Origin of the sequence: Pseudomonas shirazensis (assembly GCF_014268785.2) — a bacterium.
Classification (GTDB): Bacteria; Pseudomonadota; Gammaproteobacteria; order Pseudomonadales; family Pseudomonadaceae; genus Aquipseudomonas; species Aquipseudomonas shirazensis.
The window spans coordinates 1-57671 of sequence record NZ_JABWRD020000003.1; the positions used below are offsets into that span (position 1 = coordinate 1).

Here is a 57671-nt window from a genome sequence, read left to right on the forward strand (position 1 = left end):
ATCTGCGCGAGCAGGTAGGGGTTTTGTCTTTAAGTAGAGAGACTCAAGTTTCGCTGACACGTCTACCGACGGTTCGGCACACAGAATTTCTTGACGACAATAGAGCATTGGAACCACCTGATCCCATCCCGAACTCAGCAGTGAAACGATGCATCGCCGATGGTAGTGTGGGGTCTCCCCATGTGAGAGTAGGTCATCGTCAAGATTCAAATTCAAAGCCCCTGTCAGCGTTGCTGACAGGGGCTTTGTCTTTCTCGGCGGACTGCTTTGCTGTCAGACCCGATCAAGACAACAGCCCAATAAAAAGGCCCGCTCCTGAATCCAGGAGCGGGCCTTTTGGCTTTCAGCCAGTGCGGTCAGAACTGATAGCTGACGGTAGCGCTGACATTGCGTTCCTCACCCATGTAGCAGTAGCTCAGGCTCGCACACGAAGCGATGTAGCTCTCATTGGTCAGGTTGTTGGCGTTAAGGCGCAGATCCACGCCCTTGAGGCCGACCTTACCCAGGTCGTAACCGATAGAAGCGTCGAACAAGGTGTAGGAGGGCACCTTCATGCTGTTTTCAGCATCTACCCAGCTGTACCCCACATAGCGCATGCCGCCGCCCAGTCTAAGCCCATCCAGAGCGCCCTGGCGGAAGTCATAGTCGGCCCACAGCGAGAACATCTGCTTGGGCGCCTGCGTCGGCGAGTTGCCCTTGTTGTCTACAGTTGCCGCAGCCAGGCTAGGCATCGACTTGGCGTACTCTATGTCGGTGAAGGTGTAGCCACCCAGCAGCTTCAGGTTATCGGTCACCTGCACATGCGCTTCCAGTTCCAGGCCTTGTGAGCGCACCTGGCCAACTGCCCGGTAGAACTCCTCGTTGGGCTGCTTGGACGCGAGGTTTTCCTGTTCGATACGGAACACCGAGGCCGTGAACAGGTTGTCGCTACCCGGCGGCTGATACTTGACCCCGGCTTCCCACTGGGTGCCCTCGGTCGGAGCCAGAGGCCGGCCGTTCTGATCAGAAACGGTATTGGGGTTGAACGACTCGGAATAGCTCACATACGGAGCGATACCGTTTTCAAACAGGTAGAGCACACCTGCGCGCGTAGTGAAGCTTGAACGGTCGTCACTGACCCGGGTGTCGCTGTCACGGTTTTCTTCGGAGACCTTGACCCAGTCCTGGCGCAGCCCCAGTGAGAAGCGCCACTGGTCGAGCTCGACCAGGTCCTGCAAGTACACACCGGTCTGCTGCAGGCGCCGCGTGTAGTTGTTTTCACCCAGTACCTGCAAGTTGCCGCTGCCGTACTGCGGATTGGCCGCATTCAGGCTGTCGACGCTGCCATAGCGCCAGGCTACGTCGGCTTTACGCCGCTGATAGTCGGTACCCAGCAGCACGGTGTGCTTGGCCGCCCCGGTGAAGAATTCTGCCTGCAGCATGTTGTCGATGATGAACGAATGCAGGCGCTCGTCGCCGCCGGTGTAGGCCCGGTTCATGATGTTGCTTTCGGTCGCGCCCCAGCCGGCGAAGTAGACTTGATCCATCGAAACGTCGGAATCCTGGTAGCGGAAGTTCTGCCGAGCGGTGAACACATCGTTGAAGCGGTGCTCCAGCTGATAACTGAACGACTGCTGGGTGCGTTCATAGTTGTCGATGCCCGGCTCACCCTCGAAGAAGTGATCTGACAGCCGCTGACCATTGCGCTTGTGCAGCACGCCAGAAGCAGGCAGGCCGCCGTGGTAGCCGCCGTTGGGATCTTTCTGCAGGTAGGCCTGCAAGGTCAGCGAAGTATCCTCGCTGAAGTCGATGCTGATCGCTGGGGCGATGGCGTAGCGTTCTTCCTTGTTGTGGTCGAACTGGGTGTCAGCCGAATCTGCAAGGCCGGTCAGGCGGTAGGCAATGCGCTTGTCGTCATCCAGCGGCCCGCTCAAGTCAAAGCCCATGCCGCGCTGGCCTTGGGTGCCGACGGTTGCCTGAACCTGATGGAAGGCCTCGAAGGTCGGTTTCTTGGTGGTCAGCGCAACCAGCCCGCCTGGCGAGCTGCGGCCGTAGAGGACCGAGGAGGGCCCTTTGAGAATATCGATACGCTCGAGGAAATACGGATCGACCTGCATGGTGCTGTAGGTGCCGTTATCACCCATCGACTTCAAGCCGTCGACATAGATGTTATCCACCGAGCCATCGTTGAAGCCGCGCATGGCCACATAGTCATAGCGGTGGGTGGCGCCATAGGGGTTGGTCAGCACCCCGGGCGTGTAGCGCATGGCCTGGGCAACCGTCTGCGAGCCCTGGTCGTCCATTTGCTGGCGGGTAACCACTGACACCGACTGGGTGGTCTCCAGAATAGGCGTACTGGTCTTGGTGGCGATCTGGCTGTGGGTGGCGTTGTAGCCTTCCATGCTGCCTAGCGCGTTGCCGAGGGCGAAACCGCGCACATCGGTGTCAGGCAAGGCCAGCGCAGCGTCTGCGGCTTGCTCGCGCAGTACATAGCGGCTGCCATCGCTGCTGTCAGCTTGCAGGCCCGTGCCGTTGAGCAACTGGCGCAGTGCCTGGTTGGTCGAGTACGCGCCTTGCAGGCCAGGTGACTGCAGCTCGGCAGTCAATTGCGGGGTGCTCGACAGTGTTATACCAGCCTGGCGAGCGAACTGATTGAGCACATCATCGAGGTTGCCCGCGGCGATGCTGTACTGCTGGGAGGCACTGGCGGTTTCTGCTGCCTGGCTCAGGGGCGCGACAGCGGCCAGGCCCAATGCAGTGCCGAACAAGGCGGCGCGTATGGCTCTGCCGAGATGGGCTGAATTCAAGACAGGTCGAAAATCATTCTCGTTGATGCGGTGTGGTGAACGCTGGCCGGGCATGAGGGATCCGTAGGCTGATTAAGGGCAGGTGAAGGTGCTTACTGTCCAAGCCGGACGTGTCAGCGCTTCCCGCCAAAAAAAACTGGCGTCAGGCTGCCCGCTCCAGCCGCACCCACCAGCGTGTGCGTTGATGCAGGCGCACCGGCAGCGTCTGCGGCAGTAGCTCAAGCAACGCATCGGTGTCTGCCAGGCGGTACACGCCGGACAAGCGCAGATCGGCCACGTCGTCGCTACAACTGAGAAACCCGGGTCGATAGCGGGCCACCTCGGCGACGAAGTCCGCCAGGCGCATGTTGCCAGTCACGATGAGGCCGTCAGCCCAGGCGGCCGCGTCCATGTCTGGCTGCTCGACCACGCGGGGCCCATGCGCGTCTATCGACCAGTGCTGGCCGCTGTCCAGCCAGTGCAGAGCAGATGAGCCAGCGCCATGCAGCGCTACCTGGCCGGCGCTGACACTCACCTGTGTACAGTCGTCACGCTGACGCACCGTAAAACGACCATTCACGCCTTCAAGCAAAGCGTCGCGCGTTTGCACCAGCAGCGGTCTTCCGTTGGCTTGAGCGTCACTGCAGGTCAGCATCAGTTCGCCGTGGTTGAGGCGAATCAAGCGCTGGCGGGCATCAAAGGCAAGGTCGGCAGCGCTGCGTGTGTTGAGTTGCAGCAGCGAGCCGTCCGGTAGGGTGACGCTGCGCCGCTCGCCAGTGCCAGTGCTGTAGTCGGAACGCCAGTCAGTCAGCAACTGCAGGTCCTTGCTCAGCCAGCTCGCGGAGCCAATCAGCGCAGCTCCCCCCAGTAGCTTCAACGCTTGGCGGCGATGCAGGCGGCGCTCGCTGGTTTCCAGTGTATGCAGCGCCAGGCCTGCGCCGGGGATGGCGCGCAGGTCGAGATCCTGGTGCAGACTGAGCACTCGCTGCCAGGCGCGTTCATGTTCCGGGTGGGCCTCGCGCCATTGTTCACACTTGCGCTGCAAACGCTGATCTGGCCCGCTTTCGCGCAGCCGCAGCATCCACTGGATCGCTTGTTTGACGACGGTTGCCGAAGGCTGCGCAGCGCTCATCGATCTACAGCTCGTCTTCGTAGCGCAGTTGATAGCAGTGGTAGAGCGCATCGGCGATGTAACGCTCGACCGAGCGCAGCGAGATGCCCATCTGCTCGGCAATCGCCTTGTGGCTCAGGCCTTCGCACTGGGCCAGCAGAAACGCGCGGCGAACCTTTGGTTTCAAACCATCGAGCATGCGCGCAATGCGCTCGAGCAATTCCAGAAGCAGCTCGCGAGTTTCTGCCGAAGGTGCCTGCGCTTCCGGCAAATGCGACAGCGCCTCGCAGTAGGCGCGGGCCAGTTCTTCGCGGCGCCAGTGGTCGATGACCAGGCCGCGGGCGACCGTGCGCAGAAAGGCTCGTGGGGTATTCAGCTGCAACTGGTCGCGGCGCTGGAGCAGGCGCACGAAGGTGTCTTGCGCCAGGTCAGCGGCATCGGCAGCGTTACCCAGCTTGCTCCGGAGCCAATTGTGCAACCAGCCGTGATGTTCGCTGTAGAGCGTGTGTACGGAGTCTTGAGAAGACATGAAGATACGCCGCCAGCACTGCTGCATGAATGATAATTAGTCTCATTGTTTGCGGTCAGCGCTGATTTTGCAACCGCAATGTCAGCTGCTCTGCTGAGCATCCAAATAGCGGCGAATGGTACGGGCGCCTTTATTCAAATGCTCGGCGAGGATCTCGACCGCGTCATCCACCCGCTTGTCACTGGCCGCATCGACCAACGCGTTGTGATCGTCCTGAGTGAGTTTGCCCAAGCCCATCGCAGACAGGTGAAAGCGCAGGAAGCGTTCTTCCTCATTGAGTTCGCCGTCGATCAAGCGCAGTAGTTTCTGATTGTGTGCCTTGCAGTACAGGCTCATGTGCAACAAACGATTGAGGCGGCCGATCTCGGCGTGCCCGGTCTGGTTTTCCAGTTGCTCGATGTAGCTGCGGGCGAGAGCGATATCGGTGGCCTCCAGCAGCGGAATCGACTGGCGCAGTGCCTCCGACTCAAGGAGTACGCGCAGGGCGTAGCTGTCGACGGCATCCTCACCGATCAGCGGAGCCACAACCGCACCCTTGTGCATGACCACTTGCAGCAAACCCTGCGCTTCGAGTTGGCGCAGCGCCTCGCGCACGGGCATCCGGCTGACGCCGAACAGGGTCGCCAGCTCTTGCTGGCGTACGGCAGTGCCAGGAGGCAGGCGTCCGTCGATGATCGCGCTACGCAAGCGTTCTTCAATGACACCGCGAGCCAGATGTGCCGGGACTTGCTCGTTGCCAAGCACGGCAGACAACAGTTTGATTTTTTCAGCCACGGGGCGTCTGCCTCTACAACTGGCGGTATTGGATCCAATCAAGTTAGGTGCTTGCTGGAGGGGTGTCAAACCATGGTGACAAAACAGTTTTGCCGCCCGTGTTAGCGGGAGGCGGCTATGGTGAAGGAAGTCCATGCCGAGGGGAAGCCGGTGCGACATTCGGGCTGTTATTGATCCAGCGCGCAGTGATTGCAAGGTGCCATTGTCTTTTCCCGCCACAGGCCGCACCATCGCGGCTCCCGATTGGTCTGCACAGGTCTTCGCAGTGGCGATACCCAGCGTGCTCAGTGTTGTCATGCGTCGGCTCGGCCTTGCTGCCTTGCTGGCATGCATGCTGCTGGGCGGCTTGCATGCGGATTGGGACTTTGCCCAGATCAGCCAGCGCGCGCAAAAGCTATATGGGGCACTAGGTGCAGGCAAGGAACGCATCGATGCCTGGCAGAACCTGCTGGCCACGCAACGGCAGGGCAGTGAGCTGGAGCGTCTGCAAGTGGTCAACCGCTTCTTCAACCAGCAGTTGCGCTACACCGAGGATATCGACCTGTGGCATGAGGTCGATTACTGGGCTACCCCGATCCAGTCTCTGCTCAAAGGCGCTGGCGATTGCGAAGACTACGCCATCGCCAAGTACTTCAGCCTGCGGCGTATGGGCATTGCCAGTGACAAGCTGCGCATTACCTACGTCAAGGCATTACGCCAGAACCGCGCGCACATGGTCCTGACCTACTATGCCAACCCACAGGCGCAGCCGCTGGTACTGGACAGCCTGATGGATGCGATCAAGCCGGCCAGCCAGCGTACCGACCTGTTGCCGGTGTATTCCTTCAATGGTGAAGGGCTGTGGCTGACAGGCGCGGCGGGCAACAAGAAGGTCGGTGATACCAAGCGCCTGTCGCGCTGGCAGGATTTGCTGAAAAAAATGCAGGCCGAAGGCTTCCCGGCGGAGCCGGTCTACTGAAGGAGCACCGATGTCACTGTTCAAACAATTGCTGCTAGCTATTTGCTTGTTCCTCGTCGTTGCCTTCAGTGGCAGCTTCATGGTCAGCCTGGAAAGCTCACGTAGCCAGTATGTGAACCAGCTGCGTTCCCATGCTCAGGATGCGGCGACCGCCCTGGCCTTGTCGCTGACGCCGAATATCGACGACCCGGCGATGGTCGAGCTGATGGTCAGCTCGATTTTCGACAGTGGCTATTACTCCAGCATCAAGGTGGTTGACCTGCAGTCCAATGCGGTGTTGGTCGAGCGCCACGCCGAGCCTGATCGCGGCGGTGTGCCGGCCTGGTTCATCGGCATGATTGGCCTGGAGCCTGCGGGAGGTGACGCGATCGTCAGTCGTGGTTGGCAGCAGGCGGCGCGAGTCGAAGTGATCAGCCACCCGATGTTTGCCCTGGCCAAGCTGTGGCAGAGCGCGCTGGGCAGCCTGGGCTGGCTGTTGCTGTGTGGCGCGGTGAGTGCAGTGCTTGGCGCATTGCTGCTGCGCCGGCAGCTGCGCCCGCTGGATTACATGGTCGAGCAGTCGCATGCGATCGCCCGGCGCGAATTCCTCAGCCTGCCCGAGCTGCCGCGCACCCCCGAGCTGCGCCGCGTGGTGCAAGCGATGAACCAGATGGTCGAGAAGCTCAAGGCGTTGTTCACCGAGCAGGCCGAGCGCAGCGACAAGCTGCGGGCCGAGTCCTATCAGGACAGCCTGACCGGGCTGGCCAACCGGCGCTACTTCGAGATGCAACTGGCAGCCCGCGTCAGCAACATGGAAGAAGCCCGCGCCGGTTACCTGTTGTTGCTGCGGGTGATGGACCTGGCTGGCCTCAACGCGCGCATGGGCGGACAGCGCACCGACCAGTTGCTGCAGGCAGTAGGTGAGCAGCTACGCCGCACCTGTGCCAGCTTCCCGCAGACGAATGACCTGATCACCCGTAGCCGCGGCGGTGAGTTTGCAGTGCTGGCGCCGGGCATGGTCCACGAAGAAGCGATACAGCTGGCCCAGGCGCTGGAAGCTACCTTGCACAGCCTGCACGAAACCGGCGCCAGTGATGTCGACCCGGTCGCCTGCATTGGCCTGGCGCCGTACAACCCGGGTGACGCGCCACAAGCCTTGTTGAAACTGGCCGACGAAGCGTTGGCCCGTGCCGAGAGTCAGCCGGCACCCGGTTGGGTGTGTCTGGAGCAGGGCGTCGCGGCGCAGGCTGCAGACAGCCATCATGCCTGGCATGCGCGGTTGGATCAGGCCCTGAGCAGCGGCCAGTTCGAGCTGTACTTCCAGCCCGTGGTCGCCAGCGAGGCGCCTGCACAGATCCTCCATTACAAAGTGATCTCGCGGCTGCATGACGAGCAGGGCGAGGCGCTGGCGGCGGGCCGCTTCCTGCCGTGGCTGGAGCGCTTCGGTTGGGTGCCACGGCTTGACCTGCTGGTGCTGGAGAAAGTCCTCAAGCATGTGCAAGGTCATCAGGAGTCGCTGTCGCTGAGCCTGTCGGCTGCAACCCTGGCCGACCCGCAAACGCTGCAGCGGGTGTTTGATCTGCTGGCCCAGCACCGTGCGCTGGGGCCGCGCCTGACCTTTGAGCTGGCTGAAGAGCAATTGCCCGATCAGGCCGCCCTGGAGCAGTTGACCCGCCGCCTGCATGCGCTGGGCTTCGGCCTGGCGCTGCAACGCTTCGGTGGTCGTTTCAGCATGATCGGCAACCTTGCCCATCTGGGCCTGGCCTATCTGAAGATCGACGGCAGCTATATCCGCAGCATCGACCGCGAGCAGCACAAACGCCTGTTCATCGAGGCCATTCAGCGTGCGGCGCACAGCATCGACCTGCCGCTGATTGCCGAGCGGGTCGAGACCGAGGGTGAGTTGCAGGTACTGCGCGAGATGGGCGTGCAGGGTATTCAGGGGCAACTGGTGGGTGAACCCGCGCCCTGGCGTTGACTGCCCGGGGCCGCTGCTGGCCCCTCAGATCAAGCCGCTGGTGTCGTCCTCGTCGATCAGGCTGTTCAGGCTGCCCAGCGACTTGCGCGCTGTGGAGCGGTTGAGCAGCTTGGACTGCGCGCCTGCCGGCAGGTCGGTGATACTGAGCACGCCCTTGGTGGTCAGCACTTCGATCAGGTCTTCGAGCACACGGATCATGTCCAGGTCGCTCTGTTTGAGCTGCTTCAGGCTGTTTTCAACCTGATCGCCAGCAAACCACTCCTGGATTTCGGCGCTGTCGGCAGGGACCATCTCGTGGTACTGCTCGAACTCGGCGGCTTCCACCCGCAGCAACTGGCCCTTCTCGTCGCGTTGCACGTAGAACATGACATCCCTCCGATTTTCCTGAATCCCTGCTCTGACTAGCCAGCATAGGCAACAAGGCCCACTTGAGCTAACTACTCGCGTGGGCCTGCGTTGTTGCGGCTACCGATCAGCGCTCGCGCAACGCCTCTGCACGAGCTTTGACAATTGGTTTGAGCAGGTAGCTCATGATGGTTTTCTTGCCGGTCATGATGTCGACCGTGGCAACCATCCCCGGGATGATTAACAGCGGCTTCTCGTCGGTACCCAGATGACTGCGGTCGGTACGCAGGCGGATCAGGTAGTAGGTGGTCTTCTTGTCTTCGTCGGTGATGGTGTCGGCACCGATCTGCTCCAGCTTGGCCTTGAGGCCGCCATACACGGTGTAGTCGTAGGCGGTGAACTTGACCGTGGCTTCCTGGCCCGGGTGGAGGAAGGCGATGTCCTTGGGCAGGATCTTCGCCTCGACCACCAGGGTATCGTCCAGCGGCACGATCTCGACGATGTCGCTGCCAGGCTGGATCACACCGCCGATGGTGTTGACCAGCAGCTGCTTGACAATGCCGCGCACCGGCGAAGTCACCAGGGTGCGGTTGACACGGTCATCCAAGGCCTTGCTGGTGGCGGTAGCCTTGCTCAGCTCGGTGCGGGCCTCGTTCAGCTGAGTCAGCGCGTCGCTGCGAAATTTGCCGCGGGTCTCTTCGATTTTGCTCTGCACTTCCTTGATCGCCGCTTCAGCACGCGGGATAGCCAGAGAGGTGGCGTCCAGTTGGCCGCGCACCTCGACTTCCGAACGGCGCAGGCGCAGCACCTCGACCTGGGACACTGCGCCCTGGGCTACCAGAGGCTCGGACATGCCGATTTCCTGGCGCAGCAATTGCAGACTGTTGGCGTACTGAGCGCGCTTGGAGGTGAACTCGCGCAGTTCTTGCTGGCGCTGCACCAATTGCTGCTCAAGGCCGCCGATTTCATCGCGCAATTGCTGGCGGCGGCTCTGGAACAGCGACTCTTCGTTGCTCGCCTGTTGCGGTGCGGCTTTGCGCAGAACATCGTCGATCTGCAGCGCACGGCCTTCGATCTCGGCGTTCAAGCGCTCGACCCGCATGGCCATGGCCAGGCGATCGGCTTCGGTCTCGCCGACGTTGGAGGCGAAGCGGGTCTCGTCCAGACGCAGCAAAGGTTGGCCGATCTCGACGATCTGCCCTTCCTTGGCGAAGATCTCGGAAACGATACCGCCCTCCAGATTCTGGATCTTCTGCAGCTTGGACGAAGGGATGGCCTTGCCCTCCCCGCGGGTCACTTCGTCGATGTGAGCGAAGCTGGCCCAGATGATCAGGAACAGGAAAAACGCGATCACCCCCCAGATGGTCATGCGCACCACCCGCGGCGCATCCTCGACCAGCGACTTGCGCACCTCGGGCAAAGGCGCGCCGGCCAGTGACTCCGAGCCTTTGAAGTAGCTGCGCAAGCTCTCTTTGAAGCCGTTTACATCCAACTTACGCGACACTGATCTGCCCCTTTTTCAGCGCATCCATGACCGAGGCTTTCGGGCCGTCGGCAACTACTTGTCCACGGTCGATCACGATGAGCCGGTCGACCAGCGACAGCAGCGAGGCGCGGTGGGTGACCAGAACCACAGTCTTGTGTTCGACAAACGCCTGCAAGCGCTGCTTGAGGCGCTCTTCGCCAGTGTTGTCCATGGCGCTGGTAGGCTCGTCGAGCAGCAGGATCTGCGGGTTGAGCAGCAATGCCCGGCCCAGTGTGACGTTCTGCCGCTGGCCCCCGGACAGGTTCTGCCCGCGCTCGCCCACCTGCAGCTCGTAACCATCCGGGTGCAGCCTGGCGAATTCGTGCACCCCGGACAGCTCAGCCGCCTGCAGGATCAGTTCGTCCTCGACATAGCGCGCACCGCTGACCAGATTGTCGCGCAAGGTGCCGGCCAGCAACTGGATATCCTGCGGCACGTAACCGATGTTGTGGCGCAGCTCGCTGACGTCGATCTGGCGGATGTCCACGCCATCGACCAGCAGCGAACCGTTGTCTGCTTCGTACAGGCCGACGATCAGCTTGGCCAGCGAGCTCTTGCCCGAGCCGCTGCGGCCGATGATGCCGATTTTCTCGCCCGGGCGGATGTTCAGGTTGATGCCCTTGAGCGCCTGGTTCTGCTGGTTCGGGTAGGTGAAGTCGACCCCGCGGAACTCGATCGAGCCCTGCAGTACCTGGCGGCTCAGCGGGCGCTCTTCGAAATTGCGCTCCTGCGGCAGGTCCATCATCTGGTCGGTAGCGACCATGGTTACCCTGGCCTGCTGATAACGTGCCAGCAAGCCGTTGAGCTGGCCCAGCGGGCCCAGTGCACGGCCGCTGAGCATGTAGCAGGCCACCAGGCCACCCATGCTCAGGTTGCCATCGATGATCTGGTAAACGCCCACGCAGATCAGCGCCACGCCAGCCAGTTGCTGGATCAGCATGGTGATATTCATTGCCAGGCCCGACAGCACCTTGACCCGCAGCTCGAGGCGGCTGAGGGTGCCCAGGGTCTGCTCCCACATGTACTGGCGCTCGCTCTCGGCATTGTTGACCTTGACCGCATCGAGGCCGGCGAGGGTTTCGATCAGGCTCGACTGGCGCTCGGAAGCCAGCGCCATGGTCCGCTCCATGGTCGACATCAGCGGCTTCTGCAGCGCATAGCCGATGCCCAATGCCAGCGGGAAGGCAATGATCGGGATCCACACCAGATGGCCACCGAGCATAGCGATGACGATCAGGATCAGAATGGTGAACGGCAGGTCGATCAGGCTGGTCAGGGTCAGCGAGGCGAGGAAGTCACGCAGGCTCTGAAACTCGTGGATGTTCTGGGCGAAGCTGCCCACCCGTGCCGGGCGATGCTTCATCGACATGCCAACGATGCGCTCGAACAGCGTGGCCGACACGATCAAGTCGGTTTTCTTGCCGGCCAGGTCCAGGCACAGGCTGCGCAGCAACTTGAGCACCAGGTCGAACACGTAGGCACCGGCAATGCCGATGGCCAGCACCCACAAGGTCGAGGTGGCCTGGTTGGGTACGACCCGGTCGTAGACGTTCATCACGAACAACGGTGCAGCCAGAGCGATGATGTTGATCACCAGGCTGGCGGCGATTGCATCGATGTACAGCCACTTGCTGCGTAGCAGCGTGTCGCGGAACCACGAGCGGGTACGCGGGATCAGGTTGCCGTGGGTAACGTCGAATTTGTGCTGTGGCTGGGCAAAGAAGACTTTGCCACTGTAGTCACCCAGCAGCGCCTCGCGGCTGACCAGGACTTCGCCACCGTCGCTCTCGCTGAGCAGCAAGCGCGCGGTGTCGTCGTTTTCCCAACCGAGCAGCACCGCACTGCGGCCCTCGTTGAGCAGCAGCATGGCGGGCATGGCGATGGCCGGGATCTGCTCCAGCTTGCGTTGCAGCAAGCGCCCCTGCAGGCCGGCCCGGGCGGCAGCCCGCGGCAGCAGTTCGGCGTTCAGGCGCTGGGACGGCAAGGGCAGCCCAGTGGTCAACATGGCCCGGCTGGCCGGCTTCTGGTGCAGAACACACAGGGTCAGCAGGCTATCCAGTAGAGGATCGTCATGCTGGCTGCGTGGATCGTGACTGAGTTGGACTCGACTGACTTCGGATTCCACGCGGCGCTCTCTTCAAACCTTGCAGTGTCTGGGGCGATGCGCACCTGGCCTCTTGGAGGGTGGTGCACATACGGTTTCATGTCATTTTGCACTGATGGCCATGGGCACGACCACCCCGTGGCGTCAATACGGCGGGCTGGTGACTACAGCGCTTGCCCATGTTTCGCTTGAAAACAGTCGGTTTGCCAGTGGGTTAGCGGTTCAGCACCCTTTACGTGCTATCGGCTGAAGACTGGAAATCTTCATTTCTGGCTGTTGAGTAATGCATTTTTTTCAGCCGATTCAGATGTGAAGCTGGCATGCCCAGTGCTTGTAATCGGCAGCACCTTATAGCAGTCAAAACAATGGCTCTCTTTTTATTTTTTCATTGTTTGCAAAGCTTGTTCCAAATCATCTGCAGGGGTGTCTTTCCCTGTTACCTGTCAGGCTCCAAGGCTTCGTAATTCGGGGGCTAAGCGCTTTTTGAGAAGGGGGCTTGAAGCAGCTGACGGGCGGTGAAAATATCAATGTGACATTACCCGCGTGATTGTTTAGGATGACGCAGTTTCGGTCAATACTTTGGCATATGCTTAATAGCTAAAAGTAATAGACATATATTTGACGTCAAAAAGTTATATTCATAGTTACTTAGCATTAGCAGCAATTTTCGTCTGCTAGGCATGAAGCCAACAGAATGGCTAGATCCGGAGAGTCCAATGAGCAGTGTTGTTGCCATCGTCAAAAGCATTGTTGGCCAGGTCATCGCGGTATCCCCAGAGGGCTTTCGTCGCGTTCTGATTGAAGGCGACCGTCTGATGGCGGGCGAGCAAGTCCTGACCGGCCCAGGTGGCGCGGTAACTCTGGAGCTGGCCGATGGCCGCATGCTCGACCTGGGCCGTGACTCGCAATGGAGTGCGGACGCTCCGGACAGCAGTGCCGATCTGAGCCAGGCCACCGCACAGGCAGCGCCCTCGGTCGAAGAACTGCAGCAAGCCATCGCCGCTGGCGCTGACCCGACCACCGAGCTTGAGGCAACGGCGGCGGGCCCGACTGCAGCCGGTAATGGCGGCGCGGCTGGCGGCGGACACTCCTTTGTGATGCTTGAGGAGACTGCAGGCGCGGTCGACCCGACCATTGGTTTCCCGACCGGCCCAATCGGCTTCCAGACGCTTGCCGCTGATCTGGAGACCGGCGCTGTCGATACCAACGTCAACGATGCCACCCCGACTGCTCCGACTGTGACTCCGCCGGTTACCACGCCGGTTGCCACCGGGGTGACATTGACCGCTACGCCATCGATCACCGAAGCGGGCGGCGTGATTGTCTACACCGCAACCGTCGGTCAACCACCGCTGACTGACCTGACCATTACACTCTCCAACGGCCAGGTCATCGTCATCACCGCAGGCCAGACCACTGGCACGGTCAATGTCGATATTCCGCCTAACGACACGCCTTACATCGATGGCAGCGAGATTTCTGTAACCATCACCGGCACCACCGGTGGCGGCGGCCTAGTCGTTACGCCGAACCCAACCCCGGCTGTCACCCAGATCGTCGACACCATCGACACCACGACGGTATCGGTAACCGGCCAGCCTGCGAAAGAAGGCGACCCTAACCTGACCTTCGAATTCCAGCTGAGCAACCCGCCCCAGGCCGGTAGCCCGACCACCTTGACCGTGAACGTGGGCGGTACCAACTACACCGTTACCGTTGATGCCAGCGGTAAAGGCACGCTGGTGATCCCGAATACCAACGGCAGCGATGTCTACATCGATCCGTCTTCGGTTACCGCAACTGTGACCGGCGTAAATGGTGGCAACTTCGAGGCCGTCGACCTGGCGGGCGCGACAACCACCGTCACTGTCGAAGACACCATCGACACCACGACTGTTGCCGTGACCGCGGTGCCAGCAAAGGAAGGCGATACCAACCTCACCTTCAACTTCCAGCTGAGCAACCCGCCGCAAGCCGGCAGCACCACGACTCTGACCGTTAACATTAGTGGCACTAACTACACCGTTGATATCGATGCCTCCGGCAAAGGTACTCTGCTGGTTCCGAACACCAACGTTGATGATGTCTCCAAAGATGGCAGCGAAGTGACTGCCACCGTCACGGGCGTCACCGGCGGTAATTTCGAAGCGGTTGACCTGAGTGGCGCGACTACCACCGTGACCGTCGAAGACACCATCGACACCACTACCGTAGCCGTGACTGCCGAGCCTGCGAAGGAAGGCGATACCAACCTGACCTTCAACTTCCAGCTGAGCAACCCGCCTCAGGCTGGCAGCAGCACCACCCTGACAGTTAACGTCGGTGGTACTAACTACACCGTTGATATCGATGCTTCGGGTAAAGGCACCTTGCTGGTGCCTAACACCAACGGCGCAGATGTTTACATCGATCCAAGCCAGGTCACTGCAACCGTTACTGAAGTGAACGGCGGCAACTTCGAGGCTGTTGACCTGAGTGGTGCAACCACCACCGTCACCGTCGAAGACACTATCGACACCACGACTGTTGCTGTGACCGCTGTGCCAGCTAAAGAAGGTGATGCCAACCTAACCTTCAACTTCCAGCTGAGCAACCCGCCTCAGGTTGGCAGCACGACCACCCTGACCGTCAATGTCGGTGGCACAAACTACACCGTTGATATCGATGCTTCCGGCAAGGGTACTCTCCAGGTCCCGAACACCAACGTTGAAGATGTCTACAAAGACGGCAGTGAAGTCACCGCGACTGTCACTGCGGTCAACGGCGGTAACTTCGAAGCGGTCGATCTGACTGGCGCGACTACCACCGTTGCTGTCGAAGACACCATCGACACCACTACCGTGGCCGTCACTGCCGAAGCAGCGAAAGAAGGTGATGCAAACCTCACCTTCAACTTCCAGCTGAGCAACCCGCCGCAGGCTGGCACCACGGCTACCTTGACCGTGAACGTCGGTGGTACTGATTACACCGTCACTGTTGGCGCCGATGGCAAGGGCACGCTCCAGGTCCCGAACACCAACGTTGAAGATGTCTACAAAGACGGCAGTGAAGTCACCGCGACTGTCACTGCGGTCAATGGCGGCAACTTCGAAGCTGTGGATTTGACCGGCGCGACTACCACCGTTGCTGTCGAAGACACCATCGACACCACTACCGTGGCCGTCACTGCTGAAGCTGCGAAAGAAGGCGATGCAAACCTCACCTTCAACTTCCAGCTGAGCAACCCGCCTCAGGTTGGCAGCACGACCACCCTGACCGTCAATGTTGGTGGCACAAACTACACCGTTGATATCGATGCTTCCGGCAAAGGTACTCTCCAGGTCCCGAACACCAACGTTGAAGATGTCTACAAAGACGGCAGTGAAGTCACTGCGACTGTCACTGCGGTCAACGGCGGTAACTTCGAAGCCGTTGATCTGACCGGCGCGACTACCACTGTTGCCGTCGAAGACACCATCGATACCACGACTGTGGCCGTTACTGCTGAAGCTGCGAAAGAAGGCGACGCGAACCTCACCTTCAACTTCCAGCTGAGCAATCCGCCTCAGGTTGGCAGCACGGCTACCTTGACCGTGAACGTCGGTGGTACTGATTACACCGTCACTGTTGGCGCTGATGGCAAGGGCACCTTGTCGGTCCCGAACACCAACGTTGAAGACGTCTACAAAGACGGTAGCGAAGTCACCGCGACTGTCACTGCGGTCAACGGCGGTAACTTCGAAGCGGTCGATCTGACTGGCGCGACTACCACCGTTGCTGTCGAAGACACCATCGACACCACTACCGTGGCTGTCACTGCCGAAGCAGCGAAAGAAGGTGATGCAAACCTCACCTTCAACTTCCAGCTGAGTAACCCGCCGCAGGCTGGCACCACTGCTACCTTGACCGTTAACGTCGGTGGCACTGATTACACCGTCAACGTTGGCGCTGATGGCAAGGGCACCTTGTCGGTCCCGAACACTAATGTCGAAGACGTCTACAAAGACGGTAGCGAAGTCACCGCGACTGTCACTGCGGTCAACGGCGGTAACTTCGAAGCCGTCGATCTGACTGGCGCGACCACTACTGTCGCTGTCGAAGACACTATCGACTCCACCACCGTGGCCGTCACTGCCGAAGCTGCGAAGGAGGGTGATGCCAACCTCACCTTCAACTTCCAGCTCAGCAACCCGCCGCAGGCTGGCACCACGGCTACCTTGACCGTGAACGTCGGTGGTGCTGATTACACCGTCACTGTTGGTGCCGATGGCAAGGGCACGCTCCAGGTCCCGAACACCAACGTTGAAGACGTCTACAAAGACGGCAGTGAAGTCACTGCGACCGTCACTGCGGTCAATGGCGGCAACTTCGAAGCTGTGGATTTGGCCGGCGCGACTACCACCGTTGCTGTCGAAGACACCATCGACACCACCACCGTGGCGGTCACTGCTGAAGCAGCGAAGGAGGGTGATGCAAACCTCACCTTCAACTTCCAGTTGAGTAACCCGCCGCAGGCTGGCACCACGGCTACCTTGACCGTGAACGTCGGTGGTACTGATTACACCGTCACTGTTGGCGCCGATGGCAAAGGCACGCTCCAGGTCCCGAACACCAACGTTGAAGATGTCTACAAAGACGGCAGTGAAGTCACCGCGACTGTCACTGCGGTCAACGGCGGTAACTTCGAAGCCGTTGATCTGACTGGCGCGACTACCACCGTTGCTGTCGAAGACACCATCGACACCACTACCGTGGCCGTCACTGCCGAAGCAGCGAAAGAAGGTGATGCAAACCTCACCTTCAACTTCCAGCTGAGCAACCCGCCTCAGGTTGGCAGCACGACCACCCTGACCGTCAATGTTGGTGGCACAAACTACACCGTTGATATCGATGCTTCCGGCAAAGGTACTCTCCAGGTCCCGAACACCAACGTTGAAGACGTCTACAAAGACGGCAGTGAAGTCACCGCGACTGTCACTGCGGTCAATGGCGGCAACTTCGAAGCTGTGGATTTGACCGGCGCGACTACCACCGTTGCTGTCGAAGACACCATCGACACCACTACCGTGGCCGTCACTGCTGAAGCTGCGAAAGAAGGCGATGCAAACCTCACCTTCAACTTCCAGCTGAGCAACCCGCCTCAGGTTGGCAGCACGACCACCCTGACCGTCAATGTTGGTGGCACAAACTACACCGTTGATATCGATGCTTCCGGCAAAGGTACTCTCCAGGTCCCGAACACCAACGTTGACGACGTCTACAAAGACGGCAGTGAAGTCACTGCGACCGTCACTGCGGTCAATGGCGGTAACTTCGAAGCCGTCGATCTGACCGGCGCGACCACCACTGTCGCTGTCGAAGACACCATCGACACCACTACCGTCGCCGTGACTGCCGAAGCTGCGAAAGAAGGTGATGCGAACCTCACCTTCAACTTCCAGCTGAGCAATCCGCCGCAGGCTGGTACCACTGTTATCTTGACCGTTAACGTCGGTGGTGCTGATTACACCGTCACAGTTGGCGCTGATGGCAAGGGCACCTTGTCGGTCCCGAACACCAACGTTGAAGACGTCTATAAAGACGGCAGTGAAGTCACTGCGACCGTCACTGCGGTCAATGGCGGCAACTTCGAAGCGGTCGATCTGACTGGCGCGACCACTACTGTCGCTGTCGAAGACACCATCGACACCACCACCGTGGCCGTGACTGCCGAAGCTGCGAAAGAAGGTGATGCGAACCTCAACTTCAACTTCCAGCTGAGTAACCCGCCGCAGGCTGGTACCACGGCTACCTTGACCGTGAACGTCGATGGTACTGATTACACCGTCACTGTTGGCGCCGATGGCAAGGGCACGCTCCAGGTCCCGAACACCAATGTCGAAGACGTCTACAAAGACGGTAGCGAAGTCACTGCGACCGTCACTGCGGTCAATGGCGGCAACTTCGAAGCGGTCGATCTGACTGGCGCGACCACTACTGTCGCTGTCGAAGACACCATCGACACCACCACCGTGGCCGTCACTGCCGAAGCTGCGAAAGAAGGTGATGCGAACCTCACCTTCAACTTCCAGCTCAGCAACCCGCCGCAGGCTGGCACCACGGCTACCTTGACCGTGAACGTCGGTGGTACTGATTACACCGTCACTGTTGGCGCCGATGGCAAGGGCACCTTGTCGGTCCCGAACACCAACGTTGAAGACGTCTATAAAGACGGCAGTGAAGTTACTGCGACCGTCACTGCGGTCAATGGCGGCAACTTCGAAGCGGTCGATCTGACTGGCGCGACCACTACTGTCGCTGTCGAAGACACCATCGACACCACCACCGTGGCCGTGACTGCCGAAGCTGCGAAAGAAGGTGATGCGAACCTCAACTTCAACTTCCAGCTGAGTAACCCGCCGCAGGCTGGTACCACGGCTACCTTGACCGTGAACGTCGGTGGTACTGATTACACCGTCACTGTTGGCGCCGATGGCAAGGGCACGCTCCAGGTCCCGAACACCAACGTTGAAGACGTCTACAAAGACGGCAGCGAAGTCACTGCGACCGTCACTGCGGTCAATGGCGGTAACTTCGAAGCGGTCGATCTGACTGGCGCGACTACCACCGTTGCTGTCGAAGACACCATCGACACCACTACCGTGGCGGTCACTGCCGAAGCTGCGAAGGAAGGTGATGCAAACCTTACCTTCAACTTCCAGCTCAGCAATCCGCCGCAGGCTGGCAGCACCACGACCCTGACTGTAAATGTCGGTGGCACTAACTACACCGTCAACGTTGGCGCTGATGGCAAGGGCACTCTCCAGGTCCCGAACACCAACGTTGAAGACGTCTACAAAGACGGCAGCGAAGTCACTGCGACCGTCACTGCGGTCAATGGCGGTAACTTCGAAGCTGTGGATCTGACCGGCGCGACCACCACTGTTGCCGTTGAAGACACCATCGATACCACGACTGTGGCCGTGACTGCTGAAGCTGCGAAGGAAGGTGATGCAAACCTCACCTTCAACTTCCAGCTGAGCAACCCGCCTCAGGCTGGCAGCACGACCACCCTGACCGTCAATGTCGGTGGTGCTGATTACACCGTCACTGTTGGTGCCGATGGCAAGGGCACGCTCCAGGTCCCGAACACCAACGTTGAAGACGTCTACAAAGACGGCAGTGAAGTCACTGCGACCGTCACTGCGGTCAACGGCGGTAACTTCGAAGCTGTGGATCTGACCGGCGCGACCACCACTGTTGCCGTTGAAGACACCATCGATACCACGACTGTGGCCGTGACTGCTGAAGCTGCGAAGGAAGGTGATGCAAACCTCACCTTCAACTTCCAGCTGAGCAACCCGCCTCAGGCTGGCAGCACGACCACCCTGACCGTCAATGTCGGTGGTGCTGATTACACCGTCACTGTTGGTGCCGATGGCAAGGGCACGCTCCAGGTCCCGAACACCAACGTTGAAGACGTCTACAAAGACGGCAGTGAAGTCACTGCGACCGTCACTGCGGTCAACGGCGGTAACTTCGAAGCTGTGGATCTGACCGGCGCGACCACCACTGTTGCCGTTGAAGACACCATCGATACCACGACTGTGGCCGTGACTGCTGAAGCTGCGAAGGAAGGTGATGCAAACCTCACCTTCAACTTCCAGCTGAGCAACCCGCCTCAGGCTGGCAGCACGACCACCCTGACCGTCAATGTCGGTGGTGCTGATTACACCGTCACTGTTGGTGCCGATGGCAAGGGCACGCTCCAGGTCCCGAACACCAACGTTGAAGACGTCTACAAAGACGGCAGTGAAGTCACTGCGACCGTCACTGCGGTCAACGGCGGTAACTTCGAAGCCGTTGATCTGACTGGCGCGACTACCACCGTTGCTGTCGAAGACACCATCGACACCACTACCGTGGCCGTCACTGCCGAAGCAGCGAAAGAAGGCGACGCGAACCTCACCTTCAACTTCCAGCTCAGCAACCCGCCTCAGGTTGGCAGCACGACCACCCTGACCGTCAATGTCGGCGGCACAAACTACACCGTTGATATCGATGCTTCCGGCAAAGGTACTCTCCAGGTCCCGAACACCAACGTTGAAGACGTCTACAAAGACGGTAGCGAAGTCACCGCGACTGTCACTGCGGTCAACGGCGGTAACTTCGAAGCGGTCGATCTGACTGGCGCGACTACCACCGTTGCTGTCGAAGACACCATCGACACCACCACCGTGGCGGTCACTGCTGAAGCAGCGAAGGAGGGTGATGCAAACCTCACCTTCAACTTCCAGCTGAGTAACCCGCCGCAGGCTGGTACCACTGCGACCTTGACCGTTAACGTCGGTGGCACTGATTACACGGTAACTGTTGGCGCTGATGGCAAGGGCACTCTCCAGGTCCCGAACACCAACGTTGAAGACGTCTACAAAGACGGTAGCGAAGTCACCGCGACTGTCACTGCGGTCAACGGCGGTAACTTCGAAGCGGTCGATCTGACTGGCGCGACTACCACCGTTGCTGTCGAAGACACCATCGACACCACTACCGTGGCGGTCACTGCCGAAGCTGCGAAGGAAGGTGATGCAAACCTTACCTTCAACTTCCAGCTCAGCAATCCGCCGCAGGCTGGCAGCACCACGACCCTGACTGTAAATGTCGGTGGCACTAACTACACCGTCAACGTTGGCGCTGATGGCAAGGGCACCTTATCGGTCCCGAACACCAACGTTGAAGACGTCTACAAAGACGGCAGTGAAGTCACCGCGACTGTCACTGCGGTCAATGGCGGCAACTTCGAAGCTGTGGATTTGACCGGCGCGACTACCACTGTTGCCGTCGAAGACACCATCGATACCACGACTGTGGCCGTTACTGCTGAAGCTGCGAAGGAAGGCGACGCGAACCTCACCTTCAACTTCCAGCTCAGCAATCCGCCGCAGGCTGGCACCACTGCTACCTTGACCGTTAACGTCGGTGGCACTGATTACACCGTCAACGTTGGCGCTGATGGCAAGGGCACCCTTGAGGTCCCTAACACCAACATCGAAGACGTCTACAAAGACGGTAGCGAAGTCACTGCGACCGTCACCGCGGTCAATGGCGGCAACTTCGAAGCTGTGGATTTGGCCGGCGCGACTACCACCGTTGCTGTCGAAGACACCATCGACACCACCACCGTGGCGGTCACTGCTGAAGCAGCGAAGGAGGGTGATGCAAACCTCACCTTCAACTTCCAGTTGAGTAACCCGCCGCAGGCTGGCACCACGGCTACCTTGACCGTGAACGTCGGTGGTACTGATTACACCGTCACTGTTGGCGCCGATGGCAAAGGCACGCTCCAGGTCCCGAACACCAACGTTGAAGATGTCTACAAAGACGGCAGTGAAGTCACCGCGACTGTCACTGCGGTCAACGGCGGTAACTTCGAAGCCGTTGATCTGACTGGCGCGACTACCACCGTTGCTGTCGAAGACACCATCGACACCACTACCGTGGCCGTCACTGCCGAAGCAGCGAAAGAAGGTGATGCAAACCTCACCTTCAACTTCCAGCTGAGCAACCCGCCTCAGGTTGGCAGCACGACCACCCTGACCGTCAATGTTGGTGGCACAAACTACACCGTTGATATCGATGCTTCCGGCAAAGGTACTCTCCAGGTCCCGAACACCAACGTTGAAGACGTCTACAAAGACGGCAGTGAAGTCACCGCGACTGTCACTGCGGTCAATGGCGGCAACTTCGAAGCTGTGGATTTGACCGGCGCGACTACCACTGTTGCCGTCGAAGACACCATCGATACCACGACTGTGGCCGTTACTGCTGAAGCTGCGAAGGAAGGCGACGCGAACCTCACCTTCAACTTCCAGCTCAGCAATCCGCCGCAGGCTGGCACCACTGCTACCTTGACCGTTAACGTCGGTGGCACTGATTACACCGTCAACGTTGGCGCTGATGGCAAGGGCACCCTTGAGGTCCCTAACACCAACATCGAAGACGTCTACAAAGACGGTAGCGAAGTCACTGCGACCGTCACCGCGGTCAATGGCGGCAACTTCGAAGCTGTGGATTTGGCCGGCGCGACTACCACCGTTGCTGTCGAAGACACCATCGACACCACCACCGTGGCGGTCACTGCTGAAGCAGCGAAGGAGGGTGATGCAAACCTCACCTTCAACTTCCAGCTCAGCAATCCGCCGCAGGCTGGCACCACGGCTACCTTGACCGTTAACGTCGGTGGCACTGATTACACCGTCAACGTTGGCGCTGATGGCAAGGGCACCCTTGAGGTCCCTAACACCAACATCGAAGACGTCTACAAAGACGGTAGCGAAGTCACTGCGACCGTCACCGCGGTCAATGGCGGCAACTTCGAAGCTGTGGATTTGGCCGGCGCGACTACCACCGTTGCTGTCGAAGACACCATCGACACCACCACCGTGGCGGTCACTGCTGAAGCAGCGAAGGAGGGTGATGCAAACCTCACCTTCAACTTCCAGTTGAGTAACCCGCCGCAGGCTGGCACCACGGCTACCTTGACCGTGAACGTCGGTGGTACTGATTACACCGTCACTGTTGGCGCCGATGGCAAAGGCACGCTCCAGGTCCCGAACACCAACGTTGAAGATGTCTACAAAGACGGCAGTGAAGTCACCGCGACTGTCACTGCGGTCAACGGCGGTAACTTCGAAGCCGTTGATCTGACTGGCGCGAATACCACTGTTGCCGTCGAAGACACCATCGATACCACGACTGTGGCCGTTACTGCTGAAGCTGCGAAGGAAGGCGACGCGAACCTCACCTTCAACTTCCAGCTGAGCAATCCGCCTCAGGTTGGCAGCACGGCTACCTTGACCGTGAACGTCGGTGGTACTGATTACACCGTCACAGTTGGCGCTGATGGCAAGGGCACCTTGTCGGTCCCGAACACCAACGTTGAAGACGTCTACAAAGACGGTAGCGAAGTCACCGCGACTGTCACTGCGGTCAACGGCGGTAACTTCGAAGCGGTCGATCTGACTGGCGCGACTACCACCGTTGCTGTCGAAGACACCATCGACACCACCACCGTGGCGGTCACTGCTGAAGCAGCGAAGGAGGGTGATGCAAACCTCACCTTCAACTTCCAGCTGAGTAACCCGCCGCAGGCTGGCACCACGGCTACCTTGACCGTGAACGTCGGTGGTACTGATTACACCGTCACTGTTGGCGCCGATGGCAAGGGCACGCTCCAGGTCCCGAACACCAACGTTGAAGATGTCTACAAAGATGGCAGCGAAGTGACTGCCACTGTCACTGGCGTTACCGGTGGTAATTTCGAAGCTGTAGACGTATCCGGCGCTTCGGCTACCGTGACTGTCGAAGACACCATCGACACTACGACTGTGGCAGTCACCGGCGTACCGGCGAAAGAAGGCGATGCCAACGTCACCTTCAACTTCGAGCTGAGTAACAAGCCTCAGGCTGGCAGCGATCCGGTCGTCCTGAACGTACGCATCGGCAGCACCGACCACACCGTTAACCTCGACGCTGACGGCAAGGGTTCGATCCAGGTTCCTAACCCGAACAGCGAAGACGTCTACAAAGACGCTAGCGAACTGGTTGCAACTGTGACCGGCGGCACTGGCGGTAACTTTGAGAAGATCGCAACCGGCGGTACTGGTACTGCGGTGATCTCGGATACCGAAACTCCAGTGACTGTTGCAGTGACCGGCGTGCCTGCGAAAGAAGGCGACGCTAACGTCACTTTCAACTTCGAGCTGAGCGACAAGCCACAAGCTGGTAGTGCTCCAGTTGTGCTGACCGTGCGTGTTGGCAGCACCGACTACACCGTCAACATCGACAGCAACGGTAAGGGCTCCATTCAGGTCCCGAACCCGAACAGCGAAGACGTGTACAAGGACGCCAGCCAACTGGTCGCCACCGTCACCGGCGGCACCGGCGGCAACTTCGAGAAGATCGCCACTGGCGCGACCGGCACAGCGCAAATCGCTGACACCGAGACCCCAGTCACCGTCAAGGTCACCGGCGTTGCGGCAACCGAAGCTGATGCCAAAGTCACCTTCAACTTCGAGCTGAGCGAAAAGCCTCAGGCCGGCAGCGATCCAGTTGTCCTGAACGTACGCATCGGCAGCACCGACTACACCGTCAACATCGACAGCAACGGCAAGGGCTCGATCCAGGTCCCGAACCCGAATAGCGAAGACGTGTACAAAGACGCCAGCCAGCTGGTCGCCACCGTCACCGGCGGCACCGGCGGCAACTTCGAGAAGATCGCCACTGGCGCGACCGGCACAGCGCAAATCGCTGACACCGAGACCCCAGTCACCGTCAAGGTCACCGGCGTTGCGGCAACCGAAGCTGATGCCAAAGTCACCTTCAACTTCGAGCTGAGCGAAAAGCCTCAGGCCGGCAGCGATCCAGTTGTCCTGAACGTACGCATCGGCAGCACCGACTACACCGTCAACATCGACAGCAACGGCAAGGGCTCCATTCAGGTCCCGAACCCGAACAGCGAAGACGTGTACAAGGACGCCAGCCAACTGGTCGCCACCGTCACCGGCGGCACCGGCGGCAACTTCGAGAAAATCGCCACTGGCGCGACCGGCACAGCACAAATCGCTGACACCGAAACCCCAGTCACCGTCAAGGTCACCGGCGTTCCGGCTACCGAGGCTGATGCCAACGTTACCTTCAACTTCGAACTGAGCAACAAGCCTCAGGCCGGCAGCGATCCAGTCGTTCTGAACGTACGCATCGGCAGCACCGACTACACCGTCAACATCGACAGCAACGGCAAGGGCTCGATCCAGGTCCCGAACCCGAATAGCGAAGACGTGTACAAAGACGCCAGCCAGCTGGTCGCCACCGTCACTGGCGGCACCGGCGGTAACTTCGAGAAAATCGCCACCGGCGCCACTGGCACCGCACAAATCGCTGACACCGAAACCCCAGTCACCGTCAAGGTCACCGGCGTTGCGGCCACCGAAGCAGATGCCAACGTCACCTTCAACTTCGAACTGAGCGACAAGCCGCAAGCTGGCAGTGCGCCAGTCGTCCTGAACGTGCGCATCGGCAGCACCGACTACGCCGTTAACATCGACAGCAACGGCAAGGGCTCCATTCAGGTCCCGAACCCGAACAGCGAAGACGTGTACAAAGACGCTAGCGAGTTGGTGGCCACCGTCACCGGCGGCACCGGCGGCAACTTCGAGAAGATCGAAACCGGCGCGACTGGCACAGCACAAATTGCTGACACCGAAACCCCAGTCAGCGTAACCATCACGCCGCAAGCTGCGACTGAAGCTGACGCCAACGTCATCTTCAACTTCCAGATGAGCAAGCCGCCGCAGGCTGGCAGCGACCCAGTGGTACTGGTCGTCAAAGTCGGCGCCAGCAACTACAACGTCTCGATCAACAGCCAAGGCCAAGGCACGCTGAGCGTACCTAACCCGAACACCGAAGACGTCTTCAATGACGCCAGCAAGCTGGTTGCGACCGTGGTCAGCGGCAGCGGTGGCAACTACGAGAAGATCGAAACCGGCGCAACCGCGATTGCCGATATCGCCGACACCATCGATACCGTCTACGCCAAGATCAGCATGGTCGGTACCGGTTCGGTCAACGAAGGCGGCAACCTGACCTACAAGGTCGAGCTGGTCGACAAGTCGGGCAACTCGATCAGTGTGCCAACCGGCAAGTCGGTTTCGGTCAACCTGGAATGGTCCGGCAATGCTGATGCTAGCGACATTGAAGGTACGCTGCCAACCAGCGTGACCATCACTGGGGGCAAGAGCAGCGTCGAGTTCAACGTCAAGACCTTCGACGACACCAAGATCGAAAGCAGCGAGACGCTGACCGCCACCATCAAGCAGGTCAACGACAACAATCAGGTGTTCGAGAACCTCGCGGTGGGCAGCCAGAACGTCGCCACCGGCACCATCATCGACAACGACAAAGGCCCGGTCATCACCGCGCCTGGCAGCGCTTCGATCATCGAGAGCGGCACCGCAGGTGGTGCTGATGTGGTGTTGGTCATCGACCGATCGGGCAGTATGGGGCCTGCGAACAACGGTAATGGCGGCAGCGATCCGGATGGTAGCGGGCCGTATACCTCACGTCTGCAGATGCTCAAGGAAGCGGTGAAGAACCTGTTCGACTCCGGCACCGTGCATTCGGTGTTCATCGTATCGTTCTCCACCAATGCTACCTTCCACAGCTCAGGCAAAGATGGCGGTTGGTTCACCAACCTGGATGATGCGTACGCAGCAATCGACGCAATGAAAGCCTCGGGTACTACCAACTACAACGCTGCGCTGAACACAGTCACCAGCAGCTACCAGGCACCACCGCCAGGCGGCAGCAAGCTGGTCAACATCTTCATGTCGGACGGTGAGCCGACCAGCGGCCAGGGCGCGAATGAAAGCAACTGGATCAACTTCCTTAACCAGAAGGGCTTCAATGATTCCTATGCTGTTGGCTTCGGCGGCCTGAGCAACACTGACAAGAACTACCTCGAGCCAATCGGCTGGAAACCGGGCGAAACCGTAGGTTCCATCACCCAAGGCGCCAACGATAACCACGTCTTGGTCGTCGACACCTCGCTCAGCGCCCTGACTCAGGCGCTGGTGGGTAGCGTTGGCGGCAGCGCGGTGTCCGGCAACGTCACCGACAACGCCACCAGCGGTACCGCTGGCTGGGCCAGCAACGGCTGGAAGCTGACGTCGGTTGAGTACAACGGCGTTACCTACTCGTTCACCAGTGCCACCGACTCCAAGACCCTCGACCTGGGCAATGTCGGCAAGGTAGTGATCAAGGCCGATGGCAGTTACACCTTCTCGGGCAAGGACAACTTCGACACGGCCGATTCGCTGTCGGCAGTGGTCAAGTTCACGGTCAAGGATGCTGCTGGCAACACCGCGTCCTCGTCGCTGACCCTGACCGTCAATGACCGTAGCGACCCAATCGCTGCCAACGACGACGTGACCGCCACACTGACCTCGAAAACGGTCATGGGCGCGCCAACCGACGTTACCTTGGCCAGCTTCACAAGCGGCGAGAAGAGCCAGTGGCGGTTCGAGAACGCAGTCGACCGCGACACGCCTAACCCGGCAGCCGATACCGGCCGCTGGCAGGTGAGCTCGGTGGTCGGCACCACGGCGGATGCCAGTGTCAGCAGCGGCAGTAACCCGACCCTCGTGCTTACTGACCGGAATGGTGAAAGCAGCGGTGATGCCTCCATCCTGACCCCGCTGTACAAAGCGGTGGGCGGCGAGACCATGTCGTTCAAGGCGGTTGCTTCACTGTCGACAGTCAACAACATCTTCTCCAGCGGAAAAGATACCGCCGACTGGACACTGTTCAAGAGCACCGACGGTGTCAATTGGACTGTAGCGGGCGGCGGATCCATCGCCAATGGCAGCTCCACCATCACTACCGGTGCAATGGAAGCGAATGCTCAGTATCGCGTTCAACTGAGCGTGCATGACGATACCGGCTGGTTCACAGGCAACGCCTCCGTCAGCTTTGACGACTTCAAAGTCACCGTACCTGGCGCCCCCGTGGTCGAGTGGACTGCCACCCCTGTCACCGGCACTGTAGCTGGCAACGACGTGTGGGGCACCGACGGCGAAGTCTCGAGCCTGGCAATCAAGGTCAACGGCGCCTGGGTCGATGTACCAACAGGCGGTACCACCGTCGACGGTCAGTACGGCAGCCTGGTGATCGCCAAAGACGGCTCGTACACCTACACCCCGACTGCGAGCAAAGACGGCGTCGGCCACATGGATCAGTTCGATTACAAGCTGACCCAGCCGGACGGCGATACCGACACCGCGCACCTGTACGTGACCATTCAAGGCACCGGCCCAGGCGCAGCTGGCCTGGCGGCACCGGCGTGGACCAGCGGCAATGACACGCTGCTGGGCGGCGACGGTAACGACAACATCTTCGGCGGTGCCGGCAACGACGCGCTGATCGGCGGCAAGGGCAATGACATCCTCACCGGCGGCAGCGGTGCCGACCTGTTCGTCTGGAAAGCGGGTCACACCGGCAACGATGTGATCACCGACTTCAAGGCGTCCGAAGGCGACCGCATCGACCTCAGCGAACTGCTCCAGGGCGAGAAGGGCAGCACCATCGACAACTACCTGAAGATGACCACCGTGCAAGGCGACACCGTTCTGCAGATCAGCAGCGATGGCAAGCTCAACGTTCAAGATGGCACCAATCACGTCGATACCACTATCACTGTGCAGGGCGTCAACTGGTCGAACAGCTCCATCAACTCGCTGATCAGCGGTGCCGATCCGTTGATCAAGGTCGATAACCACAACGGCTGATGTTCACCCGCCAGCAGCAGGCAAGTGCTGCTGGCGTTGTGCACTGATTCGACTCCGGCCTCGTCGCAGCTTGCCTGCAACGAGGCCGAAGTCGTGTTGGGCTACCTCAGGCGTTATCCTGCCCCTATCGCAACCAGAAGGATTCACCGTGACAACGGATCACAGCCTGTATTACGTGCAGCGCGACGCCGATGGGCGCCTGTCGCGGGTCGACGCCAAGGCTTTTGAAGGCCATACCGAAACCCTGCCGGGTGACCACGTCGAGGTCCTGCATTGGCTGGCCGACGATGTTATCGGCAACAGCCTCAACCAGCTCAAACAGAGCGATCTGGACATGATCCGGGTGCTCGAGGACTTGATCGAAGTGCTGACCAGCAAAGGCGTGCTGAGCATCACCGACCTGCCGGCCGGCGCTCAGGCCAAGCTGCTCAACCGCTCTAGCGCACGACGTGCCTTGGGTGGGTTGAGCAACCTGATAGAAGAAGATCATGGGAGCGGGCTGATCTGAATGAACGCCCCGGCCTCAGTCCAGAGGCCGGGCGGTCCCTACCTGGGGTAAGCGCTGTGGCTCAGTCCTGATATTGAGCCGCAGCGCTGCTCAAGGTACGCCCGATTTCCTCACGCAGTGGCTGCGGCAGCTCGACCACCAGGCTGTCGCCCTGACTCAGCAGCCACCAGCGCAGCGGCCAGCCGTCGCTGACCGTCGCGCGCAGGCGGTGGCCGTGTTCCAGCGCGGTCAACTGCATGTCCGGGGTCAACGGCGCGTCACGCAGCTGCCGGGCGAGCAGATCGCTGATCCACGCCTGCAGCTCAATGCCATCACCCTGCACCGGCTGCAGCGCATCCCCGCGCAGGTACGCCTGCAAATCGAAATTGCCGCGCAGCTCGCTTACTGCTGCCGCTGACCAGTGCCAGCCAAACGGGATGCTCTTGTCATTGCGCTCAAGCGGGAAGATCAACGCAAGCTCGTTGAGGTCGCGCTCGACCGTGCGTTTGCTGACGATAAAGCCGACGTCACGCAACCCCCAGACCAACTCGGCGCTGGTAATGCCGGGCGAGCGGCTAGGCAGCTGACGTAGCAGGGCCCATTGACGGCTGAGGGTGGCGCGAGTAGTGGCGAACGGCAAAGGTAAACGTCCTTGTCTAGGCTTGCCGCACCAGAATGGCGGCACAGGGCGCGCATGGCAATTAGCCACACCTCGCTCAGATCAATGAACCTGCATTTGGTTGCCTGGGTTCGAATCGTTCGCGACAGGTTTCGTCGTAGCATGCCGCAGAATCACGCCTCACCACGGCTGTGGTTGGGTTGTGAAGCGTTCAATGAGGATGAACATGTCTGCTGCCAGCAATATCCATTCGCTGCTCGCGCGTCTTTTACCGGCGCGGATAATCCCTGTGCCGATTCCTCCGCGCCAGCGTCAGCACCTGTTCACCGGTGTCGGTCTACCCAGCCACTGCGGGCAGTTGGGCGAGCGCCCTGGTCTGGTCAATCGCCTGGATGAAGCCGTCGACCTGCAGGCGGTGTATGCCGACCTGCGCCGGCTCGCGCTGGCGGGCAACATCGCTGCACTGAACGACCTTGGCTGGATCTGGCTCAACGGCAAGTACTGGCTGGCAGATACGGTCCTGGCTGGGCATCTGCTGCGCATGGCCGCGCTACAGGGCAATGCTGCCGCCTGGTTCAATCTTGGCCAGCAGCACTACTTCGGCAAAGGCGTGGCGGTGTGTTACGAGCAAGCTGCCGAATGCTATCGCCAGGCATTCGAGGGCGGCCTGCTGCACGCTGCCGCAGCGTTGGGCGACCTGTTCGAAGAGGAAGTCTGCGACGCTGAGCAGGAATGGATGGTTGACCCGGTCGAGGCGCTGCGCTGGTTCATGCGCGGGGCCAAACTGGGCGAGGCACGCTGTCGGTTCGAGGTCGGCCATCGTTTTCTGCATGGGCTGTATGTCGAGGCCGATATCAAGGCCGCCCTGTACTGGCTGGAGCTGGCGGCAGCCGCCGGGGTGATGCATGCAGCAGAAGAGCTGGCGGTGCATTTCAGCAGCCGCAACATTGCCCGTTACAAGGATTGGCGTGATCAGGCGATCCAGATGGGCAGCAACCTTGCCTTGACCATGAAGCTTGAAGACCAGGTTCAGCGCTGAGGTGCATGAATAACCTTTCATCCTCGCAGCTCATCGCCGGCGGTTGACGCGGGGGGTGGGGCAGGGCGTATATTGATAGTTAGCAAACTATGAATATATTTTCCGGTTACTCCATGACACTCGATTCACTGCACCTGCAAGTCAGCAGCGGCATGGTGGTTGGCGCACGCCACTGGCGGCGTATCTGCCATACAGCCCTGACCAGCTATGGTATTTCCGAAGCCTGCGCGGTGCCGCTGTTGATGATCGTGCGCCTGGGCGATGGCGTGCATCAGGTTGCGGTGGCCAACGCTGCCGGGCTGGAGAGCCCGTCACTGGTGCGCCTGCTCGACCAGCTGTGCCGAGCCGGGCTGGTCTGTCGCAGTGAAGACCCGCTCGATCGCCGGGCCAAGGCACTGAGCCTGTCTGCCGAGGGCCGGGTACTCGCCGAGTCGATCGAAGGCGAGCTGGTGCGTCTGCGGCGTGACATCCTCAAGGGCATCAGCCAGGCTGATCTGGAGGCCTCGCTGCGAGTGATCCGGGCCTTCGAAGGCGCCGCTCAAGGGCCCATTGAGGGCCTGGCATGAACGGCTTCTTCAGCTCGATGCCGCCCGCCCGCGACTGGTTCTACGGCGTGCGCACCTTTGCCGCGTCGATGATCGCCCTGTACATCGCCCTGCTGATGCAGCTGCCGCGCCCGTACTGGGCGATGGCTACGGTGTACATCGTCTCCAGCCCTTTCGTTGGCCCCACCAGCTCCAAGGCCCTGTACCGCGCCCTCGGCACGCTGCTCGGCGCAGGCGGGGCGATCCTGCTGGTACCGCCGCTGGTACAGTCGCCGTTGTTGCTGTCGGGGGCCATCGCCCTGTGGACCGGGACCTTGCTGTTCCTCTCGCTGAACCTGCGCACCGCCAACAACTACGTGCTGATGCTGGCGGGCTATACCTTGCCGATGATTGCTCTGGCGGTAGTCGACGACCCGCTGGCGGTGTTCGACGTCGCCTCGTCGCGGGCCCAGGAGATCTGCCTGGGCATCGTTTGCGCAGCGGTGGTAGGCGCGATCTTCTGGCCGCGGCGGCTGGCGCCGGTGGTGGTCGGTTCGACCGGCAATTGGTTCGCCGAAGCGATCCGCTACAGCGACAGCTACCTGGCCCGTGATGTCGCGGTCGACAAAGTCGCCGCCCTGCGCGCCTCGATGGTTGCCACCTTCAACAGCCTCGAGCTGATGATCGGCCAGCTCGGTCACGAAGGCGCCGGCCCGCATACCTTGAAGAATGCCCGCGAACTGCGTGGCCGGATGATCCACCTGCTGCCGGTCATCGATGCCCTTGACGACGCCCTGCGCGCTCTCGAAGGCCGCGCGCCAGCGCAGTTCAGCCTGATTCAGCCGCTGCTGGCCGATGCTCGCGATTGGCTGCAAGGCAGCGCCGAGGATGCTTCGGTACTGCGCTGGCGCACCCTCAGAGACAAACTCGAATCTTGGCAACCAAGCGCTGCCGCGCTCGATCAGCGGCCGGAACTACTGCTCTCCAACGCGCTTTACCGACTGACCGAATGGGTCGACCTGTGGCAGGACTGCTGCGCCCTGCAACATGCTTTGCGCGCCGATGACGCCACGCCCTGGCGGGCGGTCTACCGGCATTGGCGGCTGGGCCGGCTGACGCCGTTTTTCGACCGTGGGCTGATGCTCTACTCGGTGTTCTCCACGGTTACTGCGATCATCGTCGCCTGCGCATTGTGGATTGGCCTGGGCTGGCACGACGGCGCCAGCGCAGTGATCCTCGCCGCGGTCGCCTGCAGCTTCTTCGCCGCCATGGACGACCCCGCGCCGCAGATCTACCGGTTCTTCTTCTGGACTATGCTGTCGGTGATCTTCTCCAGCCTGTACTTGTTCCTGGTGCTGCCCAACCTGCACGACTTCCCGATGCTGGTGCTGGCCTTCGCCGTGCCGTTCATCTGCGTCGGCACCCTCACCGTGCAGCCGCGCTTCTACCTCGGCACCTTGCTGACCATCGTCAACACCGCGACCTTTGTCAGCATCCAGGGTGCCTACGATGCCGACTTCTTCACCTTCCTCAACGCCAACCTGGCAGGCCCGGTGGGCTTGCTGTTCGCGTTTATCTGGACCCTGCTGCTGCGCCCGTTCGGCGTCGAGCTGGCGGCCAAACGGCTGACCCGTTTTGCCTGGCGCGACATCGTCGAAATCACCCAGCCAGCGCCGCTGGCTGAGCAGCGCAAAGTCGGTGTACAGATGCTCGACCGCCTTATGCAACACCTGCCGCGGCTGTCGCAGACTGGCCAGGACAGCGGCGTGGCCCTGCGTGACCTGCGCGTGGGCCTGAACCTGCTGGACTTACAGGCCTACCTGCCGCGGACTGGCCTGCAAGCGCGCGAGGCGCTGCAAACGGTGATCGAAGAAGTCGGCGCCCACTATGCGCAGTGCCTGCGCGCCGGCGAACGCCTGCATGCGCCGGCAGAGTTGCTGCGCAACATGGAGCGCGCCCGGCAGAGCCTGGCGCTGGACGATCTGCACGACCGTGGCGATGCCCGCGTGCATTTGCTGCACGCCTTGAGCGGCCTGCGCCTGGCCTTGCTGCCGGGTGTCGAGGTGATGCTTGAGCCCAGTGCCCCCGCGCAACTGCCTGATGGCATCGATGGAGCCCCGCTGTGATTGGTGAACTGGATATCAGCGGGGTGTTCCTGCCCACGCTCCTGGTGATGATGATCGGCACCTACCTGCTGTTTCTTGGCGTGCACGCTGTGCTGGTGCGCCTGCATTTCTACCGCCTGGTCTGGCACCGGGCGTTGTTCAACGTTGCCCTGTATGCCGTGCTGCTTGGCGCGGTAGACCACTTTTGCCGAAGCCTGATGCTGCCATGAAAAAACCTTTGTTGACCTTGGGCCGTGTGGTCCTGACCCTGCTGGTAGTGACCTTTGCCGCCGTGCTGATCTGGCAGATGGTGGTGTACTACATGTTCGCCCCGTGGACCCGCGACGGCCACATCCGCGCCGACGTGATCCAGATCGCCCCGGACGTGTCCGGGCTGATCCAGCGCGTCGAGGTGCGCGACAACCAGGTGATCAAGCGCGGCGACGTGCTCTTCAGCATCGACCAGGACCGCTTCAGCCTGGCCCTGCGCCACGCCCAAGCGACCTTGAGCGAGCGCCAGGAAACCCTCGCTCAAGCCATTCGCGAAACCCGGCGCAACAAAAAGCTGGGCAACCTGGTCGCGGCCGAGCAGTTGGAAGAAAGCCAATCGCGTGAAGCCCGCGCCCGCTCGGCGGTCAATCAGGCTCAGGTCGCAGTCGACAGCGCGCAACTCAACCTTGATCGCTCGGTAGTGCGCAGCCCGGTCGACGGCTATCTCAACGACCGCGCCCCGCGTGCCCATGAGTTCGTCACCGCCGGCCGTGCAGTGCTATCGGTAGTCGACAGCGGCTCGTACCACGTCGATGGTTATTTCGAAGAGACCAAGCTCGGCGGCATCCATATCGGCGATGCCGTCGACATCCGCGTGATGGGTGACGACACCCGCCTACGTGGCCATGTCGAAAGCTTTGCCGCCGGCATCGAAGACCGTGACCGTAGCAGCGGCGCCAACCTGCTGCCCAACGTCAACCCGGCGTTCAGCTGGGTACGCCTGGCCCAGCGCATCCCGGTGCGGATTGCCTTCGATCAGGTGCCAGCCGACTTCCGCATGATCGCCGGGCGCACGGCCACAGTGACTATCCTCGAGGGCCAGCGCCCATGAAACGCCTGTTGCTGATTGGCCTGAGCCTGTCACTCGGCGCCTGCCAGATGGTCGGCCCCGACTATCAGGTACCAGAGGACGCTGCGGTCCAGCGCAGCGACCTCAACGGCGCCTTGCGCCAGGACGCCGATAGCGTGGTCTCGGCACCGGTGCCGGAGGACTGGTGGCAGCTCTACCAGGACCCGCGTCTGAACCAGCTGGTACGCCAGGCCTTGGCCAGCAACAGCGAACTGCGCGTGGCGGCTGCCAACATCGCCAAGGCCCGCGCCCAGCTTGAGGTCGCTGAATCGCAGGGCGGCTTTGGCGGTTCCGGCAAGCTTGCTGCGCAACGCCTGCAGGAGTCTGGCGAAGCCTTCCTGCAACCGGAAAAAGTCCCGGTCGCAAACATCGGCGAAGCGATCATCAGCGCTTCCTATCAGTTCGACCTGTGGGGCACCTTCAAGCGCGGCACCGAGGCCGCCCAGGCCAATGCCGACGCCGTCCAGGCCGCCGCTGACACTGCCCGCATCACTTTGGTGGCCGACGTGGTCAAGGCTTATACGCAGGTGTGCTCGGCCAACGAAGAGCTGCACATCGCTCGCCAGTCGCTGGACCTGCAACAGCAAGGCGTGCAACTGACCCAGCGCCTGCGTGATGCCGGCCGTGGTGATGAAACCCAGGTCACCCGCTCGCAAACCCAGCTCAAGTCGTTGAGCGCCGAGCTGCCGCGTTTTCAGGCTGAGCGCGAGACGGGCTTGTATACCCTGGCAGCGCTGCTGGCGAAACCTGTCGAGCAACTGCCGGCAGGCACTGCCGATTGCGCCGAGCTGCCGCATCTGGCCCAGCTAATCCCGGTGGGTGATGGCGCTGCACTGCTCAAACGCCGCCCCGACGTGCGCCAGGCCGAACGCCAGTTGGCAGCCGCTACAGCGAGCATCGGTGTCGCTACGGGCGCGTTGTACCCGAACATCAGCATCGGCGCTCAGGTCGGCACCATCGGCATCCTCGACAACCTCGGCGAGCCGTCTACCAACCGCTGGGGCTTTGGCCCGCTGGTCAGCTGGACCATCCCCACCAACGGCACCCGTGCCCGCATTCGCGAGGCCGAGGCCTCGACGCAAGCAGCCCTGGCCCATTTCGACGGCGTGGTCCTCAACGCCATCCGCGAGACCCAGACCCGGCTGGCGCAGTACAGCGCCCTGCTCGACCGGCGCGATGCCCTGGCCGAGGCCGAGCGCTCGGCTCAGCAGGCGGCCGAGCAAACCCACCGCTACTTCCAGGCCGGGCGCGAGTCGTTCCTGGCGGACCTGCAGGCGACCCGCACCTACACCGACATGCGCGGGCAGCTGGCCGCGGCCAACAGCCAGGTGGCGATGGGGCAGATCAGTGTGTTCCTGGCGTTGGGCGGTGGTTGGAAAGACCCCGCAGGCAAGTGATTCAGGCGGTGCTCAGTGGGCCTACGAGCCTGGCCGGTACTGCAACGCCTCGGCCAGATGCGCACGGCCGATGTTGTCCAGCTGCTCCAGATCAGCCAAGGTCCGCGCCACCTTGAGCAGCCGATGGGCCGCGCGCAGTGACAAGGTCAGGCGCTCGCAGGCGTTCTCCAGCCAGCTCTGGTCCCCGGCACTCAACCCGCAATAACGGCGCAGGCCATTGAGGTCGAGAAATGCATTGGCGCAGCCCTGCCGGCGTTGCTGGCGCTCACGGGCCTCGGCCACCACTGCGGCAACGCTGGCACTGGTTTCGCCGCTGGGCTGGTTGGTCAGCACTGTGCTTTCCCGCGCCACGGTCAGGTGCAGGTCAATCCGATCGAGTAGCGGCCCAGACAGCTTGTTGCGGTAACGCTGGATCAGTTCGGTGCTGCAGCGACAACGCCCTGTAGGGTCACCCAGGTAGCCGCAGGGGCACGGGTTCATTGCCGCCACCAACTGAAAGCGGGCAGGGAAGCGTACCTTGTCCTTGGCCCGCGCCACCACGATCTCGCCGCTCTCCAGTGGCTCGCGCAACACCTCCAGCACGCGCCGCTCGAACTCCGGTAGTTCATCAAGAAACAGCACACCGTGGTGGGCGAGGGTGATCTCCCCCGGCTGCGGCCGACTGCCGCCACCCACCAGGGCCGGCCCAGAGGCCGAGTGATGCGGATGCCGGAACGGCCGCTGCGGCCAGCTGTTCAACGGAGTACGCCCGCTCACCGACTGAATCGCCGCCACCTCCAGCGCCTCATGTTCATCCAGCGGCGGCAGCAAGCCGGGCAAGCGGCTGGCGAGCAAGGTCTTGCCGGTGCCTGGCGGGCCGGTGAACAGCAGATTGTGGGCACCCGCCGCCGCCAGCAGTAGCGCCCGTTTGGCAGCCACCTGGCCCTGCACTTCACTCAAATCCGGGTAAGGCTTGCTCTGCAGCACCAACCCATTGGCCGCGTAAGGCGCCAACGGCACCTGACCATTGAGGTGAGCGACCAGCTCCTGCAGATGGGCAACCGCATACACCACCAGCCCACTGGCCAGGCTCGCCTCCTCGGCATTGTCCCGCGGCACCACCAGTGCCCGGCCGGCATCGCGTGCCGCCAGCGCTGCAGGCAGTACCCCCTGCACCGCCCGCACGGCACCGGACAAGGCCAACTCGCCCAGGCACTCGATCTCGCTCAGCTGGGCAACCGGCACCTGCGCATCGGCCGCCAGAATGCCCAGGGCAATGGCCAGGTCGTAGCGCCCGCCGTCCTTGGGCAGGTCGGCAGGGGCGAGGCTCTGGGTGATACGCCGGGCAGGGTAATTCAGGCCCGAGTTGACGATGGCGCTGCGCACCCGGTCCTTGCTCTCTTTGACGGTGGTTTCCGGCAGGCCGACCAACGTCAGCGTGGGCAAGCCATTGGCGAGATGGGTCTCGACACTGACGGCAGGCGCCTCGACGCCGACCTGGGCGCGGCTGTGAACAAGGGCGAGGGACATGGACACTCCGTAGTCGCTGATGAAAGCCGCGTCCTGCGGCACGTCATCAGCGTAGCGGGGTGTGGTGTGGCTGCTTCGGGAAGAGTGCTTCGGGGTTTTGCAGGGAGCCTTTAGGAAGCCGCTTGATCTGCCGCCGGTTCAGCCGCCTGCGTCGCTGGCGCAGCACTCATCCGCGCATCCAGCTCGGCAACCTGCTTCTCCAGCGCCTCAAGCCGCGCACGGGTGCGTGCAAGCACGACCATCTGGCTGTCGAATTCTTCCCGGCTGACCAGGTCGAGCTTGCTGAAAGCGCCCTGCATAAGCACCTTGAACTGGCTTTCCAGTTCAGCGCGGGGCTGGGCGGTGTCACCGCTGAACAGGCGCGAGGCCTGGTCGCTGAGGGCGTCTAGAAATGCTTTGGGCGCGAGCATGGTGGGCTGTCCGCTTGATCGAAAAAAGAGCCCAAGTGTAGCACGCCGGTGTAAAGGCCCTTTGCCGCACGCTTTTCGCGCATACAGCAGATAACAAGCGCACCAAAACCGTGCAGGTTTTCACTGATGGCGACTGGCCCAATCTGAACATTCCACGCAACTCGCTGTTTCCCGAGCATTTCCAGGTTTTGGCAAGGTTTCTGCAATGACCTTTACGAGCCATGCACTGATGCGGGTCCTTGTGACCAGGCAGTGCGCAGGCCACGCCGCGAGGCGTTTGTTCAGCGTCACCTGCGACATCGACGCCGAGCCATGCCAACGATGCGTTACAAAGCCGAGCACTGCGCTTAGACTTGAGACGGGTTTGTTTTCCTGGGGCAAGTCCACCAAATCGGGAGAGTTTCATGAAGCTAGTCACTGCCATCATCAAGCCGTTCAAACTGGACGACGTTCGCGAGTCGCTGTCGGAAATCGGCGTGCAGGGCATCACCGTCACCGAAGTCAAAGGCTTCGGTCGGCAGAAGGGCCACACCGAGCTGTATCGCGGTGCTGAATACGTGGTCGACTTCCTGCCTAAAGTGAAGATCGACGTCGCCATCGACGACAAGGATCTGGACCGGGTAATCGAGGCCATTACCAAGGCCGCCAACACCGGCAAGATCGGTGACGGCAAGATTTTCGTAGTCAATCTGGAGCAGGCGATCCGCATCCGTACCGGCGAAACCGATACCGACGCGATCTAAGCGACACAACAAAGCCTCACCAAACCCAACGCCCCAGGAGAAAACAACATGACTCTGCGTCAGATCGCAGGGCTAGGCGCCCTATTGTCCCTCGCAATGCCAGGCCTCGCGCTGGCCGAGGAAGCTGTCCCTACGCTGAACTCCGGCGACACCGCATGGATGCTCACTGCGACGGCGTTGGTACTGTTCATGACCATTCCAGGTCTGGCCCTGTTCTACGGCGGCATGGTCCGCTCCAAGAACGTGCTTTCGGTGATGATGCAGTGCTTCGCCATCACCGGCCTGATCAGCATCCTGTGGATGGTGTACGGCTATAGCCTGGCCTTCGATACCACCGGTATGGAAAAAGGCGTGCTCAACTTCAGCTCGTTCGTGGGCGGCTTCTCCAAAGCCTTCCTCAACGGCGTGACCCCAGCCAGCCTGACGGCGGCCTTCCCGGAAGCAGTGTTCATCACCTTCCAGATGACCTTCGCCATCATCACTCCCGCGCTGATCGTCGGTGCCTTCGCCGAGCGGATGAAGTTCTCGGCGATGCTGATCTTCATGGCAGTGTGGTTCACCCTGGTCTATGCGCCTATCGCGCACATGGTCTGGAGCGGCGATGGCGCACTGATGTGGGACTGGGGCGTACTCGACTTCGCTGGTGGCACTGTGGTGCACATCAACGCCGGTATCGCGGGCCTGGTCTGCTGCCTGGTGCTGGGCAAGCGTAAAGGCTACCCAACCACGCCAATGGCACCGCACAACCTGGGCTACACCCTGATCGGCGCAGCCATGCTGTGGATCGGCTGGTTCGGCTTCAACGCAGGCTCCGCCGCAGCTGCCAACGGCACCGCCGGCATGGCCATGCTGGTCACCCAGATCGCCACCGCCGCTGCGGCGCTGGGCTGGATGTTCGCCGAGTGGATCTTCCACGGCAAACCAAGCGCACTGGGCATCGCTTCGGGTGTAGTGGCAGGCCTGGTGGCAATTACCCCGGCAGCCGGCACCGTGGGCCCGATGGGCGCTCTGGTGATCGGCCTGGCCTCGGGTGTGATCTGCTACTTCTGCGCCACCAGCCTCAAGCGCAAGCTTGGCTATGACGACTCGCTGGATGCATTCGGTGTACACGGTATCGGCGGCATCGTCGGCGCCTTGCTCACCGGTATCTTCGCGGCACCGGCTCTGGGCGGCTTCGGCGCGGTGGACGACATCGGCGCGCAGTTCTGGATTCAGGCCAAGGGCGTGATCTTCACCGTGGTCTACACCGCTATCGTCACCTACATCATCCTCAAGGTGCTGGATATGGTGATGGGGCTGCGGGTCACCGAAGAAGAAGAGTCGGTCGGCCTCGACCTGGCGCAACACAACGAGCGTGGCTACAACCTGTAATCACGACGAAAAAAAATTGCCCGGTTCGCCGGGCATTTTTTTGTCTGAATTTCGCAGTTTCGTGCAGAGCAAACGGTTTATCCGTTACGTTCGCGACGTATGCCAAAAACTTACAACCTGCAGTGCGTTTATGAAGCTTTGCTTTTTCTGCGAGCACGCTAGAATGCGCGCCGGAGAGTGCTGAAGAGTTAATCTCGCGCTTCTTCCAGCCTTTGCTAGGCTTGCCAATATCGTATGGCCAGCACCGGCTCAGGGATTTCGTCAGGCTCTGCTAGCAGCAGGGTCTGCAGGGTAGCGCTGCTCATCCAGCGGCGCATGCTCAAGGGCAGTGGCCAAACCCACGGCCAGTTGAATTTTCACTGGTGGCTGCCGGTCTACGGCAACACTGGTCTATAACCAACCTGCTTTTCGCAAGCCATGAGGTAGAACATGAGCGACGACGATCTGGAAACTGACGACCTCGAAGTAGGCGACGAAGACGAGGCTGATGAAGGTCTTGAGGCTGCTGCCGATGACGGCGCCGAAGACGCTGGCGACGACACCCCGGTACCTGCTGCCAAGGGCAAGTCCAAGGCTGCCGTGACGGTAGACGACATGCCGAGCATGGAGGCCAAGCAGAAAGAGCGCGACGCCCTGGCCCGTGCCATGGAAGAGTTCTTGAATCGCGGTGGCAAGGTGCAGGAAGTGGAGGCCAATGTGGTCGCCGATCCGCCCAAGAAGCCCGACAACAAGTACGGCAGCCGCCCTATCTGAGTGGTTGTCTGCAAAAAAGCCCGCCGTCGCTGCGGGCTTTTTTGTGGCTGCTGTTCAGCGCCAGCGGGCGAGTACGTCAGGCAGCTGCGACAGCCGCTGAATCTGCGCATCAGGCGCTTTATCGCCGGTCCAGGCCTTACCTTGCGGGTTGAACCATACCGCGCGCAGGCCGGCCCGCTGGGCCCCGGCGATATCATCGCCAGGGTGATCGCCAACGTGGACTGCAGCGTCAGCGGGTGCCCCACCGCGCTTCAAGGCTTCAAGAAATGGCGCCGGGTCCGGCTTGCCGATGCCAAGGTCTTCGGCGCACAGGGCGAACTTGAAGTAATCGGCCAAACCGATGCGGGCGACGTCGGCGTTGCCATTGGTGACCACACCCAGGGTGTAGCGCTGGCGCAGGATCTCCAGCACCGGCTGCACTTCAGGGAACACCTCGATCTGATGACGCGCGTGCAAAAACACCTCGAAGCCTTCGTTGGCCAATTGCTGCGCTTGCTGCTCGCTGTAGCCGACGTCACACAAGGCGTGGTTGAGTACGCGCCGGCGCAGGGCGCTGATGCGGTGCTTCAGCCCGGGTTCGGCCTGCACCAGGCGTTCACGAATGGCGTACAGGTGCTCGACTGCCACGCCGCCCAGGCGCGGGGCGTTGGCTTCGAGCCAGTCGCGCAGCACGGTCTCGGCGCTGAGGATCACCGGCGCGGTGTCCCACAAGGTGTCGTCGAGGTCGAAGGTGATCAGCTGGATGCTCATGAGTCGTTGCCCTTGCTGCGTTTGGCCCGGGGGTGGGCGCTGTCGTACACCGCTGCCAGGTGCTGGAAGTCCAGGTGGGTATAGATCTGCGTGGTGCTGATGTCGGCATGGCCGAGCATCTCCTGCACCGCCCGCAGGTCCTGGGACGATTCCAGCATATGGCTGGCGAAGGAATGGCGAAGCATGTGCGGGTGCAGGTGCTGGCCCAGCTCGCGCTCGCCGGCCGCCTTGACACGTAACTGAATGGCCCGCGGGCCGAGTCGCCGGCCCTGGCGGCTGACAAACACCGCGTTGTCCTGCGGCGCACTGATGCCGCGCAGCTTGAGCCACTCCTGCAGCGCCTCGCGGGCCTTGCGGCCGACTGGCAGCACGCGGGTCTTGCTGCCCTTGCCCTGCACCTGCACCAAACCATCGGCGAGGTCGAGGTGCTCGAGGTCGAGATTGGTCAGTTCGGACAAGCGCAAACCGGAGGAATAGAACAGCTCGAGAATGGCCTGGTCGCGGCGGGCAATGAAGTCGTCGTCGACGCCACCGTCCAGCAGTTGCAAAGCGCGGTCGGCATCCAACGCCTTGGGCAGGCGGCGCTCGCCCTTGGGCGGCGCCAGGCCATTGGCCGGGTCGTGCTCGCAGAGGCCTTCGCGGTTCAGGTAGCGGTACAGCCCGCGCACTGCCGAGAGCAGTCGGGCAATACTGCGCGAGGACTGCCCGTGATGATGCTGGCGGGCGACGAACTGGCGCAGTTGCTGGATGTGCAGCGAACCCCAGTTGCTAATGCCTTGGGCACCGCAGTATTCGAGGACTTTCTCCAGGTCGCGACGGTACGCTTGCTGGGTGTGCGGCGATACCTGGCGCTCATTGCGCAGGTGCGCGCAATAAGCCTCCAGCTGGCGCTCCATCAGCGCACCGGTCGCAGGGTCTGGGTGAGCCGTGGAACCACCCGGCCAAGCACTTCAGCGATGTAGCTGAGGAACAACGTACCGACGCTGCTCTTGTAGTGCTGCGGGTCGTGGCTGCCGATCGCCAGCACGCCATGCAGGCCCTGATATTCCAGGGTGGCCACCGCGCTGGAGCCGACGTCCTTGCGTTGCTCTTCGCCAAACAGAAACGCCAGCTCGTGCTCACGCAGGTTGCCGCTGACCGTCTTGCCGCTGCCCAGCAGGGCGCCGATGGCCTGTTGCGCCTCGGCATTGCTGACCCAGCGGCCGACCGGTGTGGCGTTTTCACCAAACAGGATCAGGCTGACGAAGGGCACTTTGAATTCCTGGCGCAGGCTGTCTTCGACGGCCATCACCACTTCTTCCAGGCTGCTGGCATCGAGCAGGTCGAGGATCAGCCGGCGGGTCTTGTCGAACAGCCGGTCGTTGTCGCGGGCGACGTCCATCAGTTGCGACAAGCGATGGCGCATCTCGATATTGCGGTCGCGCAACAGCTTCAGCTGGCGCTCCACCAGCGACACGCTGTCGCCGCGCTGGTGCGGGATCTGCTGTTCGAGCAGCAGTTCGTCGTGCTCGGCAAAAAACGCCGGGTGCGCACGCAGGTAGGCAACCACCGCCTCGGCATCGAGGTCGGTGGCCTGTTCGGGTAAAACCTGTGGCTTATCGGTCATGGCGCTTACTCGGTTAGAGGCGAACCTGTCCTTCATAGACGCGCACGGCAGGGCCGGTCATCAATACCGGTTGGCCGGGGCCCGCCCACTCGATGCTCAGGCGCCCGCCTGGCAGGTCGATGGACACGGGCGAATCCATCCAGCCCTGGCTGATAGCGGCCACGGCAGCGGCGCAGGCGCCGGTACCGCAGGCTTGGGTTTCACCGGCGCCACGTTCCCATACCCGCAGGTTGGCGTGGTGGCGGTCGACAATCTGGATAAAGCCGGCGTTGACCCGCTGCGGGAAGCGCGGGTGGTGTTCGATCTTCGGCCCCAGCTCGTGCACCGGTGCGGTCAGGACATCGTCGACGCGCAGCACGGAGTGAGGGTTGCCCATCGAAACGGCGGCAATCGAGTAGTTCTGGCCGTCGACTTCAAGCGCGTAGCTCAGCGCCTGCTCGGCAGCCTGGAACGGGATCTGTTCCGGGGCCAGCCGCGGCGGGCCCATGTCGACGCAGATCTGGCCGTCGTTGCGCACGTCCAGCTCGATGATGCCGCCTTTGGTTTCGACGCGGATGAGCTTTTTCGCGGTCAGACGCTTGTCCAGCACGAAGCGCGCAAAGCAGCGCGCACCGTTGCCGCACTGCTCGACCTCGGAGCCATCGGCATTGAAGATCCGGTAGCGGAAGTCCACGTCCGGATTGTTCGGCGCTTCGACGATCAGCAGCTGGTCGAAACCGATACCGGTGTGCCGATCACCCCATTGCTTGGCGTGCTTGGGCTGGATGTGCGCGTGCTGGCTGACCAGGTCGAGGACCATGAAGTCGTTGCCCAGGCCGTGCATTTTGGTAAAACGCAGCAGCATGGGTTCACTCCGGCAGCAGGCTTTCGCCGGCGAACAGTTCGGCGACGGTCTCGCGACGGCGCACTTCGAAGGCCTGGTCAGCGTCGACCAGCACCTCGGCGCAACGACCGCGGGTGTTGTAGTTCGAGCTCATGACAAAACCATAGGCACCCGCCGACTCGACGGCCAGCAGATCGCCCTCGGCCAGGTTCAGCGTGCGGTCCTTGGCGAGGAAGTCGCCGGTCTCGCAGATCGGCCCGACGATATCGTAGGCACGACCATCACCGGCACGCGGCTGCACGGCACTGACACCCATCCAGGCCTGGTACAGGGCCGGGCGGATCAGGTCGTTCATGGCGGCATCGACCACAGCGAAGTCTTTGTGCTCGGTGTGCTTGAGGTACTCGACGCGGGTCAGCAGGACGCCGGCGTTGGCAACGATGTAGCGGCCGGGCTCGAACACCAGGGCCAGGTCGCGATCGCCAACGCGCTCGCGGATGGCCTTGACGTATTCACCGGCCGATGGCGGCTGTTCGTCGCAGTAACGCACACCGATACCGCCGCCCAGGTCCAGGTGGCGCAACAGGATGCCACACTCGCCAAGACGGTCGACCAGTACCAGCAGGCGGTCGAGAGCATCGAGGAACGGCTCCAGCGTGGTCAGCTGCGAGCCGATATGGCAGTCGACACCGACCACTTCCAGGTTCGGCAACTGTGCGGCGCGCACATAGACTTCTTCGGCATCGGCAATGGCGATACCGAACTTGTTTTCCTTGAGGCCGGTGGAGATGTACGGGTGGGTGCCAGCATCGACATCCGGGTTGACCCGCAGCGACACTGGCGCCACTTTGCCCATCTCGGCAGCCACGACCTGCAGGCGCTCGAGCTCATCGGTGGACTCGACGTTGAAGCAGTGCACGCCCACTTCCAGCGCACGGCGCATGTCTTCGCGGGTCTTGCCGACGCCGGAGAAGACCACGCGGTCGGCGCGCCCTCCAGCGGCCAGCACGCGCTCCAGCTCGCCGCCGGAGACGATGTCAAAACCTGCGCCCAGACGGGCCAGCACATTCAGCACACCAATGTTGGAGTTGGCCTTGACCGCAAAGCACACCAGGTGCTCGACGCCTTGCAGGGCATCGGCATAGCTGCGGTACTGCGCCTCGATGTGGGCACGCGAGTAGACGTAGGTCGGTGTGCCGAACTGTTCAGCAATGGCCGACAGGGCCACGCCTTCCGCGAACAGCTGGCCGTCGCGGTAGTTGAAAGCGTCCATTGGATTTCCTTACTGCGCTGGCTGCTGCTCTGGGTCTTGCTCTTGCTGCGGCGCGGGCTGCGGCGAGGGCTGAGCGTGCTGGTGCTGGTGCGACTTGTTGGCCTTGCCGTCCTTGCCGTCTTCAGGCAGGAACAGGGGGCCTTTCTGACCGCAGGCCGAAACGAGACAGGCAACCGCGACCAGCGCCGCGAGGGAGGAAATCAGGCGCTTCATTGGTGAAATCCTTGAAATAAGCAGTATTGCGCCCGAGTATACCCAGCGCCTGCCTGATTGCCTATGCAAGGGCCGGTCCGCCTGGCGGTAAGCAACGCTGGCGGGGCCGCTGCTGCGTTATCCTTACAACATTGGCAGATGGTCTGAGGCTTTGCATTCTTGCGCCAGCGTCCGTATCTTCCCCGGCTTGCCTGTATGCAGCCAATTTCGAGGTTCTTGCAATGAGTTTGAGCGAAGCGCGTTTTCACGACCTGGTCGATGCCACCCAACAGGCGCTGGAAGACCTGTTCGATGAAGCCGATCTTGATCTGGACATGGAAAACTCCGCCGGCGTACTCACCATCAAGTTCGAAAACGGCAGCCAGCTGATCTTCAGCCGGCAGGAGCCGCTGCGTCAGTTGTGGCTGGCGGACAAGTCCGGCGGCTTCCACTTCGACTATGACGAAGAAAACCGCAAATGGACCTGCGAAAAGACCGACGAGCTGCTTGGCGAGATGCTTGAGCGCATCGTCTGGGATCGCGCTGGCGCGAAACTGGACTTCGACGAGATCTGACATGAGCGAGCAGCCGCGGCCGCCCAAGCCGCTTTACAGCAACGTCAGCCCTGCGGTGAAATCGCCCTGCATCAATGTTTGCCGACTGGATGCCGAACGCGTCTGCACCGGTTGCCAGCGCCATGTCGAGCACATTCGCGAGTGGCGCTCTGCCGACGACGAACGCCGCCGGCAGATCTGCCGGGAAGCCGAGGCCCTGCGCGCCCGGGCTTGAGTATTCGTCCGGCTGTGGTACTGTCGGGCTCTGCGTCGGCGCTGCCGAATGCCTGCACAAACCCCGCCCTTGGGCGGGGTTTTGCTTTATTCGTGCGCCGCAAATTGTCTGTTGAACATGGAGTCTGACTGAAACATGAGCCGCAAACCTTCCCTCATCCTCACCCGCCTGGACGTGCAACGTCTCGAGCGCCTGATCGATAGCCTCGATGAGAACGCGCCGGGTGTCGCCGCCTTGCAGGACGAGCTCGACCGCGCCGAGAAGGTAGTCGGTCACGAGGAGGTCCCGGCCGGTGTGGTGACCATGAATTCGCGGGTGCACTGCCGCGAAGAGGCCAGCGGCAAGGACTACCACCTGACTCTGGTCTACCCGAAAGACGTCAGCGGTGAAGGCAAGGTATCGATCCTGGCGCCGATTGGCTGCGCTTTGCTCGGCCTGTCGGTAGGTGACCAGATCGACTGGCCGGCGCCGGGTGGCAAGACCCTCAAGCTGACCTTGCTGGCGGTCGAGTATCAGCCAGAAGCTGCAGGCGACTTCGACCTCTGAGGTGTCACGCGGGCCTCACTGCAGTGAGGCCCGCAACTGCTCGACGCCGTCATTCAGCGCCTGCTCCAGCTCGCGCTTGTACCTCAGATGCAGGCACGTCGAGCCCTGCTCGTCGGCGAGCAGCTCGGACAAATCCAGATCGGTGATATAGCAGCGATAACGCCCGGCACTGCGCCGCTGGCCGAGGATCTGCCGCGCCACCACGGCGTACAACTGATCGCCGTATTCAAGCTGCGAATATTCCTGCTGATCGCAGTACAGGGTGATGTGCACTTCATCGCCGATCCCGCTCTGTACGATCGCCTGCACCTCGTAATAGGGCTGGCTGCCGTTGTCGCTCGGTGCCTGGCGTGGCTCCAGGCTGCGCACCTTGCCCAGGCCTGCAGGCAGCAGCTGGTAGTAGAGAATATCCAATGAGCCCTGTTGCAGACTGGTCAGCGGCAGCCGGGCATCGCGGCGCATGCCCAGCGATTGCAGAAAACGCTGCAACGGCAGCAACAGGTGCGCTTCATCTTCCAGCGGCAGGCGCTGCTGCCACAGGGCATTGAATTCATCCAGCACGTACAGGTCGGCCCAACCGTCGAGCAGGCGGTAGAACACCTGGATGCACTGCGGCTGGCCTTGGGGCAGAACCCATACCAGATCCTCATCGTCCAGCGCGTTGTCGTCCAGGTGCAGCGGGCTGTACTCGCTGCGCTCCTCGCCCAGATAAGCCAGCAGTTGCTCGTGGTTGGACAAGGTGATCAGGTTGACTTCGCCAGGCTGTAGCTCAAGCACATGGGTGTCCTGTGCGATCTGCACCAGGTATCGGTAGTTCAGCCGCTGCTGGAGCAACGCGCGAGCCGTGGCGAACACATCCTCGACCCGCTGCGCAATGGCCTGGGCGCGGTTGTGACAGAAGCTGCGCACCTGCAGCCGTGGTGGTTGCTGGCGCTGGCCTGGGGTGTTGAGAAAGTCACGCATGCAACGCATCAGCGCATGTTCGCCGTCGTAACGCTGGACCAGCACCTCGTTCCAGCTGTTCAAGGAGATCTGATCCAGGGTCAGCACCAGGTTCTCGCGCACGCCGGCGTAACTCAGCGAGTCGGTGCGGGCGGTGGTCATGAGGATGTTCAGTTCACGCTGATGGCGCAGCGGGTCGACACCGACATTGACCAGCAACAGGACCTCGTCCGCCACACTTGGCTGCAGCAGGCGCAACTCGCTGACGGGCTCCAAGGGCAGGGCAATACTCTGTTGCAGGCTGCCGAGCAGGTTGAACAGCTCGAACTCGCTCAGGTCGCTGGCGCCCGGATGCAGGGCCAGCCGTGTGCTGCTATCGATCACGCCGTTGCGGTGCGCCCAGGTCAGCAGCTCGAGCAGTTCGCGGCAGCGCTTGAGCGGGCTGGAGTGGTCCAGCTCATCCACGCTCAGGTTGCCCTGGTACAGGCTCCAGTGGAACGCGCCGGGCTCCTTGCGATTGCTGGCATGGACCAAAGTCAGTGTGTCTTCGGCAAGGTCCGGGGCAATCCCCGGGTTGATCACTTCGATCTTGCCGGCACGGCGCTCGAAGGCGGCGTAAAGGCGTCGGCCGAGCACGTTCAGGTCGCGTTGGTCGGCGCGGCTGCTGGCCTGCTGCTCACGGGCGAACTGATTGAGGAAGCGATAGCTGTGATTGAGCTCGGCCACCAGCGCTCGGCGCTCGAGCGCGACCTGGCGCACCTTCCAATGGCTGCGGCTGTCGAGCAGCGCCAGCTGGCGCTCGTCCCAGCCCCATTCGCGAACCAGTCGAGCCAATAGCTGGCGTTGCCAGCCGCCGTTGCGCGAGCGGCCGCTGAGCTTTTTATTGACCTTCAGATACAAGCTGCGCCGTACCAGCTCCAGCCGCGCGACATCGCCGCGGCGTAGCAAATACTGCTCGATGCGCCGATAGACCATCACGTACGGGTCCAGCGCATCGAGGTCGAGCTGGTTGGCAAACACCGCCTGCTTGAACTCCAGACTCAGGCAACGTACCTGTGGATGCTCGCTGGCGTAGGCTTCGGTCAACAGCAGCTTGAGCAGCGATTTGTAAGGTGAGTCGATGCCTTTGAACAACTGCCACAGGCCGGCGCCGACAAACTCGCCGGCCGGGATATGCGCCAGGTGGCCGAGATCGAGGTCGTGATCGGTGCGGATAAAGCGCTTGCTCAGCAGGGTTTGCGTGTAGGCCTGATAGTTGTGCTCTTCATACACCGGCACCAGCCACCACAGTGGCGTGCGCCCGGCCAGCCAGATCGCGGTGCGGTAGAACTCGTCGAGCAGCAGATAGTGCTGGGTAGTACCGCAGTCGTCTGAGCTGAGCTGGCCATTGCGCTCACCGACGGTAAAGGCCTGCGGTTCGATCAGAAAGAAATGCGCCTCGGCGCCCAGGCTCGCCGCCCACGCTTCGAGCAACTGGCATTTGCGGCTGAGCTCGGCCAGCGCCCACTCGGCCAGGCCGGCGGCGTGGCAGACCCACACATCCATGTCGCTCTGTTCGGCCTGGGCCAGGGTGCCCAGGCTGCCCATCAGGTACAGACCCTGAATCGGTAGCGGCGCATTGCCCAGCCGCGGTTTGTAGCTGAACGAGCGCGCCAGGCGCTGGCCCTCGGCAATCAGCTCGGCATCCGGCTCATACCTGCACACGCCGGCTGGAGTGGTGCCGGAGACATACCCGGGCAGCAGCGGGTGATTGACATGAAACAACAGCGGCAACAGCGTCAGCACCTGCTGCTGGCGCGTTGACAAGCCCTCCCGTGCACGCCCAAGGCGACCGTGATTGATCTGCATGAAGCGCGCGCGCAGCGTGGCCAGAACTTTGCGGTCGATACCGTCGTCCAGGTCTGGGCGGATTTCATGGGGGTGGTTCATTGCGCACTCAGGGGCAGGCCAGGGCAGTGCCGAGTTTAGCCTGAGCAAGGGGCAATAGAGGGTAATTTATGGTTTTTTGACGCCAGATTAATAGCAAGGCGGTTGGCCTGTTCGCGACCAGCAACCTGGCCCGCGAACAGGCGCGAAGGCTTCAGGCGGTTTCTGGGGCTTTGAGAATGTTCAACACAATCTGCACGCTCTGCGCCGCGTCACGGCCCAGGCTGGTCAGATAACCACCATCGGGCTGGTCGGTCAGTTGCTTGTCAAAGAGGCGCTTGGCAGCAGCGACTTTATCTGGCGAAGCGGATTGGTGGACCTGGATGCCTTCCTGGCTGCTATCGAGATTGAACAGCGCAAGGACTTCCAGCTCGGCGATCAGTTCGGGGGTAAGCGACATGGCGACTCCTGACTTCCAGACAAGGATTTTGGCACCACTGCGGGTGCTTGATCATGGAGTGTAGACAGACTTTTCAAGCGTTGCCTTGATCCGCCTCAGGTGGCAGCTCCGGCAGGGCGCGCAGTGCCGTTTCATACCACTCGGTATCGAACGGGCGGTCGGCATCGAGCATGGCGTCAATCTCGAAGGCCAGTACATGGGCCATCAGGTTGAGAATGTCTTCGCGCTCATAGCCAACCAGCTTCAGCTTGTTGAAGGTCGCCAGGGCCGCCGGCGGCTCGCCGCTTTCAATCTGGTTTTCGATGGCCTGGGTCAGGGTAGCTTCGGCGAAGGCTTCTTCATCTTCGTTGTCGATGTCTTGGGGTTCGCTCATGGCGGTGCTCCTGTAGTGAGGCGGCTAGTTTGCCATGACCGCGCCGGCAATGCCTGGCCATCTATGCCATGCATGACGCTGGTCATGGCGTAAGGGAGTGGTTATAACAGCCGGGCCATCCCCTCACGGCCTGGAGGCTGTCGCAATGCTCAAGCTCTACGGATTCCCTGTCAGCAACTACTACAACATGGTCAAGCTGGCGTTGCTGGAAAAAGCCCTGCCGTTCGAAGAGGTGCCGTTCGTTTCCGGCCAGACCCCACAAGTGCTGGCCATCAGCCCGCGCGGCAAGGTGCCGGTGCTGGAGACCGAGCATGGCTTTATCAGCGAAACCAGCGTCATGCTCGACTACATCGAGCAGACCCAGCCGGGTAAATCGCTGCTGCCAGCCGACGCCTTCGGCCAGGCCAAGGTGCGCGAGCTGGTCAAGGAAATCGAGCTATACATCGAGTTGCCGGCGCGTACCTGCTACGCCGAAGCGTTCTTCGGCCAGGCCGTCGAGCCGCTGATCAAGGAGCGCGCCCGCACCGAGCTGCTGGCAGGCTTTGCCACGCTCAAGCGCAATGGCAAGTTCGCGCCGTACGTTGCTGGTGAGCAGATGACCCTGGCTGACTTGATGTTCGTGTTTTCGGTCGACCTTGCCTGCGCGGTCGGCAAGAAGGTATTGAACCTGGACTTTCTTGAGGACTTCCCGCAGGCGAGGGCGCTGCTGGAGTTGCTTGGCGAGAACCCGCACATGGCGAAAATTCGTGCAGACAAGGAAGCGGCGATGCCGGCATTCCTGGAGATGATCAGCAAACGCAAATGAGGGTGAAATGGCGGGCTGCCAGGCAGCCCGCCATGACGCTTAGCGCGAAGCCAACAACGCCTGGCCACGGACCACAGCCGCACGCACCTGGGCAGGTGCAGTCCCACCAATGTGATTACGTGCATTTACCGAGCCTTCCAGGGTCAGCACGGCAAACACATCCTGTTCGATCTGATCGCTGAAACGGCGCAGCTCTTCAAGGCTCATTTCAGCCAGGTCTTTGCCGCTGTCGACGCCGTACTTCACGGCATGGCCGACGATCTCGTGGCAATCACGGAACGGCAGGCCACGGCGTACCAGGTAATCGGCCAGGTCGGTCGCGGTGGAGAAACCGCGCAGGGCTGCTTCGCGCATGATCGCGTGGCGCGGTTTGATTGCCGGGATCATGTCGGCAAACGCCCGCAGCGAATCGCGCAGGGTGTCGGCGGCGTCGAACAACGGTTCCTTGTCTTCCTGGTTGTCCTTGTTGTAGGCCAGTGGCTGGCCTTTCATCAAGGTCAGCAGGCCCATCAGGGCGCCGAACACACGGCCGCTCTTGCCACGCACCAGCTCAGGTACGTCGGGGTTTTTCTTTTGCGGCATGATCGAGCTGCCGGTGCAGAAGCGATCCGGCAGATCAATGAACTGGAACTGGGCGCTGGTCCACAGCACCAGCTCTTCGGAGAAGCGCGACAGGTGCATCATCGCCACGCTGGCCGCAGCGCAGAATTCGATGGCGAAGTCGCGATCGGAAACGCCATCCAGCGAGTTGCCGGCAACCGCTTCGAAGCCCAGCAGCTTGCAGGTCAGCTCGCGGTCGATCGGGTAGGTGGTGCCAGCCAGCGCGGCGCTGCCCAGAGGCATGCGGTTGGTGCGCTTGCGGCAGTCGACCAGGCGCTCGTAGTCACGGCTGAGCATTTCGAACCAGGCCAGCAGGTGGTGGCCGAAGGTCACTGGCTGCGCGGTCTGCAGGTGGGTGAAGCCGGGCATGATGGTCTCGGCTTCACGCTCTGCCTGCTCCAGCAGGCCCTTCTGCAGGCGCGTGATTTCGCCTAGGATCAGGTCGATTTCGTCACGCAGCCACAGGCGGATGTCGGTGGCGACCTGGTCGTTGCGGCTGCGCCCGGTGTGCAGTTTTTTGCCGGTGACACCGATGCGATCAGTCAGGCGTGCTTCGATGTTCATGTGCACGTCTTCAAGGTCGACGCGCCAGTCGAAGTTGCCGGCCTCGATCTCGGTCTGAATGGTCTTCAGGCCGTCGATGATGGTGTCGCGCTCGGCGTCGCTGAGTACGCCAACCTGCGCCAGCATGGTCGCGTGGGCAATCGAACCCATGATGTCGTGGCGGTACAGGCGCTTGTCGAAGTCGACCGAAGCGGTGAAGCGGGCGACGAAGGCGTCGACGGGTTCACTGAAGCGGCCGCCCCAGGACTGATTGGTCTTGTCAGTGCTCATGGATTCACTCGTTGAAGGCGTGAACGATAAAAAGTGGCGCCGATAATAACAGGGTTGCACTGCCCGCCGCAGGGCATCGGTCGCTAGAAACAGCAGGAAATCAACCGGCGAAGTTACTGCAAAGGATATTTACCGATTGAACGGCAGCGTTCCACGAAGCGTCTACAGTTTGACAATAGGCTGGCGCTGAATCTGTCAGACCAGTGAATCTTTGGCCATTGCATGGGTCTAGAGCGTGACTGCGGCGTCGGACTACCGAGCCCGGTTTACGCTTATTACTTGTGCGAGACTCATTCAGGAATCCAGCGCAACTATGAATGTCCTGATCGTTGATGACGAACCCAAAGCCCGCGAAGACCTCAGCCGCTTGCTCGGCGGGCAGGAGGGCTACACGGTACTGGAGCCCAGCGCCACCAATGGCGAGGAAGCTCTTGCCTTGATCGACAGCCTCAAGCCTGACGTGGTCCTGCTTGATATCGGCATGCCCGGCCTGGACGGCCTGCAGGTCGCTGCTCGCCTGTGCGAGCGCGAAGCGCCACCAGCGGTGGTGTTCTGCACCGGTGATGACGAATACGGCAGCGAAGCGTTCAAGGACAGCACCCTCAGCCATGTCAGCAAACCGGTGCAGCCGCAGGCCCTGCGCGATGCCCTGCGCAAGGCAGAAAAACCCAACCGCGCGCTGCTGGCGGCGCTGACCCGGCCAGCCACTGAAGACGGCGGCAACCCGCGCAACCATATCAGTGCGCGTACCCGCAAGGGCATTGAGCTGATCCCGCTGTCACAGGTGATCTACTTCATTGCCGACCACAAATACGTGACCTTGCGCCATGAGGCCGGTGAAGTGCTGCTGGATGAGCCGCTCAAAGCGCTGGAAGACGAGTTCGGCGAGCGTTTCGTGCGTATCCACCGCAACGCGCTGGTTGCCCGTGAACGTATCGAGAAGCTGCAGCGTACGCCGCTGGGGCATTTCCAGCTCTACCTCAAGGGCATGGGCGAGGATGCGTTGATTGTCAGCCGCCGCCATGTAGCAGGCGTGCGCAAGATGATGCAGGGCTTGCACTGATCGCTCGCCCTCGGCGCCGCTGCGCTCGCGCGCACTGGCGCAGCACCACCGATTGCTGACCTGAGTCTGCAGGCAGGCCCCGAGTAGCTGTTATCATCGGCAGCATTTCTCTGCATCGGGGCGTTTCATGTCCACTCGCGAAATCCGCATTGCCACCCGTAAAAGTGCCCTTGCCCTGTGGCAGGCCGAGTACGTCAAAGCACGTCTGGAGCAGGCTCATCCAGGCCTGATCGTCAGCCTGGTGCCGATGGTCAGCCGTGGCGACAAGCTGCTCGACGCGCCGCTGGCGAAGATCGGCGGCAAGGGCCTGTTCGTCAAAGAGCTGGAAACCGCCCTGCTCGAGAACGAAGCCGACATCGCCGTGCATTCGATGAAAGACGTGCCAATGGACTTCCCTGAAGGCCTGGGCCTGTACTGCATCTGTGAGCGTGAAGACCCGCGCGATGCCTTCGTTTCCAATACCTACGCAAGCCTTGACGCATTGCCTGCAGGCAGCATCGTCGGCACCTCCAGCCTGCGCCGCCAGGCGCAGTTGCTGGCGCGCCGACCGGATCTGCAGATTCGCTTCCTGCGCGGTAACGTCAATACCCGTCTGGCCAAGCTCGATGCCGGTGAATATGACGCGATCATTCTGGCCGCGGCGGGCCTGATCCGCCTCGGCTTCGAAGACCGCATCAGCGCCAGTATCAGTGTCGACGACAGCCTGCCGGCCGGTGGCCAGGGCGCAGTCGGCATCGAGTGCCGCAGCGCCGACAGCGAAATCCACGCCCTGCTGGCGCCGCTGCATCATGTCGACACCGCCGACCGGGTGGTGGCCGAACGTGCCTTGAACAAGCACCTCAACGGCGGTTGCCAGGTGCCGATCGCCTGCTACGCCGTGCTTGAAGGCGAGCAGTTGTGGCTGCGCGGGCTGGTTGGCCAACCCAGCGGCGGGCTGCTGCTGGCAGCCGAAGCACGGGCGCCGCGGCTGCATGCCGAAGCGCTTGGCGTTCAGGTTGCCGAAGACCTGCTCGAGCAGGGCGCCGAGGCGATCCTCAAGGAAGTCTACGGCGAGGCCGGCCATCCGTGAGCGGCTGGCGCCTGCTGCTGACCCGGCCTGAAGAGGACTGTGCGGCACTGGCGCAGACCTTGGCGGCCGCCGGCATCGCCAGCAGCAGCCTGCCCTTGCTGGCGATCGAGCCGGTCACTGTGGATGACGCGCAACGCCAGCTGCTGAGCCAGCTGGCGAATTACCAGGCATTCATCGTGGTGAGCAAGCCCGCTGCGCGCTTGCTGCTGGCCAACTTGGCCGAAGCCGGCCTGGTGCCGCCGTCCAACGCCTGGTTCAGCGTCGGTGAGGCGACCGCGCAGGTATTGCAGAACGCCGGGCTTTTGGTGACATTCCCTACCCAAGGAGACGACAGTGAGGCCTTGCTTGGCTTGCCCGAGTTGCGCAAGGCTATCGCCGTTCCTACGCCGCGTGTACTGATTGTCCGCGGGGTAGGGGGTCGTGAACTGCTGGCAGAGCGTCTTGCCGAGCTAGGTGCTAGTGTCGATTATCTGCAACTGTATCGTCGCTGCCTGCCGGATTACCCGCCCGATACCCTGCGCGAGCGGGTCGATCGGGAACGCCTAAACGGCTTGGTGGTCAGCAGTGGGCAGGGTCTTGAACATTTGCGCCAGTTGGCAGATGCCGATTGGCCGCGCCTGGCGCGCTTGCCGTTGTTCGTGCCGAGCCCGCGCGTAGCCGAGCAGGCCCGCGCGCTGGGTGCACAACAGATTGTGGATTGCCGTGGCGCCAGTGCCGCGGCCTTGCTGGCAGCTGTGCAGCGCAGCGCTGCACCTGCCTCTTAAGGCGCTAAGCTCAGAGCGACGCGCCCCCATGCAAAGGATGGATACGTGAGCGAAACTGTCTTGTCGCAGAATGAACAGCCTTCGGTGCTCGACGCGCCGCAAACCCCTGTCACCCCGCCGGCCAAGCGCTCGAGCAATGGCATTGCCGTCGTTGCCCTGCTGCTCGGCGCAGCCGGTGTTGCGGTAGGCGGCTGGGGTGTCTGGCAAGTGCGCCAACTGCAGGGCAATGAGCTGGGTCAAAGCCAGCGCATGGAAGCCTTCAGCGAGCAGACCGCAGCGTTGCAACAGCGCGATCAGCAGATCAGCGCACAACTTGCCAGCCTGCCGCCGGCCAGCGAGCTGGAAGACCGCCGTCGCCTGGTGGCGCAGTTGCAGGGCGACCAGCAGCGCTTGAGCCAGCGGCTCGATACGGTAATGGGCGAAAGCCGCAAGGAATGGCGCCTGGCGGAAGCCGAGCACCTGCTGCGCCTGGCGACCTTGCGCTTGTCTGCACTGCAGGATGTGACCAGCGCCAAAGCGCTGGTCGAAGGTGCCGACGAAATTCTCCGCGAACAGAGCGACCCAGGTTCATTCGCCGCCCGCGAGCAGCTGGCCCGCAGCCTGGCCACACTCAACAGCACCCAGCAGCCAGACCGCACTGGCCTGTTCCTCAAGCTGGCGGCGCAGCGTGAGCAGGTGCAGCAGCTCAGTGCCCAGTCGCCTGAATTCGACAGCAGCGCAGACGCCATGGGCGCGCTGACTGCGGATGGCGATGCCAGCAGCCGCTGGTCGCGCTGGTGGGCCGAGATCTCCAAGTACTTCCAGATCGAATTCGATGCCGACAACAATGTTCGCCCGTTGCTGGCTGGGCAGTCGCTGAATCAACTGCGCCTGGCCCTGAGTCTGACCATCGAGCAGGCCCAGTGGGCGGCCCTGAATGGCGAAGCCAAGGTCTACACCCAGGCGCTGGATGATGCTCGCAGCGTGCTGCTGGCCAACTTCAACGCTGACAACCCGCAAAGCAAGGCCATGCTCGACAGCCTTAACGCCCTGGCCGAGCAGCCAGTATCGGTGGTCACCCCTGACCTCAGCGAAAGCCTGGCGGCGGTACAGGCCTACATTCAGCGCCGCCACCTGCCGGCCAATGCCGAAGGGGGCAAGCCATGAAGCGAGTCTATCTGCTCGCGGTGCTGGCAATCGTGGTTGCCGCAGCGCTGGGCATCGCCGTGGCCAAGCACAGCGGCTACGTGATGGTGTCCTATGGCAGCTTCCGCTATCAGTCCGGTCTGTGGGCCGCATTGGGTGGGTTGATCGGCCTGATAGTAGTGCTGTGGCTGTTGCGCTACGTGCTTGGCCTGATCCTGAGTTCGACCGGGGTGGTCAACCCATGGTCGCGGCGCAATCGCCGCCGGCGCACCCGCATCGCCATCGAACAGGGCCAACTGGACCTGGCCGAAGGTCGTTGGGCCAGCGCGCAGCGTCACCTGCACCGCGCCGCTGAAGCCGAGCGCCAGCCGCTGTTGTATTACCTCGGCGCCGCCCGCGCGGCGAACGAGCTGGGCCGCACTGAAGAAAGCGACAACCTGCTGGAGCGCGCGCTCGAGCGTCAGCCCCAGGCCGAACTGGCGGTGGCATTGACCCACGCCCAACTGCAGATGGATCGCGGCGACAGCGACGGTGCCCTCGAAACCCTGCTGGCGATGCAACAGCGCCACCCGCATAACGGCCAGGTGCTGCGCCTGCTGCAGCATTTGCACCTGCAGCGTGGCGACTGGCCGGCGCTGATTCGGCTGCTGCCTGACCTGCGCAAGGGCAAGGTATTGCCAGCCACTGAGTTGGCTGCGCTGGAGCAGCGTGCCTGGGGCCAGAACCTGAGCATCGCCGCGACACGTGGTGATGATGCGGTAGCCGCCCGGCAGGCGCTGGAACGCGCCTGGCAGCAGCTGACCGCCGCGCAGCGCCAGGAGCCGCAGTTGGTGCTCGCCTACGCTGAACAACTGCGTCAGGTCGGCGCCCAGGGCGAAGCCGAGCAAGTCTTGCGTGCGGCACTCAAACGCCAGTTCGAAAGCCATCTGGCCCGGCTGTACGGGCTGATCCGTGGTGATGACCCAGCGCGCCAGCTGCAAACCGCCGAAGGCTGGCTCAAAGAGCACGCTCAGGACCCAAGCCTGCTGTTGACCCTCGGCCGCTTGAGCCTGCAGAACCGTCTGTGGGGCAAGGCGCGCGATTACCTTGAGAGCAGCCTGCGTTTTGAGCGCAACCCGGAAACATGTGCCGAGCTGGCACGGTTGCTGGCGAGCATGGGTGAAACCGAACGCAGCAACCAATTGTTCCAGGAAGGCCTTGGCCTGCTCGACGAGCGCCTGCTGGCGCTGCCGTTGCCAGACGGCGCCCGAGCTTGACCGACCCTTGGGTCTGCGCGAGCCGCGCAGGCCCACGGGCTGGTATCTAATCTGAAGCGGTGAAGTCAGTTTGCGATGACCCCCTTCGG

General features: G+C 61.7%; 42 protein-coding genes and 1 rRNA gene. 23 read left to right on the forward strand and 20 right to left on the reverse strand.

What is annotated here, in order from left to right; all coding sequences use genetic code 11:
• The first annotated feature begins 89 nt into the window (after nucleotides 1-89).
• A 5S ribosomal RNA gene (gene rrf / locus HU736_RS16025) occupies nucleotides 90-205 on the forward strand.
• A 151-nt stretch (nucleotides 206-356) separates the two neighbouring features.
• Here the strand turns inward: rrf and HU736_RS16030 are convergent.
• From HU736_RS16030 to HU736_RS16045, 4 genes are all read right to left on the reverse strand, one after another.
• Nucleotides 357-2840 carry a TonB-dependent siderophore receptor gene (locus HU736_RS16030; protein ID WP_186701678.1) on the reverse strand — a complete coding sequence of 828 codons (2484 nt, stop codon included), beginning with the start codon at nucleotides 2838-2840 and terminating at the stop codon, nucleotides 357-359.
• An 88-nt stretch (nucleotides 2841-2928) separates the two neighbouring features.
• Entirely contained in the window at nucleotides 2929-3897 is a 969-nt protein-coding gene (locus HU736_RS16035; RefSeq protein WP_186701677.1) for a FecR domain-containing protein, read from the reverse strand.
• A 4-nt stretch (nucleotides 3898-3901) separates the two neighbouring features.
• Nucleotides 3902-4405: a sigma-70 family RNA polymerase sigma factor gene (locus tag HU736_RS16040; protein ID WP_186701676.1), complete on the reverse strand. Its 504-nt coding sequence runs from the start codon at nucleotides 4403-4405 to the stop codon at nucleotides 3902-3904.
• 81 nt (nucleotides 4406-4486) lie between these two features.
• On the reverse strand, nucleotides 4487-5179 hold the full coding sequence (locus HU736_RS16045) for a GntR family transcriptional regulator (protein WP_103435404.1): 693 nt from the start codon (nucleotides 5177-5179) through the stop codon (nucleotides 4487-4489).
• Between the two features lie 196 nt (nucleotides 5180-5375).
• Between HU736_RS16045 and lapG the strand changes: the two genes are divergently transcribed.
• Nucleotides 5376-6137 carry a cysteine protease LapG gene (gene lapG, locus HU736_RS16050; RefSeq protein ID WP_340613323.1) on the forward strand — a complete coding sequence of 254 codons (762 nt, stop codon included), beginning with the start codon at nucleotides 5376-5378 and terminating at the stop codon, nucleotides 6135-6137.
• A 10-nt stretch (nucleotides 6138-6147) separates the two neighbouring features.
• Nucleotides 6148-8094: a cyclic di-GMP receptor LapD gene (lapD, locus tag HU736_RS16055; protein ID WP_186701674.1), complete on the forward strand. Its 1947-nt coding sequence runs from the start codon at nucleotides 6148-6150 to the stop codon at nucleotides 8092-8094.
• 24 nt (nucleotides 8095-8118) lie between these two features.
• On the opposite strand, the gene HU736_RS16060 is transcribed toward lapD, so the two are convergent.
• The 3 genes from HU736_RS16060 to HU736_RS16070 all read right to left on the reverse strand — a co-directional run bounded on the left by HU736_RS16060 (nucleotide 8119) and on the right by HU736_RS16070 (nucleotide 12089).
• Nucleotides 8119-8460, reverse strand: coding sequence for a tryptophan synthase subunit beta (locus HU736_RS16060; RefSeq protein WP_103435401.1), 342 nt, complete (start codon nucleotides 8458-8460; stop codon nucleotides 8119-8121).
• 106 nt (nucleotides 8461-8566) lie between these two features.
• Complete coding sequence (locus HU736_RS16065; protein ID WP_186701673.1) at nucleotides 8567-9943, reverse strand: HlyD family type I secretion periplasmic adaptor subunit; 1377 nt, start codon at nucleotides 9941-9943, stop codon at nucleotides 8567-8569.
• The gene (locus HU736_RS16070) at nucleotides 9933-12089 is read right to left on the reverse strand and encodes a type I secretion system permease/ATPase (RefSeq protein ID WP_150573727.1); all 2157 of its coding nucleotides are present in this window, start codon (nucleotides 12087-12089) and stop codon (nucleotides 9933-9935) included. Before HU736_RS16070 ends, HU736_RS16065 begins: the two co-directional genes overlap by 11 nt.
• A gap of 695 nt (nucleotides 12090-12784) precedes the next feature.
• On the opposite strand from HU736_RS16070, the gene HU736_RS16075 reads away from it, so the two are divergent.
• Nucleotides 12785-28369, forward strand: a complete 15585-nt coding sequence (locus HU736_RS16075) for a retention module-containing protein (protein WP_217862389.1) — start codon at nucleotides 12785-12787, stop codon at nucleotides 28367-28369.
• A 166-nt stretch (nucleotides 28370-28535) separates the two neighbouring features.
• Complete coding sequence (locus HU736_RS16080) at nucleotides 28536-28877, forward strand: tryptophan synthase subunit beta (RefSeq protein ID WP_103438672.1); 342 nt, start codon at nucleotides 28536-28538, stop codon at nucleotides 28875-28877.
• A gap of 61 nt (nucleotides 28878-28938) precedes the next feature.
• Here the strand turns inward: HU736_RS16080 and HU736_RS16085 are convergent, their stop codons facing one another.
• Nucleotides 28939-29496 carry a WCX domain-containing protein gene (locus HU736_RS16085; protein WP_186701439.1) on the reverse strand — a complete coding sequence of 186 codons (558 nt, stop codon included), beginning with the start codon at nucleotides 29494-29496 and terminating at the stop codon, nucleotides 28939-28941.
• 205 nt (nucleotides 29497-29701) lie between these two features.
• On the opposite strand from HU736_RS16085, the gene HU736_RS16090 reads away from it, so the two are divergent.
• The 6 genes from HU736_RS16090 to HU736_RS16115 all read left to right on the forward strand — a co-directional run bounded on the left by HU736_RS16090 (nucleotide 29702) and on the right by HU736_RS16115 (nucleotide 35660).
• On the forward strand, nucleotides 29702-30514 hold the full coding sequence (locus HU736_RS16090; protein WP_186701438.1) for a tetratricopeptide repeat protein: 813 nt from the start codon (nucleotides 29702-29704) through the stop codon (nucleotides 30512-30514).
• A gap of 113 nt (nucleotides 30515-30627) precedes the next feature.
• Nucleotides 30628-31080, forward strand: a complete 453-nt coding sequence (locus HU736_RS16095; protein WP_103435394.1) for a MarR family winged helix-turn-helix transcriptional regulator — start codon at nucleotides 30628-30630, stop codon at nucleotides 31078-31080.
• Nucleotides 31077-33164: an FUSC family protein gene (locus tag HU736_RS16100; protein ID WP_186701437.1), complete on the forward strand. Its 2088-nt coding sequence runs from the start codon at nucleotides 31077-31079 to the stop codon at nucleotides 33162-33164. Before HU736_RS16095 ends, HU736_RS16100 begins: the two co-directional genes overlap by 4 nt.
• A complete protein-coding gene (locus tag HU736_RS16105; RefSeq protein WP_101322650.1) occupies nucleotides 33161-33373 on the forward strand; it encodes a DUF1656 domain-containing protein in 213 nt (70 codons plus the stop codon). Before HU736_RS16100 ends, HU736_RS16105 begins: the two co-directional genes overlap by 4 nt.
• Nucleotides 33370-34245, forward strand: coding sequence for an efflux RND transporter periplasmic adaptor subunit (locus HU736_RS16110; RefSeq protein WP_186701436.1), 876 nt, complete (start codon nucleotides 33370-33372; stop codon nucleotides 34243-34245). The genes HU736_RS16105 and HU736_RS16110 overlap by 4 nt, the downstream gene beginning before the upstream one ends.
• A complete protein-coding gene (locus HU736_RS16115) occupies nucleotides 34242-35660 on the forward strand; it encodes an efflux transporter outer membrane subunit (RefSeq protein WP_103435391.1) in 1419 nt (472 codons plus the stop codon). The genes HU736_RS16110 and HU736_RS16115 overlap by 4 nt, the downstream gene beginning before the upstream one ends.
• A gap of 21 nt (nucleotides 35661-35681) precedes the next feature.
• Here the strand turns inward: HU736_RS16115 and HU736_RS16120 are convergent, their stop codons facing one another.
• Together HU736_RS16120 and HU736_RS16125 are read right to left on the reverse strand one after the other, a co-directional pair.
• On the reverse strand, nucleotides 35682-37169 hold the full coding sequence (locus HU736_RS16120; protein WP_103438671.1) for a YifB family Mg chelatase-like AAA ATPase: 1488 nt from the start codon (nucleotides 37167-37169) through the stop codon (nucleotides 35682-35684).
• A 110-nt stretch (nucleotides 37170-37279) separates the two neighbouring features.
• The gene (locus tag HU736_RS16125) at nucleotides 37280-37579 is read right to left on the reverse strand and encodes an accessory factor UbiK family protein (protein ID WP_103435389.1); all 300 of its coding nucleotides are present in this window, start codon (nucleotides 37577-37579) and stop codon (nucleotides 37280-37282) included.
• A 404-nt stretch (nucleotides 37580-37983) separates the two neighbouring features.
• On the opposite strand from HU736_RS16125, the gene glnK reads away from it, so the two are divergent.
• From glnK to sutA, 3 genes are all read left to right on the forward strand, one after another.
• Nucleotides 37984-38322, forward strand: a complete 339-nt coding sequence (glnK, locus tag HU736_RS16130) for a P-II family nitrogen regulator (RefSeq protein WP_002555808.1) — start codon at nucleotides 37984-37986, stop codon at nucleotides 38320-38322.
• 48 nt (nucleotides 38323-38370) lie between these two features.
• On the forward strand, nucleotides 38371-39693 hold the full coding sequence (locus HU736_RS16135) for an ammonium transporter (protein WP_101322645.1): 1323 nt from the start codon (nucleotides 38371-38373) through the stop codon (nucleotides 39691-39693).
• 429 nt (nucleotides 39694-40122) lie between these two features.
• Nucleotides 40123-40446 carry a dormancy-specific transcriptional regulator SutA gene (gene sutA, locus HU736_RS16140; RefSeq protein ID WP_103435388.1) on the forward strand — a complete coding sequence of 108 codons (324 nt, stop codon included), beginning with the start codon at nucleotides 40123-40125 and terminating at the stop codon, nucleotides 40444-40446.
• Nucleotides 40447-40500: 54 nt separating this feature from the next.
• On the opposite strand, the gene HU736_RS16145 is transcribed toward sutA, so the two are convergent.
• The 6 genes from HU736_RS16145 to lptM are packed head-to-tail and all read right to left on the reverse strand — an operon-like array spanning nucleotide 40501 to nucleotide 45111.
• Complete coding sequence (locus HU736_RS16145; protein WP_103435387.1) at nucleotides 40501-41196, reverse strand: HAD family hydrolase; 696 nt, start codon at nucleotides 41194-41196, stop codon at nucleotides 40501-40503.
• Nucleotides 41193-42092, reverse strand: a complete 900-nt coding sequence (xerC, locus tag HU736_RS16150; protein ID WP_103435386.1) for a tyrosine recombinase XerC — start codon at nucleotides 42090-42092, stop codon at nucleotides 41193-41195. The genes HU736_RS16145 and xerC overlap by 4 nt, the downstream gene beginning before the upstream one ends.
• Nucleotides 42092-42802, reverse strand: a complete 711-nt coding sequence (locus tag HU736_RS16155) for a DUF484 family protein (protein ID WP_103435385.1) — start codon at nucleotides 42800-42802, stop codon at nucleotides 42092-42094. The genes xerC and HU736_RS16155 overlap by 1 nt, the downstream gene beginning before the upstream one ends.
• Before the next feature lie 13 nt (nucleotides 42803-42815).
• Nucleotides 42816-43646, reverse strand: coding sequence for a diaminopimelate epimerase (dapF, locus tag HU736_RS16160; protein WP_103435384.1), 831 nt, complete (start codon nucleotides 43644-43646; stop codon nucleotides 42816-42818).
• A gap of 4 nt (nucleotides 43647-43650) precedes the next feature.
• Nucleotides 43651-44898, reverse strand: a complete 1248-nt coding sequence (gene lysA / locus HU736_RS16165) for a diaminopimelate decarboxylase (protein WP_150571421.1) — start codon at nucleotides 44896-44898, stop codon at nucleotides 43651-43653.
• Between the two features lie 9 nt (nucleotides 44899-44907).
• Complete coding sequence (gene lptM / locus HU736_RS16170; protein ID WP_103435382.1) at nucleotides 44908-45111, reverse strand: LPS translocon maturation chaperone LptM; 204 nt, start codon at nucleotides 45109-45111, stop codon at nucleotides 44908-44910.
• 221 nt (nucleotides 45112-45332) lie between these two features.
• Between lptM and cyaY the strand changes: the two genes are divergently transcribed.
• The 3 genes from cyaY to rnk all read left to right on the forward strand — a co-directional run bounded on the left by cyaY (nucleotide 45333) and on the right by rnk (nucleotide 46425).
• Nucleotides 45333-45665: an iron donor protein CyaY gene (gene cyaY / locus HU736_RS16175; RefSeq protein ID WP_186701435.1), complete on the forward strand. Its 333-nt coding sequence runs from the start codon at nucleotides 45333-45335 to the stop codon at nucleotides 45663-45665.
• 1 nt (nucleotide 45666) lies between these two features.
• Nucleotides 45667-45879 (forward strand): DUF1289 domain-containing protein, encoded by a 213-nt coding sequence (locus tag HU736_RS16180; protein WP_101322636.1) that lies wholly within the window; start codon nucleotides 45667-45669, stop codon nucleotides 45877-45879.
• 135 nt (nucleotides 45880-46014) lie between these two features.
• Entirely contained in the window at nucleotides 46015-46425 is a 411-nt protein-coding gene (gene rnk / locus HU736_RS16185; RefSeq protein WP_101322635.1) for a nucleoside diphosphate kinase regulator, read from the forward strand.
• A 15-nt stretch (nucleotides 46426-46440) separates the two neighbouring features.
• On the opposite strand, the gene HU736_RS16190 is transcribed toward rnk, so the two are convergent.
• The 3 genes from HU736_RS16190 to HU736_RS16200 all read right to left on the reverse strand — a co-directional run bounded on the left by HU736_RS16190 (nucleotide 46441) and on the right by HU736_RS16200 (nucleotide 50066).
• Nucleotides 46441-49296, reverse strand: a complete 2856-nt coding sequence (locus HU736_RS16190; protein WP_186701434.1) for a class I adenylate cyclase — start codon at nucleotides 49294-49296, stop codon at nucleotides 46441-46443.
• Nucleotides 49297-49447: 151 nt separating this feature from the next.
• Nucleotides 49448-49693 carry a TIGR02647 family protein gene (locus HU736_RS16195; protein ID WP_101322633.1) on the reverse strand — a complete coding sequence of 82 codons (246 nt, stop codon included), beginning with the start codon at nucleotides 49691-49693 and terminating at the stop codon, nucleotides 49448-49450.
• Between the two features lie 73 nt (nucleotides 49694-49766).
• Nucleotides 49767-50066, reverse strand: coding sequence for a hypothetical protein (locus HU736_RS16200; RefSeq protein ID WP_101322632.1), 300 nt, complete (start codon nucleotides 50064-50066; stop codon nucleotides 49767-49769).
• Between the two features lie 145 nt (nucleotides 50067-50211).
• Here HU736_RS16200 and HU736_RS16205 point away from each other — a divergent pair, with 145 nt between their 5' ends.
• Nucleotides 50212-50871, forward strand: coding sequence for a glutathione S-transferase family protein (locus HU736_RS16205; RefSeq protein WP_186701433.1), 660 nt, complete (start codon nucleotides 50212-50214; stop codon nucleotides 50869-50871).
• A 39-nt stretch (nucleotides 50872-50910) separates the two neighbouring features.
• Here the strand turns inward: HU736_RS16205 and argH are convergent, their stop codons facing one another.
• Nucleotides 50911-52305 carry an argininosuccinate lyase gene (gene argH / locus HU736_RS16210; RefSeq protein WP_101322630.1) on the reverse strand — a complete coding sequence of 465 codons (1395 nt, stop codon included), beginning with the start codon at nucleotides 52303-52305 and terminating at the stop codon, nucleotides 50911-50913.
• 313 nt (nucleotides 52306-52618) lie between these two features.
• Between argH and HU736_RS16215 the strand changes: the two genes are divergently transcribed.
• The 5 genes from HU736_RS16215 (at nucleotide 52619) to HU736_RS16235 (ending at nucleotide 57582) form a co-directional block, all read left to right on the forward strand.
• Nucleotides 52619-53368, forward strand: a complete 750-nt coding sequence (locus HU736_RS16215; protein ID WP_101322629.1) for a LytR/AlgR family response regulator transcription factor — start codon at nucleotides 52619-52621, stop codon at nucleotides 53366-53368.
• Between the two features lie 127 nt (nucleotides 53369-53495).
• A complete protein-coding gene (hemC, locus tag HU736_RS16220) occupies nucleotides 53496-54437 on the forward strand; it encodes a hydroxymethylbilane synthase (RefSeq protein WP_186701432.1) in 942 nt (313 codons plus the stop codon).
• Nucleotides 54434-55201 carry a uroporphyrinogen-III synthase gene (locus HU736_RS16225; protein ID WP_217862390.1) on the forward strand — a complete coding sequence of 256 codons (768 nt, stop codon included), beginning with the start codon at nucleotides 54434-54436 and terminating at the stop codon, nucleotides 55199-55201. Before hemC ends, HU736_RS16225 begins: the two co-directional genes overlap by 4 nt.
• Before the next feature lie 45 nt (nucleotides 55202-55246).
• On the forward strand, nucleotides 55247-56347 hold the full coding sequence (locus HU736_RS16230; protein ID WP_217862391.1) for a uroporphyrinogen-III C-methyltransferase: 1101 nt from the start codon (nucleotides 55247-55249) through the stop codon (nucleotides 56345-56347).
• Nucleotides 56344-57582 carry a heme biosynthesis protein HemY gene (locus tag HU736_RS16235; RefSeq protein WP_186701431.1) on the forward strand — a complete coding sequence of 413 codons (1239 nt, stop codon included), beginning with the start codon at nucleotides 56344-56346 and terminating at the stop codon, nucleotides 57580-57582. The genes HU736_RS16230 and HU736_RS16235 overlap by 4 nt, the downstream gene beginning before the upstream one ends.
• The last annotated feature ends 89 nt before the right edge of the window (nucleotides 57583-57671 follow it).

Bases quoted from the DNA above. Each gene is read 5' to 3' on its own strand.
- HU736_RS16030 (WP_186701678.1), bottom strand. From the start codon at position 2,840: ATGCCCGGCCAGCGTTCACCACACCGCATCAACGAGAATGATTTTCGA.
- HU736_RS16035 (WP_186701677.1), bottom strand. From the start codon at position 3,897: ATGAGCGCTGCGCAGCCTTCGGCAACCGTCGTCAAACAAGCGATCCAG.
- HU736_RS16040 (WP_186701676.1), bottom strand. From the start codon at position 4,405: ATGTCTTCTCAAGACTCCGTACACACGCTCTACAGCGAACATCACGGC.
- lapD (WP_186701674.1), top strand. From the start codon at position 6,148: ATGTCACTGTTCAAACAATTGCTGCTAGCTATTTGCTTGTTCCTCGTC.
- HU736_RS16060 (WP_103435401.1), bottom strand. From the start codon at position 8,460: ATGTTCTACGTGCAACGCGACGAGAAGGGCCAGTTGCTGCGGGTGGAA.
- HU736_RS16075 (WP_217862389.1), top strand. From the start codon at position 12,785: ATGAGCAGTGTTGTTGCCATCGTCAAAAGCATTGTTGGCCAGGTCATC.
- HU736_RS16090 (WP_186701438.1), top strand. From the start codon at position 29,702: ATGTCTGCTGCCAGCAATATCCATTCGCTGCTCGCGCGTCTTTTACCG.
- HU736_RS16095 (WP_103435394.1), top strand. From the start codon at position 30,628: ATGACACTCGATTCACTGCACCTGCAAGTCAGCAGCGGCATGGTGGTT.
- HU736_RS16100 (WP_186701437.1), top strand. From the start codon at position 31,077: ATGAACGGCTTCTTCAGCTCGATGCCGCCCGCCCGCGACTGGTTCTAC.
- HU736_RS16110 (WP_186701436.1), top strand. From the start codon at position 33,370: ATGAAAAAACCTTTGTTGACCTTGGGCCGTGTGGTCCTGACCCTGCTG.
- HU736_RS16115 (WP_103435391.1), top strand. From the start codon at position 34,242: ATGAAACGCCTGTTGCTGATTGGCCTGAGCCTGTCACTCGGCGCCTGC.
- HU736_RS16120 (WP_103438671.1), bottom strand. From the start codon at position 37,169: ATGTCCCTCGCCCTTGTTCACAGCCGCGCCCAGGTCGGCGTCGAGGCG.
- HU736_RS16125 (WP_103435389.1), bottom strand. From the start codon at position 37,579: ATGCTCGCGCCCAAAGCATTTCTAGACGCCCTCAGCGACCAGGCCTCG.
- glnK (WP_002555808.1), top strand. From the start codon at position 37,984: ATGAAGCTAGTCACTGCCATCATCAAGCCGTTCAAACTGGACGACGTT.
- HU736_RS16135 (WP_101322645.1), top strand. From the start codon at position 38,371: ATGACTCTGCGTCAGATCGCAGGGCTAGGCGCCCTATTGTCCCTCGCA.
- sutA (WP_103435388.1), top strand. From the start codon at position 40,123: ATGAGCGACGACGATCTGGAAACTGACGACCTCGAAGTAGGCGACGAA.
- HU736_RS16145 (WP_103435387.1), bottom strand. From the start codon at position 41,196: ATGAGCATCCAGCTGATCACCTTCGACCTCGACGACACCTTGTGGGAC.
- xerC (WP_103435386.1), bottom strand. From the start codon at position 42,092: ATGGAGCGCCAGCTGGAGGCTTATTGCGCGCACCTGCGCAATGAGCGC.
- HU736_RS16155 (WP_103435385.1), bottom strand. From the start codon at position 42,802: ATGACCGATAAGCCACAGGTTTTACCCGAACAGGCCACCGACCTCGAT.
- dapF (WP_103435384.1), bottom strand. From the start codon at position 43,646: ATGCTGCTGCGTTTTACCAAAATGCACGGCCTGGGCAACGACTTCATG.
- lysA (WP_150571421.1), bottom strand. From the start codon at position 44,898: ATGGACGCTTTCAACTACCGCGACGGCCAGCTGTTCGCGGAAGGCGTG.
- lptM (WP_103435382.1), bottom strand. From the start codon at position 45,111: ATGAAGCGCCTGATTTCCTCCCTCGCGGCGCTGGTCGCGGTTGCCTGT.
- cyaY (WP_186701435.1), top strand. From the start codon at position 45,333: ATGAGTTTGAGCGAAGCGCGTTTTCACGACCTGGTCGATGCCACCCAA.
- HU736_RS16180 (WP_101322636.1), top strand. From the start codon at position 45,667: ATGAGCGAGCAGCCGCGGCCGCCCAAGCCGCTTTACAGCAACGTCAGC.
- rnk (WP_101322635.1), top strand. From the start codon at position 46,015: ATGAGCCGCAAACCTTCCCTCATCCTCACCCGCCTGGACGTGCAACGT.
- HU736_RS16190 (WP_186701434.1), bottom strand. From the start codon at position 49,296: ATGAACCACCCCCATGAAATCCGCCCAGACCTGGACGACGGTATCGAC.
- HU736_RS16195 (WP_101322633.1), bottom strand. From the start codon at position 49,693: ATGTCGCTTACCCCCGAACTGATCGCCGAGCTGGAAGTCCTTGCGCTG.
- HU736_RS16200 (WP_101322632.1), bottom strand. From the start codon at position 50,066: ATGAGCGAACCCCAAGACATCGACAACGAAGATGAAGAAGCCTTCGCC.
- HU736_RS16205 (WP_186701433.1), top strand. From the start codon at position 50,212: ATGCTCAAGCTCTACGGATTCCCTGTCAGCAACTACTACAACATGGTC.
- argH (WP_101322630.1), bottom strand. From the start codon at position 52,305: ATGAGCACTGACAAGACCAATCAGTCCTGGGGCGGCCGCTTCAGTGAA.
- HU736_RS16215 (WP_101322629.1), top strand. From the start codon at position 52,619: ATGAATGTCCTGATCGTTGATGACGAACCCAAAGCCCGCGAAGACCTC.
- hemC (WP_186701432.1), top strand. From the start codon at position 53,496: ATGTCCACTCGCGAAATCCGCATTGCCACCCGTAAAAGTGCCCTTGCC.
- HU736_RS16235 (WP_186701431.1), top strand. From the start codon at position 56,344: ATGAAGCGAGTCTATCTGCTCGCGGTGCTGGCAATCGTGGTTGCCGCA.